The sequence below is a fragment of the Paenibacillus sp. JT22N12 genome (genome assembly GCF_056269365.1).
Genome location: NZ_JBWDNU010000002.1, coordinates 807,399 through 865,069, shown reverse-complemented (window position 1 = coordinate 865,069; position 57,671 = coordinate 807,399). Strand labels below are relative to the sequence as shown.

The window sequence follows — 57,671 nt, the reverse complement described above, 5'->3', positions numbered from 1 at the left end:
TCAGCTGCAGGCGGAAAATCCGCCCCGGAAACAAGCTCAGCCCGCTCGTCATAATCCATTTCCGCGACTTTTTCACGCATGATGGACCGAAAAACACCGTTAACGCCATCCACAACCTCAGACCTGCTGCGGAAATTTCGTGCCAGGTCAATCCGGACACCGGCTGCAGCTTCCGAACCCGTTTCGCCAACAAGCGAGGATGAATAGGATTTATACTTCTGCAGGAAGAGATTCGGCTCCGCCAGACGGAACCGGTAGATGCTCTGCTTCACATCGCCCACCATGAACCGGTTGCCCGCTCCGGGCCGCGCCAGCAGAGAAACGATGGCTTCCTGCACCATATTGGTGTCCTGATATTCATCCAGCAGAATTTCATCGAACTGACGCTGATATTCAAGGGCTGCCGCCGAAGGGACGGACAGCTCGGGCGTAGAGGCGGGATCACGGAGAATACGCAGGCAGTAATGCTCCATATCCCCGAAATCGATCAGCCCCTTCTCGCGCTTCGCTTCCTCAAACCGGCTGCCGAAGTCAATCACAAGCTCGGCCAATGTATGCATAACCGGCGCAAGCTCCCGCAGCTCAGCTGCAAAATCATCCGCGGAGCGCACAAACAGCTGGTCGGTCATGTCCGAAATAATCGATTTGGCCATGTCCCGGATCTCCTTGACCTGTTCCTGAAGACCCTTGTCGAAGTCATCGCCCCGCCGGCTCTTTAATTTGCCGAAACCAACCTCAGCGAATACCTCATACCACCGCTCCCACGGCAGCTCGCGGGTATGCGCGTTCAAATTGCGGACAAGCGCCAGATCATCCTCAAGCGTCGCCGCATAATGATCGGGTCCCATGGGAAGCCGTGTCAGATCCAGCGCTTGCTGAAGCAGGCTCCCGGCTCCCTCCAGCGCCAGGACAACAACACTTGCGATGCTGCTGACCCATTCGCTTCGTCCAAGCTCGGCTGCATCCGCTACCTGGAATGCCGCAGCCGTCTCTCTCAGCCATACATCCGGCCAGGGGTGGCTGTGCCCGAAATTGTACAGCTGGAGTACCAGCGCATAGAGCGGCTCATCGCCGCGCTCGCCCCCAAACCGGTCCACCAGCCGCAGAAAATCGCTCTCGCTTTCCTCGGCCTGCAGATAGTTCTCTTCGAAGATGGAGTCCAATACATCCATCCGCAGCAGCTCGGCCTCGGTTTCATTGGCGATGCGAAATCCGGGGTCAAGACCGATAAGCGGATAATATCGGCGAATCGCATCCAGACAGAAGGAGTGCAGCGTTGTAATCGAAGCCCGGCTCATCAGCGCCAGCTGGCGCTTCAAATGATCGGAGCCCGGCTGCCGCTCCAGCTCCTTCTCGAGCGCCATCCGGATACGCTCCTTCATCTCGGCTGCAGCCGCTTTTGTAAAAGTGGCAACTAACAGCCGGTCGACATCGGTATCATCCGAAATCTTGCGGATAATCCGCTCAACAAGCACTGCCGTTTTACCTGATCCTGCAGCTGCAGCCACAAGGACATTGGAGCCTCCGGTTACAATCGCCTTCCATTGGTCATCTGTCCAGATGCTGCCCTCAGGCTTTTCTGGCACGGTTAATCCAGCCACTACCCTTGTCCCCCTTTCGCATCCATATCAGTGAAGCCGTTCTTATTCAGTACCTGAATCAGATCCAAGCCGTGAGGGCCATCTGCCTCTTCAGCTGCGGCAAGCAGCTGCCAGACCTCGTCCTTTCCCGGTTTGTGCAGCTTGGAAAAGGCATTGCCTTCAATGAGCGGATCAAATTGGCAAACCGGTTTGTAGGCACAAAATTGACAAGGCGTCTTGGCGCCAAGCCGGTAGGGCGCAATTGCCACATCGCCGGCGGAGATCCGGTCTCCGATCCGGCGCAGCGTCCTGCGTACGGAATGCCGCAGCGTATCCCACTGTTCATGCGAAACGACTGAGGAGCTGCTGTAAAAACCGCCGTCCCGCTTGAGCGCCACAGGAAGCAGTTCCGAATAGCCGGATTCCAGCGCGCCGTCCATCATTCTGGCCGTTGTTTCATCAGCCAGCACCAGCCCCTTGAGCTTGAACCGCTTCAGACGTTCTGCACCGGCCTTATTGCTGCTGAGCACATTGGAGGATGATATAAGCGGATTATGCACATGAAAATAAAGCACGCCTGCGGGCTTGGCCGGCTGCCCCAGCCACTCTGGCGCAGCGCTGAGCAGGACATCCAGATAGGTCAGCATTTGCAGCGCCAGCCCATAAGCGACCTCCTCGAGGCGCAGCTGCGTAGAGCCAGACTTGTAATCAATCACACGCAGCAGCAGGCCTTCATCGGTTTGGGCCGCATCAACCCGGTCAATCCGGCCGGACATCTCAAGCATGCGGCCATTGGCCAATGGAATCGTTACCGGAGGCAGTGGACCATCCGGACCAAAGTCAATTTCGAGCCCAACCGGCTGGAACTGCGCGCGCCGCGCATGCTCGCCCAGAATAACAGCGGCTTGGCCGACTATATCTTTTAATTTGCGCGCCACATAACGGTGCCGGCTGCTGCTCAGCAGAATCTGCGATTGAAGACGCATGGCTAATTCTTCAACAACGATGGCGGACTCAGCCCGGATTTGCTCCGCACCGAGCATGCCCCATCTCTCCCCAAGCGACAGGGCAAGCCTGCTGAGGGCAGCGTGGAACAGCTGCCCGATATCCGGCGCTCCAAGCTGGAAGAGCTCCCTCTCGCGCAGCCTTAACCCGTGGATGGCAAAGTGTTGGAACGGACAGGAAACAAACCGTTCCATTCTGGACACGCTGCCCTTAAGCAATGTTCCATAAAGCTGATCGGCGGTGGCCAGCGACAGGGAAGGCACGAAATTCGTATATTCCAGCGAACGCACAAGCCGTCCCAGCTTGTCCTGCCAGCGTGGCCGGACAGCAAACCAGTTGAAGGCTTCCCACCATGCCGGCGCGATGTCCGTACCTTGACGCCATGCGCGCAGCTGATTGATGACGTATGAGAGCGTCCGCTCCGGATGGGAAATGAATGACAGCTGCTCCTCCTCTTCCATCCCGGCAGCAGGCTCGGCGGCTATCCCCTTCTCCTGTATCCCTGGAAAAAGCTGTTTCATATGGCGCATAATTTCGGAGGGATGAAGACTTTTTCCTTCTTCATCCGCTACCGGCCAGCTGATCCACAAATAACGGCTTGCGCTCGTTAATGCGTTGTAAATCAGAAAACGCTCGTCAAGCAGCCTCCTGCGGACTCCCGGCGCCATCTGAAGCCCTCCGTTTCCCAACGTCTCCCGTTCCTGCTCAGTAAGAACGCCATCCTCCTGAATTCTCTGCGGCATTACTCCATCGTTGGCTCCCAGCACATAACAACCGCGAACCCTTCCCGAACGGGTACGGTCTATATTCCCGACCAGCACCTGATCCAGTGCCGGCGGGACTGCAGCAAGCTTGAGACTCTCAAGACCTGTTTCCACCATACCCGCGAACAGGGGGACCTTCATAGACTCGTCCCCTGTCATCTCTGTCAGCTGATCCAGTATATTCATAACCCCGTCCCACAGCTGCCGGTGCTCACGGGCAATTTGGGTTTTCCCTTCAGCCGCAGCCTTGCGGCTCCAGCGCTCCAGCTGGTCGGGAGCATCAATTCCCATAAGAAGCTGATACAAGGCTTCGCACATCTGCCTGACGCTGCCCGCCTTCTTCAGAGACCTTGTAAACTTGTGAAGCGGCGTCACTACGGCTTCCCGCGCGGCAAGAACAGCCTCCAGCAGGCGGATATCCGGTTCACGGGCCTCCGCAGGATCGCCATCAAGCGTATCTCTCATCAAGGGCTTCCACTGGCTGCGGGTCAACCAGCGGTTACCGTCAATGCCGGCAGCCAGAGCGTAGTTCTCCAGAATGTCGAAGGATTCCCGTGTCAGACTACCGTCGTCAGGCATGAGAAGCTCTGTTTTGATGCAGCGGAAAACCGCTTCGTATCTCCAGCCATGAGCGGCAATTTCCAAAGCAGAGCGAATAAATTCCACTAGAGGATGATGCAGTGCGGCATCCTTTTGGTCAAGAAAATAAGGGATTCCGTAATCGGCAAACACGGCCGTTATGTAATCATTATAGTCCGGCGCATTTCGCACCATGACGGCGAGATCCCTGTAGCGGAGTCCTTCATCCTGCGTTTTGCGGACAATATCGCGGGCCACAGCCTCCACCTCGGCGCGCCGGTGAACAGCGCTGTAAAGCGTCACGCCATCCAGCTGCTCCTGCGTGAGCTTCAGCGGAGCGCGGTCATTGTAATGCCCTTCCAGATGCGCCAGCGTCGGACTTCTGCGGTAACGCCAGGGCGTCCCGTCATTCAGAACCACCGGCTCTGCCACCGGAACATTATTGGCAAGCGCCAGCTCACGCAGCTTCAGGAAGGTCTCGGCAGTGGAGCGGAACATATCCAGCTCATGAGGTTGTTCCCCTGCCCCATATACCCGGTCCAGCGTTAGTGTTACTGTGATCTCTTCAGCTTGCCGCATCAGAGCTTCAAGCGCTTCGAATTCCTTGGGGGTAAAGCCGTGAAAGCCATCCACCCATATATGCGTCTGGCGCATCGAAGGCGCTTCGTGGAAGCCTCGAATCAGCCAGGATAAATAATCTTCAGCATCTATGTATAAACCGTTCAGTTCCTTGACCAGCTGCCCGCCAATCAGCTTCAGATCGTGAAGCTTGCGGCTAAGCAGCTGATTACTGCTCCCATAACCGCCCTCCGACAGGAATGCTTCAATATCTTCCGGTTCTATCCCGTACCGCTTCCATTCCGTCATCAGATCGCCAAGCCGTTCGATAAACCCGGGCTGCGACTCACTTCCTTGATATAACTGCAGCTCATCGTGAAGCCGATGCACGATTTTGTACAGCAGCATGTTCTTGCCGTTCTCGCTGATTGGAACAAGGGCCGTTCCGCCCGTTTCCTGCATGACGCGGAAAGCCAGCCTCCTGAAGCTGAGCACCTGGGCCCGTATCGTCCCACTCAGCTGCGATTCTCCCAGCAGGGCATATTCGGTTTGAAAAGTAGCCTGCTCCGGTACGAGCATTACAAGCGGCGGACCGCCCGGCTGCTCCAGCACCTGATTGCGTATCTCATCCAGACAGAACCGGGTCTTGCCGGTTCCCGATCTTCCTATTACCAATCGGAGCGCCATACGCTCACCCCTTCGCCGTTTCGATTCTATTATTCTATCATACCTGTATCTTGTTTTCATCCAAAAAAGCAAACATTTGTTCGCAATTAAATAGGTAAATCGTGCATCTTATGAAAGCATCGGAAATTCAGACAGTTATTCCCTATTGGTAAGACGTATCCACAGCTGCCTGTCTGCCCAGAGGCATCCAAGTCAAAAAGCCGTCCCAGACAGCGTAGACCAACGCTGCAGAAGACGACTTACCTTGGAACTTATTCGACTTACAGTCTAGCGGCTGCGGACTTCAAAAATAGCAAACTTTAAATAGTGGCCTTCGCTAACTCCGAGAATTTGGGGGTGGTCCTTGCCGGCAGCCCGCCATTCGATCAGCCGCAGCTGCTTGCCCGCATCGACGGCAGCCGACTGGACCGTCTCGAGAAATAAATCCGGGCGCATATGGTAGGAACAGCTGGCTGTCACGAGGTAGCCTCCTTCGTTCACCAGCTTCATCCCGTGCAGATTAATATCTTTATAGCCGCGGATCGCTCCCGGAACGGCGCTCTTGGATTTGGCGAACGCGGGTGGATCGAGAATAACGACGTCCCAGGTCCGGCCTGCGTTCCCCATCGGCTTGGAGGTATCCGGCGTTTTACCGCCAGCCGCAAGTCCGGCTCTCCCGCGCTCCGCCCGCTCATCCAGCCCTTTTACCTGCGACCGCAAATATTCGAAGGCATCGGCGACCACAAATTCCACCCGGTCCTCGAAGCCATTGCGGGCCGTATTGCGGCGGGCAGTCTCGATAGCATGGGAGGATACATCGAGGCATGTCACTTTCTTGGCTCCGTATTGACAGGCATGCAGCGTGAAGCTGCCCGTATGGGCGAAGCATTCCAGAACGGTAGCCCCGTCCCAATAAGGGAAAGTAACAGCTTTACCGTTCGCATTGACGGGAACCAGTGCGCTCTCCTGCAGATCTGCCAATGCTCCCGTGTCATCGGAGGCTTCATCGGGTGATCGCTCTTCAAGCTTGATGCCGCTGCGCCATCCCCAGCCCTTCATGAGGGGAGCGATGGATGCGCGGTTCTCACGCTGGTCGAAGAAATAGCCGGTTTTCTGCCCCTCGACGATGTCCACCTCAAGCAGCAGTCCATTCTCATGGATATCCACGATGCGCGGGCATTCCCCGTAGATGACTCCTGTCCTCTCTTCCAGACCCTCAAGCGCGCGAACCGATACATCGCTGCGCTCATATATGCCCTTCGGCGTGAAAACGGCAGCCAAGGCGGCCGTAATGGCTTCCCGCCGGGCATCCATGCCAAGCGTCAGCAGCTGCACCACCAGCACATCGCCAAAACGGTCGACAATCAGCCCTGGCAGCCTGTCCGCTTCGCCATATACAAGCCGGCAATCATGATCCTGTACGAACCGGCTCCGGTGCAGCGCGCACTGCTCGAAGCGTTCACGGAAAAAATCTTCATCCATGGCTTCAATCGGTTGATAGGAAACAATTCTTACTGTAATTTGCGACTGGGGATTCCAATAACCCGTGGCCAGATACCGTCCCTGGTAGCTGTGCAGATCGACCAAATCCCCGGGAGCAGTCTCGCCTTCCATGCGGTCAATTTCACTGGCATAAACCCAGGGATGTCCCTGCTCTACTCTTTTTTTGCGATCACGCAGCAGTATTGCTTTGGGGTGTTTCATATCCTGCTTCCGCCCTTCAAATGGTCATTGCTTGTCATGGTTGTCCGTTTTTACGCATATGTATCGATACAACAGCCGGTCTTTAATTATATGAACGTAAAAGGAGTTCTGCCTTCATGATTCACTCCATTATTGCGCCTATGCTGCTTGGTTTTGCCTTGTTCATGCTGGGTATGAAAGCGATGGAGCTCGCTCTCCAGCGCTCGGTCGGCAAGCATCTGCACCTCGTGCTGCAGCGATCAACAGCGACGCCGCTGCATGGTCTTGCCGTCGGAACAGCAGCAACGGCCGTTCTGCAAAGCAGCACGGCCGTCACAGTCATGTCGATGGGACTTGTCAATGCCGGTCTGCTCACTTTCCCGCGCACGCTCGGCATTATTCTTGGCACCAATATCGGAACCTGCCTGACAACAGAGCTGATCGGACTGAACATTAACCGCCTGGCTTGGCCCCTGCTTGCTGCGGCATGCGGACTTTGGCTGGTGACGGCGCTGATCGGAGAAATGAAGCTCATGCCGTTTCGATCGGCCAACTACTCCACCAACACAGGAGGGGCAGCCGGACATCGCTGGTTTCAACCTGTCCGTAGCGCCGCCGTGATTATAGCCGGTTTTGCTCTCCTGCTGATCGGGATCAGCGTGATGCAGTCCATTGCCCCGGCCGTTCAAACAAGCGGCTTGTTCAGCACTTTTCTGAACCGCGCGGAGGACAGTGTACTCTGGGGGCTGGCAGCCGGGTTCGTATTAACAGCGGCAGTGCACAGCAGCGCCGCCGTCATCGGTATTATTATGGGTCTTACATCCGTTGGCGCGATGCCCGTTGAAATCGGGATTGCCGTTGTAATTGGCGCGAATGTGGGCACCTGTGTAACAGCCCTTCTTGCGTCGCTTGGCGGCACCAAATCCGGACGTTTTGTCGCATGGTCCCATACCGCCCTGAATGTTGGCGGCGCTGCGCTATTCGCCCCGTTTGTCACGGAGCTGCAGGCAGTATCCGCCTGGATGAGCGCGTCTCCGGCGTCACAAATCGCCCATGCTCAAACGATTTTTAATATAATGAGCTCCCTGATTGCCCTTCCGCTCTGCTATCACCCGGCGCTGAAGCGGTTGACTCCGGACTGACAATCGCGATTCCCGCACTCGTTCCGAGCCTGTTCGCCCCGCTGCGCAGCATCAGGATCGCCGTGTCCCTGTCACGGATACCGCCGGAGGCCTTGACTCCGGTACCGGCTGTAACGGATGCCCGCATCAGCTTGATATCCGCTTCCGTTGCTCCACCCGGACCGAACCCGGTCGAGGTTTTCACATAATGGGCGCCGGCAGCTTCGGCTGCAAGTGAAGCCTCGACTTTTTGCCGGTCATCCAGAAATCCCGTTTCCAGAATAACTTTGACGATCGCCCGGTTTTCCACCGCTTTCACCACAGCAGCTATATCTCTGGATACACTATTCAAGCGACCCTCCAGGACTGATCCGATTGACAGCACCATATCGATCTCCCTGGCCCCATCCTCAACCGCATTGACGGCTTCGAACACTTTCACCTTCGTCGCCATCGCTCCCAGAGGAAAACCGCAAACGGCGCTGATCGCGACATCGCTTCCGACAAGCTGCTTCCGGCAAAATGCAACCCATGATCCATGCACGCAAACGCTGTAAAACTTGTAGGCGATGGCTTCCTTGCACAGCTGCATAATATCCTGTTCCGAAGCGGACGGCTTCAGCAGGGTGTGATCAATGAAACGGGCCAGCGATGAATCCGGCGTCCAAACTTCAACCATTTCCGCGCACCTCCAGGCCGAGCAGCTTAAGCGCTCCCGACAATATACGATCATTGTTGTTATAGCCAGATTGACGCTGACGGCGCCAGGCCTCGGAAGGCTCAAACCATTCAACCCCGCGGATTTCCTCCACCTGGGCCTGCAGCTTGCCTCCAACCGCTTCAACGAGGTAATAATGCACCTCTTTATCCACAGAGCCTTTGGTCTCGTGATTGTACTTATACTTAATTTGGTCGATGGGAGCGATTATAACGCCTTCCATTCCCGTTTCCTCTACGATTTCACGCAGAGCCGTTTGTTCGACTGTCTCACCAGGCTCCATTTTTCCCTTGGGAAGCGAGATTTTGCCGTAACGGTCCTGAATTAATTGGATTTGCAGCCCGCCGTCAATACGGCGAAATACAACGCCTCCTGCCGAAATTTCTTTCATATACGCTTCCCCTCCGCTATTCAGGTGGCCTCACCTTAAGGCGCATGAATGCCTTCGGCCTGGTGCTGTGACCTATGTAGAGCAAGGATTCTCTTCGCAGCCCCATACTTCAGGGCGGATAAGAATCCTCGCAATTTTAAAATATGAATGAAACGCTTCGCCTAAGCTCTTAAGGCTTCAGGCAGGGCGGCAATTTCGGAATCCAGCTGTTTCGATACCGGAGCTTCATTGGTTTCCAGAACACGGACAAGCTGACCAAAGCATTCGTTAACACCAGCCTCAGTGATTTTTACCCGGCACAGCTGGCCGATAAGCAGCTCCGAACCTTCGAATACAACCTGCAGGTAGTTGTCCGTGTAGCCCATAACGCGTCCCGTTCCAGGTGCACCCTTGTAATCGCGCTCGGGAATGACATCCAGTACCTCGCCGACATATTTCCTGGCGTATTCAAGCTGCATTTGCTCCGAAAGATCAATCAGCTTGTGGACACGCTCATTCTTAATCTCTTCATCCACCTGTTCCTCCATCCGTGCCGCAGGCGTACCCGTTCTTCTGGAATAAGGGAACACATGCATTTCCGAGAACTTCAGCTCTTCCATCAGGCGGTAGCCATTCTCGAACATTTCCTCGGTTTCCCCCGGGAAGCCGACAATCACATCTGTCGTAATCGCCACCCCGGGCATAGCCTGATGAAGAAGACGGATTTTCTCGGCAAATTCTTCAACCGTATATTTGCGGCGCATGCGCTTGAGCACGGTATCATCGCCTGCCTGGAGAGGAACATGAAGATGGCGGCACATTTTGGATGAACGGTTAAGCACGTCGATCACGGCATCATCGATTTGGCTTGCTTCAATGGAGCTGATGCGGATGCGCTCAAGTCCTTCGATCTTGTCCAAATCCCAAAGCAGATCGGATAAACGGTAATTTTCCATATCATCGCCGTACCCGCCGGTATGAATGCCGGTCAGAACGATCTCCTTGTATCCGGCAGCCACCAGCTGACGTGCCTGATTAAGCACGCTCTCGGGGTCGCGGCTGCGGGAGAGCCCGCGGGACCAGGGAATAATACAGAAGGTGCAGAAGTTATTGCAGCCCTCCTGGATTTTCAGAAAGGCCCGTGTACGGTCGGCAAAGTCAGGAACATCCAGCTCTTCGAACTCGCGTGTTTTCATAATATTGCGGACGGCGTTGACCGGTCTGCGGTCGGCCTGGATCTCGCGGACATGGTCCAGTAATTTGTCCCTGCCCTGCGTGCCGATTACCAGATCGACGCCTTCAATAGCCAGAATCTCAGCCGGGGATGTCTGAGCGTAACAGCCCGTCACGGCAATTACAGCATCCGGATTACGCCGGATTGCACGCCGGATAATCTGGCGGCTCTTCTTGTCGCCCGTATTGGTTACCGTGCATGTGTTGATCAAATAGACATCAGCGGTCGTCGTCTCAAAATCAACCTGCTCATAGCCTTCATTCTTGAACAGCTGCCAGATCGCTTCCGTATCATAGAAGTTTACTTTACAGCCCAATGTATAAAATGCAACCGACGGCATGTCGTTATTCGCCTCCCATTTCTCCGGATTCGTACATCAGGCAGGCCAGGCCTACCATCGCCGCTGTCTCGGTACGCAGAATGCGTTTCCCGAGCCCTACGATAACGGCGCCAGTCGCTTCCGCCTCCTCGGCTTCCCGCTGTGTAAATCCGCCCTCAGGGCCGACAATCAGCAGTACGCTAATCCGGGATGATTTCCTGTCCACCATCCTGCCGCTTTCTTCAAAAGAACGAATCGCATCGCGCAGTCCTGCGCCTGCCGATCCGCTCTCCTTCTCATAGCAAAACAGCACCAAATCATAATGGCTGAACTCATGCATCAGCTGGCGCCAGGATAATACCGCCTTCACTTCCGGGATGCGGCTGCGGTGTGCCTGCTCTGCCGCTTCCTTGGCTATTTTGCTCCAGCGCTCCAGACGCTTCGTTTCTTTCTTCTCATCATATTGGACGATGATCCGCTGCGATTGGAACGGTATAAAGGCAGCTGCGCCGATTTCCGTTCCTTTCTGAATGACCAGCTCCATCTTATCGCCCTTCGGCAAGCTTTGCGCTATCGTAACGGACCATGCCGGCTCACCGTTCATCGGAAGCCATTCCGCAACAGCCGCTTCCACCCGTCCTGCCCCCGCCGTGCGGATAACCGCTCTTGCCGTACGCTCGGCGCCATCGCTGACGATAAACTCATCGCCCGGCTCCATTCGCATGACACGCAGGGCATGATGAGCATCCTCGCCGGTCAGATATACCAATTCGTCGCCGGCAAGCTGCTCCGGCGCTACAAAATATCGCTGCATGCTATTCAGAAACCCTTCGTTATCGATTGTTGAAACAACAAAGACGGAGCATAAAAAGAGAGGAGCTGCACCGGCTTGCGGCGAGCACTATTCTTCCCTCAGAAAAACCAGCAAAGTAGAGAACATAACCAACCCTGCTGATAATTCGAAAAAACTCCAACCTTTATCATACACGTTTTGGATCAGCCGCGCCAGAGCCTCCCTGTTTTTGGTCATTGCACGGGAAGAGTGCGGCAAAGTCTGGAATTACGTTCTCGTGTAACCAAGGAAATCCAGAATAAAGCTTTGCCAGCTGACCGGCCTGAAGAACAGCTCATAGAAATTCTGCAGGCCTTCAATGATACTGCTTGACTGGGAAAACAACGGATCCAGCGTAACTGCCCGGAGCTGCGGAATAAAGATGATCAGCAAAAAAACAAACATGCCCCAATGGACGTTCTGGTCCATTTTGAATCTGACCTTCAAAGGAACGAGGTCTTGAATGATCCGATAGCCGTCAAGCGGAGGAATCGGAATCAGGTTGAAGATGAACAGCATAAGGTTTATCGTGATCAGATAGTACAAAAAGTGAATGATCGCCCTGTGCACGCCGATAGAGCCTACGTCCATCAGGCCCGTCTGATTCAATACATACAGCAGTAAAATGCCAAGCGCCGCGGTAACCAGATTGCTCAGCGGCCCCACTGCAGAGACCACAATCCCCATCAGTCTCGGATTCTTGAACTTACTGCGATTGACCGGTACAGGCCTCGCCCAGCCGAATCCGGCGATCAGCAATAGAATCATCCCGAAAATATCGATGTGGACACGCGGATTAAGCGTCACTCTTCCCGCATCGTAAGCCGTGCGGTCGCCAAATTTATAAGCGCTGTAAGCATGGGCAAACTCATGTACGGTAAAAGCAATCATGATCACAATAAAAATAAAGGGTAAATCCTCAATGGGATACCAAAGAAAATTGGACACAATGGACCTCCTAAGAATTTTCCGAAGGAAAACTCACTTCGTAAGCATAAGCTTTGTTTTTCAAACGCTACTTGCTATTGCGGCTTTCGTGCAACGAAAGCGATCCAGTCCTGGTCCCGCTGACGATCGGTAATGATGAATCCGGACTTCTGCAGTCCCTCTTCCACGACATCTTCCTTATTTTTGAAAATACCTGAGGCTATGTAGATTCCACCCGGCTTTAAAGCAGCATAAACATCGTCGACGAACAGCAAAATAATTTCTGCCAGAATGTTGGCAACCACCAGATCAACAGGCAGCGTTACATTAACGATAGACTCGGCAGAAGCGGAAGCGGCACTGGTCTGAACCACGCCCAGCAGATCGCTTAGCTGTACCTGTATAGTTGATTCCAGTTTGTTCAGCTTGACATTCTCCGTTGCGGAGGAGACCGCAACCGGATCCAGATCGAGCGCAAGCACCCGTTTGGCTCCCAGCCGCACTGCGCCGATTGCGAGAATGCCGGAGCCGGTTCCCACATCAATGATTTCTTCGCCACCGCGGATCACGGATTCAAGCGTTCTCAGACACAGCGCGGTTGTGGGATGTGTTCCGGTACCAAAGGCCATGCCGGGATCAAGCTCAATAATTTCCTCGCCCGGCGCAGGGTGGTACTCTTCCCAGGTCGGTTTAATCGTCAGACGCGGCGATACCTGAATCGGCTTAAAATACTGCTTCCAGGCTGTGGCCCAATCTTCCTCATCCACGATGACCGTGGATATTAGGTAGTCGCCGGCATCTATGCCAAACTCGCGCAGCTGATCAATCCGCGGCCTTACATTCGACTCCAGCGCAGCCATGTCCGTCGCTTCGGGGAAATATCCTTTTATGATGGCCTGGCCCTCGGGAATATCGTTCAGCGGGGTCTCATACCATTGTCCCAATGAGGTGTCCCGCTGCTTGTTAAGCGTACCCGATTCTTCAATCGATACGCCGTCTGCATCCATCTCATGCAAAAAATTAGTGATCATCTCAATCGCTTGCTCGGTTGTTGAGATCGTCAATTCATACCATTTCACGGCCGTACGCCCTCCTATGTATAAAACCTTTGCCCGTCTATTTTACACCAGAAACCCCGGTTGCACAAAAAAGCTTCCACTGACGTTAAATTTTTCCTGCTATCGGCACCAGATGGCATCAAAAAAAGGACTGCGAGCCCGAATCGGTAATACCGATCCAGAAGCACACAGCCCTCTTCAGTTCCTTCAAAGCTCTGTCGTTCCACCCGTTTGACGAATAAGATACAGCGCACGGTCCACCAAATCATCCTCAACCATTGCAGTAAGCATGGATCCGTCCGCTTCGCCTTCAACCTCAGTCACTCTGAGCGCCTGCAGCTTCAGCTGAGCCTCGCGGGTTCTGCTTCCATCCTGAAACACAGCGACTATTCTGGAGGTCATATCGTAACCTTCATTCGTGCACGGACTGCGCGTATTGATCTGCTGCGCGCTTCCGGACTTCATGATTATGATTGTCATCCACAGTCTCGGCAAATTCAGTATCCTCTTCACTGCCGACAGGCAAAATAACGACGCAATCATCAGTCTTGTTTGTTTCATTCGCCATTGCTGCATGCCTCCTCAAATGCTTAGGATATTCTCCCGTCAATTGAGTAGCATAACCGATCGCAGGACCATCTATTCCTGACAGGTTCCAGGGCTCTTCAGAGAACGAATGCTATTCCCCCCGAAACGCCTTCTTCATCCGCTCAAAAATCGTTTCATGGTGATCCTCTTGGCTTGTTCCTTCGCTGCCTCCACCGAACTGGCGGAGCAGTTCCTTTTGCTCGTCACTGAGGTTGGTCGGAGTCACGATCGTCACTTTTACATGCTGATCGCCCTGGCCATACCCGCGCAAGCGTGGAACCCCTTTGCCTTTCAGACGGAAGTAGGTGCCTGTTTGCGTACCCGAAGGCACCTTGAGCTTCACCTTCTCGGTAAGAGTCGGAATTTCGATCTCGTCACCCAGTGCCGCCTGGACAAAAGTGAGCGGTACCTCGCAATAAATATCGTCGTTCTCGCGTTCGAAGAAATCATGGGCTTTCACCCGGATTACGATATATAAATCCCCGGACGGGCCTCCGCGTGTTCCGCCTTCGCCTTCCCCGGTCATGCGGATTTGCGCGCCGTCATCCACGCCTGCGGGAATCTTGATATTAATTTTGCGCTGGCGCTTAACTTTGCCTGCTCCGTGACATGTGGTGCATTTCTCCTTGATGATACGTCCCGTGCCACTGCAGTTCGTACATGCGCGACGGTTCACCATACGGCCGAAAGGCGTATTTTGAACCACTTCCTGCTGCCCCGAACCTTTACAAACCGAACAGGTTTCCGGCTTGGTTCCCGGCTTGGCTCCGCTGCCGGTACATGTATCGCAGGTTTCTGTGCGCGGAATCGTAATTTCCGTTTCTTTGCCGAATACCGCTTCTTTAAATTCGATGGTCATCGTATACTGCAGGTCATTGCCGCGCTGCGGAGCGTTAGGATCGCGGCGGCCGCCGCCTCCGCCAAAGAACATATCAAAGATATCGCCAAAGCCGCCAGCATCGCCGCCGAAGCCGCCGCCTCCGCCAAAGCCCTGGTTGGGATCGACATGACCGTATTGGTCATAAGCGGCCTTTTTGTTGCCGTCGCTCAGAACGTCATAAGCTTCTTTCATTTCCTTGAACTTGCTTTCCGCATCCGGCTCCTTGTTCACGTCAGGATGATATTGACGCGCAAGCTTCCGGTACGCTTTCTTGATTTCATCCTCCCCGGCATTCTTCCCGACGCCGAGTACTTCATAATAATCACGCTTGCTTGCCAAACTCGTCACCTCGTCTTTCATATTCCCTATGGCGCTAGCCGTTCCCGTCCGTTAACAGATGGACAAGAAGAAACGCTGCGCCGCGTTTTGCGGCGCAGCATCCCACACAAAAATATCAGAAAAGTATACTCATGAAGATTATACTTTTTCTGATACAAGAAAGAAACGGCTGTCGCCGCCAATTGGCGGGAAAGTTCGTTTCCGGAAGAAAAGGCTGCGCCGTCCGGGCTCGGACGGCGCTCCGCTTAACGTCTTAAGATTTTTTGTCGTCGACGACTTCATAGTCGGCATCCACGACATTGTCTTTGCCTCTGTCTCCGCCGGCAGCATCGGCTTGAGGGCCTTCAGCGCCCTGCTCGGCCTGAGCAGCCTGCTCATACAGCTTCACGGACAGCTGCTGAACAATTTCCGTCAAGGCTTCGGCAGCTGCGGTAATTTCTTCAAGATTGTCGCCTGCGATCGCCGTTTTCACTTTCTCTTTGGCTTCGTTTGCTTTCTCAATCTCGCCGGCATCTACTTTATCGCCCAGATCCTTGATCGTTTTGTCAACGGAATAAACAAGCTGGTCCGCATTGTTTTTCGCTTCGACAAGCTCGCGGCGTTTGCGGTCTTCATCCGCGTTCAGCTCGGCATCCTTCATCATGCGCTCAATTTCCTCGTCGGACAAACCGCTTGAAGAAGTGATCGTGATTTTTTGGCTTTTGCCTGTGCCTTTATCCAAAGCGGATACGTTAACGATACCGTTGGCGTCAATGTCAAAAGTAACCTCGATTTGCGGTACGCCGCGCGGCGCAAGAGGAATATCGCCAAGTGTGAAGCGTCCCAGCGTTTTATTGCCTGCCGCCATTTCCCGTTCGCCCTGCAGAACATGGATCTCAACGCTAGGCTGGTTGTCCGCGTAAGTCGAGTAAACTTGTGATTTGCTGGTTGGAATGGTCGTGTTGCGGTCGATCATTTTGGTAAACACGCCGCCTGCCGTTTCGATACCCAATGACAATGGGGTAACGTCGAGGAGGACAACGTCTTTCACATCGCCTGTCAGTACGCCGGCTTGAACGGCAGCGCCGAGGGCAACAACCTCATCCGGGTTAACGCCTTTATGCGGCTCTTTGCCGATCAGTTTTTTGATTGCATCCTGTACCGCAGGAATACGTGTCGAACCGCCGACAAGCACGACTTTATCGATGTCGCTTGCGCTCATTCCGGCATCCTTCAGGGCTTGACGGGTAGGGCCGAGCGTGCGCTCAACAAGAGCGGAAGAAAGCTCATCGAATTTGGCGCGGGTCAGGTTCATCTCCAAATGCTGGGGAACGCCGTCCGCCATCGTAATAAACGGGAGTGAAATGGAAGAAGCTACTGTACCGGAAAGCTCTTTTTTCGCTTTTTCCGCCGCATCTTTCAGACGCTGCACAGCTGCTTTATCTTTGGAAAGATCCACGCCCTGCTCTTTTTTGAATTCCGATACCAGATAGTCGATGATGACTTGGTCGAAGTCGTCTCCGCCCAAATGGTTGTCTCCGCTTGTCGCTTTAACCTCGAAGAAGCCATCGCCCAATTCAAGGATGGATACATCGAACGTACCGCCGCCAAGGTCATAAACGAGAATGGTGTGATCTTCAGTCTTCTCAAGACCGTAGGCAAGAGCGGCTGCGGTTGGCTCATTGATGATACGGAGCACTTCAAGACCGGCGATTTTACCTGCATCCTTCGTAGCTTGACGCTGGCTGTCATTGAAATAGGCAGGCACCGTGATAACGGCTTGGCTGACAGATTGACCGAGGTAAGCTTCGGCATCGGATTTCAGCTTCTGCAGGATGATAGCGGATATCTCTTGGGGCGAGTAATCTTTGCTATCAACCGTTTCTTTGTGATTTGTGCCAATATGGCGTTTGATGGAGCTGATTGTACGGTCAGGGTTGGTGATGGATTGACGCTTTGCAGCCTCGCCCACAACACGTTCTCCGTCTTTCTTGAAGCCGACAACCGAAGGGGTTGTACGGTTGCCTTCCGGATTTGGAATAACGACAGCCTCGCCGCCTTCCATAACGGCTACGCAGGAATTTGTGGTTCCAAGGTCGATACCAATGACTTTGCTCATAATAGAAATCCTCCTAAATTGTTATGTTTTATAGTCAGCTGTTGTCCTAACTGCTTACTTTAACCATAGCGGGACGCAGCACTTTATCCTTCAGTATATAGCCTTTTTGGACTTCTTCGACAATAATGCCTTCTTCATGCTCTTCCGATTCCACCTGCATAATCGCCTGATGGAATTCCGGATTGAAGGGTTCGCCGACGACTTCCATTGGTTTCAGGCCTTCCTGCTCCAGAATCTGCTGGAATTGACGGAAGATCATGTCTACGCCTTTAGCGAACGACTCCACGTCACCGCCGCCTTGTCCGGCTTCAATGGCACGGCCGAAGTTATCGACAACGGGCAGCAGCTGCCCGATCAGCTTCATGGAAGCATACGCGCCAAGCTCTTCCTTCTCCTTGATCGTACGGCGGCGGAAATTGTCAAAATCCGCTTGAGCCCGCAGATAACGCTGCTGATGCTCTTCCACCTGCTTCTGAAGCTCCTCATATCGCGTATCTGCCTGCGTTTCTTCAACAGAATCGACTGTTTCGGCTTCTGCAGTCTCTACAGCCTCTGCCTGCTCCTGCGTATCCAATTTCTCTTCCGAAGCGCCAGTCACTTCATGTTTATGATCTTCATCAGTATGTTGTTCATTCACACTCACGGGCCGCTTCACCTCCTTAAATATGCTTTACTTATACCAGCGACCGAGAAGCACGGCCATGTCCTTGGACAAAATATCGATCAGGCTGATCACTTTCCCGTAATCCATCCGGGTAGGACCAAGGATGCCGATCGTTCCAAGCGACTGGCCGTCAACGGAATAGTTCGCCGTGATCAAACTGCAGTTGTTAATCGCTTCATGTGCGTTTTCAGTACCGATCCTGACTTGAATGCCGCTTGGCAAAGCCGTGAACATGCGCATCAGGGTGGGAGTCTGCTCGAACAGATCAAGCAGCGTCTTTACTTTGTCAACATCCTTGAACTCCGGCTGCGTCAGCATGTTGGTCGTCCCGCTAAGAAAAACGCGATTGTCTTCATCGTTCATCAGCGCTTCGTCTAGAATGCCCAGCAGCCGCTCACATCCATCCACATAACGGCCGAGCTCCTGCCCGACCTCAGAGTAAATCCTGGATTTCAGCCGCGAAATCGGCACACCGATAAGCTTATGGTTCAAAACATTAACCGCATGCTCCATCTCTTCCATACTCATATCAGCAGGAAGCGAAACCGTCCGGTTCTCGACATGTCCGGTATTCGTCACAACAATTGCAACTGCCGTATCCGAGCTGAGCGGAACGAGCTGAAAATGTTTGAGCGAATTCGTAAACGTCTCCGGTCCCAAAACAATAGACGTATAATTCGTCAGATTGGAAAGGATCATCGCAGCATGCTGGATGATTTCTTCCATTTGGTTCATTTTTTCTGCAAAAAACGAGCGCACTGTGCTTAAATCCTGTTCATTGACCTCGCCCAGCCTGACAAGATGGTCAACGTAATAACGATAGCCCTTGGTAGAAGGGATACGGCCAGCCGACGTATGGGGCTGCTCCAAAAATCCGAGCTCTTCCAGATCGGCCATCTCGTTGCGAATCGTAGCAGGACTGTAGCCGACATCGCCGCGTTTGGAAATACTGCGGGAGCCTACAGGTTCTGCAGAACGAATGTAATCATCAATTATTGCGCTAAGTATCATTCTTTGCCGCTCTGTAAGCATCGCAGCACCTCCTGTGGTTTTGCAGAGCAAAACGATGTTATTGCCATTGTTGAATGCAATTTCTCAACCTCGTTAGCACTCGTTATCGTTGAGTGCTAATCATTAATACAAAAATACCAAACCAACTTGCCTATTGTCAAGTCAGTTCAGCATTTTCAGGACTGCTATTTCATCGCAAGCATGCTGCTTGGCGCAATGTACACAGTCTTTCCATACTTTTTCGGGAAAAATTTCTTTATCCACGATTTTGAAGCCGTTTTTCTGGAAGAAGGTGACTTCATACGTCAGCGCCATGACTTTGGTGATGTGCTGATTTCTGGCTTCTTCAATAAGGAAGTCTACAAGCTTGCTTCCAATACCGAGCCCCTTATAGCCTTCGGAGATTCCGAGTGAACGTATCTCCACGAGATCCGTTCCGAGCTTGCAGAGCGATCCGCAGCCCACCACTTCCCCGTCCACCTCTGCGACTATAAAAGTATCAATCTGACGCTGCAGCACCTCTTTCGAGCGCGGCAGCATGATCCCCTTCTGGGCATAACCCGCAATCAGATCAGCCAATGTGCCTGCGTCTTCCATAGTTGCCTTTCTGCATACCGCTTGTGCTTGCATCGCTTTTCGCCTCCACCCGGGTGTTCCATTAAATCGGATAATACGAATAAATATACACTACTACGCATAACTGTACAAGAAAAATTTATGGACATCTTCCCGCGGGGAAATTTCTATACAGAGTCTATGATAAAAGTATCGTTAAATAGCAAAAAGACACCAGTGACGGTGCCTTCCTGCCGGCTTTCAAAAAATCAATGATCACCTACCCTGAGCAAATTGCAGGGTCAATCGACCACAGCCTCATCCTTTGTTCCTATAAATGCGGCAAAAACTTCATTGCCCAGCGGCAATCCTTTGCCGGAAAGCTTGTATCCCTGAGGGCTGCCGGCTGCTGCTCCGGTTATCTCCAGCAATCCGTTCTCAAGCAGCGGCGCAAGCTCCGGTCTGAATTCTGCTGCAATGGTACGGCCGGGGAATTGAGCCGCAAAATCAGATTCGCTCACACCCTCCAGCAAACGAAGCCCAACCATCATAAAGTCTTCCATCGCCTCATAATCGCTGACTCTGTTCGTTTCGAGACGCGGCAATCTGACGCCCGCAGCATCGATATATGGCTGTACCCCTTTGATATTCATATGCCGCTCGCCGCGGGCATAACCATGGGCGCCGGCACCCAGCCCGTAATAGGGCTCGTTGCGCCAGTAGGTTGTATTATGCCTGCTCTCGAAGCCCGGCTTGGCAAAATTGCTGATCTCATAATGATGAAAGCCCGCACCCTTAAGCTTCTCGATAAGCAGCATATACATCGCCAGCTCATCATCCTCCGGAGGAAGCGGCAGCTCATTGCGCTCGTACATGGCATGAAACAGCGTATTTTCCTCCACCTTCAGGCCATACAGCGAATAATGCGGCAGCTCAAGCGCCAGCGCACGGTCCACGCTCTCGGAGAGCAGCTGCACCGTCTGCCCAGGCAGACCGAACATCAGATCGATGGAGAGGTTGTCAAAGCCGGCAGCGCGCGCATTCTCTATGCTGCGGTATACATCGTCCACATTATGAATGCGTCCGATCCGCTCCAGCAAGCCATTGTTGAAGGATTGCACGCCGAAGCTGATGCGGTTGACGCCGCCCGCCCGCATAGCAGCCAGCTTGTCGGGATCGGTTGTCCCAGGATTGGCTTCCATGGTGAACTCAAGATCGCTATGCAGCGGAAAATGCCGTTTCACAGAAGACAGAAAACGTTCCATCTGGACCGGATTCAGCACGGTTGGCGTTCCGCCGCCGACAAAAACCGTGCGGATTTCCTGCGGCGGCAGCGCCGCTGCAGTCAGCTCCATCTCGTGTTCGAGCGCAGTCAGATAATCATCGACGGGCTGTCCTTTAAGCACGTAGGAGTTGAAATCGCAGTAAAAGCATTTGTTTGTGCAGAAAGGGATATGAATATAAAGCGCGTTCGGCGCTACGTTCAACATTTAGATTACCTCCATTTAAAACCCGGCCTTGCATAAGCAGCCTTGTACCTTAATCACAGTCGCGAGTTCGGAAAAGCTGTCCATAACCTTCCGCCTGCTTCCCGAGCAGTCAAATAATTGCTCTATAAGTCGAAAAGGGAGCACTTGGCTCCCTCTCATCTTCTCTCCTATGACTGAACCGCAAGCCGGATTAGTCATCGATCTTGAGGACAGCCATAAAGGCTTCCTGCGGCACTTCCACGCTGCCGACCTGCTTCATCCGCTTCTTGCCTTCCTTCTGCTTCTCCAGCAGCTTGCGCTTCCGGCTGATGTCGCCGCCGTAGCACTTGGCCAGAACGTTCTTGCGCATGGCCTTGACGGTCTCACGGGCAATGACCTTTGTACCGATCGATGCCTGAATTGGCACTTCGAACATTTGGCGCGGAATAAGCTCTTTCAGCTTCTCGCATATTACCCGTCCGCGGTTATAGGCGCGGTCGCGGTGTACAATGACAGACAATGCGTCAACCTGCTCATTGTTGAGCATGATCTCCATTTTGACCAGTTTGGATTGACGGTAGCCCGACAATTCATAATCAAAGGATGCGTAGCCCTTCGTGCTTGATTTGAGCTGGTCGAAGAAATCATAAACGATTTCCGACAACGGCACGTTATAGCTGATGGTCACGCGGTTGGTGTCCAAATATTCCATATTGATGAACTCGCCGCGTTTGTTCTGGCAAAGCTCCATGATGGCGCCGACATAATCGTTGGGCACAATAATGGCCGCCTTGACATACGGCTCTTCCACGAAATCGATTTTGCCGATCTCAGGCAAATTGGACGGGTTGTCGATCTCGATCACCGATCCGTCGGTCAGCGTTACGCGGTACACAACACTCGGAGCCGTCGTAATCAACGGAATATTGAATTCCCGCTCGATCCGCTCCTGAATAATCTCCATATGCAGCAAGCCCAGGAAGCCGCAGCGGAAGCCGAAGCCAAGCGCTGTTGACGACTCCGCCTCATACCGCAGGGAAGCATCATTAAGCTCCAGCTTCTCCAGCGCATCCCGCAGATCATTGTAATCCTGTGTTTCGATCGGGTACAATCCGCAGAATACCATGGGATTGATCCGGCGGTAGCCCGGAAGCGGCTCGAGCGCCGGCTTCTTCGCATCGGTAACCGTGTCGCCGACCCGGGTATCCTTCACATTCTTGATACCGGCGACAATGAATCCGACATCGCCTACAGCAAGCTCCGATACGATCGCCATGCGAGGCATGAATGCGCCCACTTCAATAACTTCAAACTCGGCGCCGGTAGCCATGAAGCGGATTTTATTGCCTGCCTTGATGCTGCCGTCAACGACACGGACATAGACGATTACGCCTTTGTAAGCATCATAGTGGGAATCGAATATCAACGCTTTGAGCGGATTATCCGGTTCGCCGTTTGGTGAAGGCATCTTCTTGACCACCTGCTCCAGTATCTCCTTGATTCCGATTCCCGCCTTGGCCGAGGCCAATACCGCATCGCTCGTATCAAGGCCGATTACATCCTCGATCTCCTGCTTAACCCGTTCCGGCTCGGCGCTGGGCAAATCAATCTTGTTGATAACCGGTACGATCTCAAGGTTGTTGTCAAGCGCCAGATACACGTTTGCCAGCGTCTGCGCTTCGATGCCCTGTGCTGCATCGACCACGAGCAGCGCGCCCTCGCATGCAGCCAGACTGCGGGATACCTCGTATGTAAAATCGACGTGTCCCGGCGTATCGATCAAATTCAAGATGTATTCTTCGCCGTCATCTGCCTTGTAGCCCAGACGAACAGCCTGCAATTTAATGGTAATCCCGCGTTCCCGCTCCAAATCCATCTGGTCAAGCACCTGTGCCTGCATCTCCCTGGAGGTCAAAGCGCCGGTGTATTCCAATATCCGGTCCGCCAAGGTCGATTTGCCATGATCGATATGAGCAATGATTGAAAAATTTCGAATCTTCTTTTGTCGGTCACGTACGTCCGCCATGCCTAACCCCCACAAAATGCCTAATTGCTAATCATTCTTATTATTATATCAGTTCGGGGGTGTGTCATCAATCAGTAACGGATTCAAAAAACGAAACGATCAATCGAATCCCCTTGCTTGAGACGGATTGCAGCATCCCGGCTGTTCCGTCAGCCAGCTTGTTCACACCCGAATCGCTCGTCAGATCGGGAACGCCTGGCAGCCGCTCGTTCTCATAAGCTGCCTGCAGCCGTCGCTGCGCCTCAAGCTGGCGCTGCTCCTCAAGCTTCGCCCAGTCCGTCTCTCTGCCGTGCTGGGCGTCAATAATACGCCGTGGGCCGCCTGACGCGGCAGATCCTCCATCCACAGAGTCAGCAGGGCCAGCAGGGTTGGAATATCCTTCATATTCAGCTGCTGCATCCGGATAAACCGGCATCGCTTCCTCCGTCGTCAGCGGCCCGTTGATGCGCTCGATTCCGCTTGACGCGATATCAATGCCGAACATCACAACCAGAGCCACGACACCGCCAACCACGACCATTTTCAGAGAATGACTGCGCATATCGACTCCCCCTTATATTTTCATATCCTTACAGTCCTGCACCCAGGTTCGTGTTGACCTTCTCCGCATTCCAATATATTTCGGTGATCACCTTAGCTAGCGCATCGATCGTCCGGTAAGATTCCTCCAGCGTGTTGTCGACACCGCCAACTTCGATCAATACACTGTCAGGGGAAACCGACTGGTTATACTCCCCGTTTCCGCTTGCTGTCGTTTTGCCCCAGATCCCCCTTGATATTCCGGGATACCGGCTTTCCAAGGCTTCGTGAATTTCGCCTGCGAACGCTTCGTTCTTCCGCCAGTCGGGATTCGCGTGGCCGATGATAAAAAATACCTGGGCGTAGGATTTTCCGCCGATGGTTGTCGTGGTTTCTTTGCGGTGCTGGGAGTCCCTGTGGATGTCAAAGAAAAATTTCAAATCCTTATTGACGGCCAACGCCTCAGTCACCGTTTTTTTTGAATATTTATAGGATAGGGCCCAATTGTAATTTTTAATCGCTGTCACGTAATCTTCTGATGAATGAAGAGCGCCTATACCATTCGCCTGAAGCTTATCCGCAAGACGCTTGCCAAGCAGCGTGATGTTGGTTGTAGAGGATTCCGCAGTCTTGGTGCTTTTCACCTCGGGAAACCAGGATTCGCGGCTGTGCGAATGATAGATAAAAACGACATTCCGTCCTCCCGTTGTAGGCTGCGCGCTGTTGTTCCCGCTGACCTGGCCATCTTCCCCGCTTCCGCTCTGTCCAGACGTTCCACCGCTGTCCGGCGCTGCCTGCCCGTTCCCCGCGGTCTCGCTGCCGCTGTCTGAATCAACCGTCCCGCCGCTTCCCGGGTCGGGGTCCGCAGTCAAGTCTTCATCCGGCCCCGGATCAGGGCGGCCCGATTCATCCACCCGATGCCCGTCATCCACGGCTGACTGCCCTCCCTCCGGCAGCGGCTCATGGTCCTCCGGCTCCACCGCTGTATCCGCGCTTGATCCGCCTCTAAGCAGGACAGCATCATCGCCGTTCATGCCGGGATATTCAGAGGCAAGCAGGCTTTTCGGATCGGAAGGATTAACATCGGTCAGCAGACGCACCAGGAAGGAGCTCATCTGCCTGCCTGATATTGTGGATGTATTCTCCCCTTGATCGCTGCCTGGCATTTCCATTGCAAGCATATCCGCAAAAGTTCCGCTGGAAACAGCTGCAGCGAATCCTTTCATGGAAGAAACCGGCGACTTGGCCGTCTTCGCCTGCACAATTGCGCCAATTCCGATAACAATCACGAGAATCATCGATCCAATAGACAATATGGCGAATGTTCGGCCGGCAACAAGCAGATTGCGAAGCCGCATGCTGCCTCTTCCCAGATTCCACGTTACAATAACTCGTCTCATAGGTTTAGTTCCTCCCAAGTAAAATCTTCGTCAACAGCCCACTATCACCATATGAGAGGAAAACATTTCATAGAACCGGAATTTGGTAGAGTGAGACAAGAATGATTCAGAAGTTGCTAGTTTGATAGGCTGAAAAGAAAGATTGGACAAAGCAAAAAGTCCCTGCAGTCAAACAGCAGGGATTATGTCCGGTAAGTCAGTGCGTATAGGCGGCGACATTGCTTTTATCCACCGCTTCATGAAGAGCGGCATTCAGCCCGCTGGCAACAATATTGGCAATATCCTCAATAAACTGGTCAATCTCCTTGGGAGTCACGAGCAGATCGAAGCCAAGCGGCCCAAGCGCTTCACGCACAAGCTGGAGACGTTCGTTCTCAGGCATCTGATTGATCAAGCCGAAGATCTTGTCCGTATTTCCGTTCTGCGCCTTGATATGATTGCGCATGAGCTCGATGGTATTGTTGACGATAGTAGACGCATACACAACAGTCGGCACTCCTATCGCTATTACGGGGACGCCCAAAATTTCCTTGGTCAGTCCTCGGCGCTTGTTGCCGATCCCGGAGCCGGGATGGACGCCGGTATCAGCGATCTGAATGGTGGTGTTCACGCGGTCCAGCGCTTTGGATGCCAGCGCATCGATCGCAATGATAAGATCCGGCTTGGAGCGGTCGATGATACCCTGTACGATATCGCTCGATTCAATGCCCGTTACGCCCAGCACCCCAGGCGCCACTGCGCTGACGCAGCGGTAGCCGGGAGCCACCTGTTCCGGCATAAGCTCATAATAATGGCGGGTTACAAGGGAATTCTCCACTACCAGGGGACCAAGTGCATCCGGTGTTACATTCCAGTTGCCCAGTCCTACGATAAGCACATTGGCAGACTTGCCAATGCCGATACGGTCCAGAAATCCCGCGAATTCCTGAGCAAACTTGGTAGCGACACGATCCTGCAGAACAGTGTCCTGCTTGCGCAGATCCGGGACTTCGAAGGTGACGTAATGACCCATCATTTTGCCAAGCGCCGCCGAGCCTTCCTCGGTGGTAATTTCAAGTCTTGTGATCGTAATTCCGTCATCCTCCGTAGTATTGGTCAGAACTCCCGGAACAGGTCCGTTTCCGCCCGCTTCCGCATGCTCCTTGGCCTCCAAAGCCAAGTCAATGGTCGTATTAAACTGCTGCAGATCAAGATCTCCCATCGTATCTGTGCGCTCCCTCCAGAATCGTTTTCCTTAGTTTGCGGTTGAAGGGTGCGAATTATGCGGATAAGAAGGGAATTGCTGTTGCTTTGCTCGATCCGGACAGTATTGCTTTTTGGGCATGTGCGTGGTAAAATATTTCAAGTTGTGTTGTTAACAAGGGGTTTCTTTTTTTACAGGAGGTGAATGCAATGCCAAACATTAAATCAGCTGTGAAACGCGTTAAAACAAGCGAGAGACGTCGCGCTTTGAACGCTTCGCAAAAATCCGCGCTCCGCACGGCCGTTAAAGCTGCCGATCTAGCTGTTGTCGCTACTGATGTGGATGCTGCCAAAGCAGCTCTTCAACTAGCTACAAAAAAGCTCGACAAAGCGGTTACTAAAGGTCTGATTCATAAAAATGCGGCTTCCCGCAAAAAGTCTCGCCTGGCGAAAAAGCTTAACGCTCTTTCGGCTCAAACCTAATACGCAAAAAAAGAAACTAACCTTGCCGGCAAGGTTAGTTTTTTTTGTGTACCTGGATAGATACCTGCAGCCCCCAAAAAGCAAAATCCCTGCTCACCGCATAATTACGCCGGCAGGGATTTTTTTTCGCGGGCTGTTTCCTTATGCGGTCAGCGACAGCAGGAATAATTCGAGACCCAGCGTTTTTTCGATCTTCCCCGTTTTCATCTTATAATCCAGCTCTGCCAGTCGATCCAGATGGCCGCCAAGCGACTTGACTGAGAAAATTCTAGCCTTCTCGGCGGCAAGCTTGACCGCGTAAGGGTGGAGTCCCAGCTGTCCGGCCATCTGCTGGGGAGAATACTGATGCTGGGCAAGCTCCTTGATCTGCAGCATAATGCGAAGCTGGCGGGCAATGAGCGCCGCAATCTTGATCGGCTCCTCCTTGCGGAGCAGCAGCTCGCCGTAGAGCTTGAGCGCTTTATCCACCTTCAGCGTGGCCATGGCATCGATGAGGGCAAATACATCCTCCTCCACCGTAGAAGCGATCAGCGTCTCCACCTCGCTTACATCAATGGTTCCTCCTGGTCCCGCATGAAGACAAAGCTTGTCCACTTCATGGGCAAGCTGCTGCATATTCGTTCCGGTTCGGGCAAGGAGCAGCTCTGCCGCTTCCTTCTTCAGAATCCGGCCCTGCTCCTCTGCCCGCTTGATCGTCCACTGCTGCAGCTCGCTCTCCTGCAGCTCCTGAAATGGAATAAGCGCATTTTGTTCCTTCAGCAGCTTTACGACCTTCCGACGCTCATCCAGCTTCTCAGCCATCACCTGGAATACCACCACGCTGCTTTCGCAGGGCTGCTGCAAATAAGCGAGCAGCCGCTCGGTCTTATGCTCAATCTTACCTTCCTTGCCCTGCGCCGCTGCCAGCACGGACTGATCTCGGATAATGACAAGCTTGCGGGAAGCAAAGAACGGTAGTGTATCCGCTTCAGCGACGGCTTCTTCAATTGAAGTCTCCGAGGTATCAAATTTGACAATGCCAAGCTCACGTTCATCTCGCGGCAGCAGCAGCTCCGTCAGCGCCCCGATAAACTGCCCCATCCGGTATCTGTCCTTCCCATAGATCACGTAAACCGGAGAAAATTGACCGGATTTCCACTGCTTCATCGCCTCTTTGACATCCATTTCTGTTCACTCCCTATGTATACTTGGAAGAAGCAACAGCAACAAAGGGATGAAGTCATCTGCGACTTCACCCCTTTGTCCCTAAACATCTATATAAACATCCGCAGGTCGGTCGGCCCATGGTACCGTCTGTGGATGGTCATACGACGTTAAGGTTCCGCACTGTGACGGTTGTCGTATCCTGCATTATACGCTAACATCACACCATGTGTGCAGATTCGGCAGCAATTAATTGGTCTTGAGCTTCTCGGACGAGGCGGCCAGATCGACGACATACTCCTGCTTCTTGCCGTCGGCGGCAGTCGACTCATACGTGATTGTCTTGCTGTCCGAAGACCATTTCAGGTTGGCGATGCCATCCCTTTCCGCGCCTTGAAAAATCATCTCATTATCAGCTGTGTTAAAAATCATCAATACTTTATCGACCACAGTCGCGTTGTAAAGCTTATCAGGCGAGAGGGCTTGCGGATCCTGTGGAATCTGATTACGAAGCGTATCCTCGCCTTCCGGGGCCGGCATGTCTGCCGTCGGAGCCGGCGGGTCTGCGGGCGCATCCGCCGCTCCCCCGGCATTGCCGCTGCCCGATTCGCTATACAGTGACTGTCCCTGGTTATTACCGGGATCATTGGATGGCGCAGCTCCGTCCTCTCCGTTCGCCGGCGAACCTGACCCTGCAATATCCTTGGATGCCGGGTCCTCCTGGGTTTGCATATTATTTGCGATCGGGGACGATTCGGCAGAACCCCCGGCTGCTTGACTATTTGCGGCATTGTCTTTTGCATCGGCATTGTTGCCGGATACCCGCACTTCATCATCTGCCTTGGGCGTGTTGCTCTCTTGAGCGTTCTCATCCACAGTCATTTTGCGGCTCGCCGTATCGGCTGATGAAGTATCTGCGGTCATCGTACCGGAGTTCGCCGAATCGTTCAGGCTGTTGGTGCCCTCAAACGGATTCGTGATGAAGATCAGGCCGACCACGATTCCTGCGGCAATAACGCCTCCCATAATACGTGTGGAAAACCGGCTTTTGCGTCTCTCCTGGGACCGGCCGCCCTGCACGCGTCTTGGTGCAAGCGCTTCTTGTTCCTCTTCCTGAGAAGGATCAGCCGCAAGCTCGGCGCTTTGAGCGGTCTGCAGCTCAAGGAGTCTTGGCATAATCGCATCAACCAGGCTGTAGCTCGGGGTTACCTTGGGAAGATTATCGAGACCGGCGGATAGCAGCTTTAATTTTTCGAACACCGCTGTGCATTCGGGGCAATGCCGCGTATGAGTCATCAAGATTTCGGTTTCCCGATCATCAAGGTCCCCATCCAGCTCTCGTTGCATATATTCCATCACCTCTTGACAATTCATCCTCGGACACCACCTTTCTGATAATCATGGAGGTACGTTTGCAGCTGCTGTCTTGCCCGGAATAAATAGGATTTGACTGTATTTAGTGGCAGGTCTAAAGAATCGGCAATTTCATTGTAAGAAAAATCCTGTAAGTACCTTAAAACCACAACTGCCCGATGATGCTCCGGAAGCTTGTCTATAGCTCTGCGGATATCCTGCACCGCATAACTTGACAGCACCTCCTCTTCAACGGAATGCGAATCGGAAAACACCATTTCGTGTTCCTCGATTGACACAGTTGGTTTGTTGCGTCTGAACTTGTCGATACAAATATTTGTTACAATCCGCTGCACCCATGTTTTGAACTGCGCCTTCTCCTCGTAGGATCCAATTTTGGTATAAACGCGGATAAGCGCCTCCTGGGCCGCATCCATCGCATCCTGCTCGTTGTTTAATATATAGTAGGCTGTCCGGTAAACATGATTTTCAATCTCTCGCAATAGAGAAATAAGAGCGTCGCCATCGCCGGCTTGGGCCGCTTTAATTAGGCCGGGCTCTACCACGGAGGATCCCCCTCTCTTGCAACCTTTAGACGTAAAGGAAGTTGATAATGTTGCATTATTCAATCATTAAATCTTTAAACAAATTTTAGAATTATTATCATAAGAACGATTTGCACTGATTTTAAGAATATCAGAAAAGCAAAGTGCCGTATAGCCTTGCGGGAGGAGCCTATATTAGGATATTTTGCAGGTGAAAGCACTCTCTTGGCCATAAATAAAAATAAGAGCTGCAAAACCATGCATCAACGCACGTTTTTGCGGCTCTTGCCTGCAAGATGAATCTTCGCTCTATTTCTGTAAATCAAGTTATTCAGAGGCTAGTCAGCCATGCAGCCAATTCTTCCGTTTGGCTCTGAATCGCTATCGGGTCCCAGTAGCCGGAGCGATCGCTTGTCCATAGGAACACATGATTATTTTTGACTGCCGGCAGCAACCCCCAGACCGGGTCAGCCTTAAGGTCATCCAATGTTTTCGAATCGGAGGTCAAAATAATATAGTCTCCCACATAATCCGGCAATACTTCGGCAGAGAAGGAAGCCCAGCCGGGATCAGCCATTTCGGCGGCAACTTTCGCGGGGGGCTTGAAGCCGAATCCGTTGTATATCGGCTGCCCGCCTTTGCCGTAGCCCGTTCCGACGGCCATAATATCCTTGTCGCCCAGTTCAAGAATCGAAAACGTGCTGTCCGCAGGTATAGCCTTCAACACCTTCTCCTTGGCGCTGGCAATGCGGCCGTCATAATCTTCGAGCCAGGCTTTCGCTTGATCTTCTAGGCCCAGCAGTTCGCCGAAATAAGCAACCTCCTCGTGTACCGTTTTTAAGGAAGCGTACGGAATGACGACAGTGGGCGCAATTTTCGACATCTGCTCGTTCAGTTCAGGATAGAAGTCGTCCATTATAATCAAATCCGGCTCAAGCGACAGTATTTTCTCTACATTGCCGTTACCGTCTCCTATATTCTCAACGTCTTGCAGGTATTCCTGAAAATAAGGATTTTTAATATGATGATCGGACGTTCCGGCAGGCGTAATGCCGAGCGCAATCAAACTGCCGAGATACTCGCCTGCAACAATTCGTTGGGGCTTAAGGGGTACTTCCACCTCGCCGTTAACCGTTTGAACGACTTTGGTCTGCGCCTGCTCCGAAGCGGCCGGCGTGTCGCTTGGGCCTGGCTGTGAGGCGTCTGTCTCCCCAGTACCATTATTCGTGCCGCATGCGCTCAACAGCAGAATGGAGCTTAGCAGCAGCGCCGCCGCGAGTGCAGGCTTGAAATGTTTGAACATGAATAAATCTCCCTTTCCGTCACTGTGATACTGATAATCGTTATCAATAGAATCAGTATAGTTAAATGACTCGGAAGGGGCAATGGAGGATTCCATGGTCGTGCAAGGACAATCTTCTGGCTTCTTCTTTGCGGCATGCACTTCTCTATAGCGCATTGGGGAAATACCCCTGTTCTTTTTGAACAATCTGCCCAAATAACCCGGGTCTTGATAGCCGACACCAACTGCAATCTCCTTCAGCGTAGCATCCGTTTCAAGAAGTAGTGCCGCCGCTCTATCGATACGCACCTTAATCAAGTAGTCAATCGGGCTCATTCCGGTACGGATTTTGAAATAGGAGGACAGATGGGGAACGCTATAATTCAGGCTTTCCGATAACGACTCCAGCGTAATGGATTCCGCATAATGTGAATGGATGATGGCAGCGGCCTGGGCGGCCAAATCGCGTTTAGCCGAGCTTGGGCCTTGCGCCTGCATCTGGTGAAGCAGCCCATCCATAAACTGATAAAGTAAAGTCCGGGCGCGCAGACGCATAAGCGGCTGTTTTTTTTCCCAGTCTTTGAACATATCGCTCAAGATCCAGTGCAGCGCTATCGGATTGTCCGGAGTTATGCTGTACGAACGTTCAAAAGGCTGGGTCCGCTCTAGTAACACGGCAAGCTCCGGCGGTACAGGGGGATGAATGCTCGCTTTGTAATAAACGCTGTAGTAATCCAGGTCCTCGCTGCCCGCGACAATGTCGAGCACAGCTCCTTTGCCTGCGTGAATCACTGTAAAGCGCTGCATTTGATAAAATTCCCGCCCCAAATTCACGGCAGCATGGCCTCGAATCGACATAAGAAACAGGCTTGAGGGCACATAATAGGAGCGTATAGACTCGCCGGCCTTGATTGTAGTACGACGAATATCTATGACTTTGCAAAACGCGTGATTCCATAGAGCAATAAGATCATTTATGTCCATCACGTGACCTAGCCTCCACTCCTGTCTTCAGGGGCACTTTCCGCGTCTAGTAAAAGACTGCTGCAGGGACTTCAAGTACACTCCTGCCTCGCCCTGACACCGTCAGGCATTCCCCTGGGCCTCCTTCACCTGCACATCCCGGCACGCGATCCAAGCCAGTATGGGCAGCGAAAAGCAAATCGCCCTTTTTGAAGAGACAAAAAGCTGCAAGTGGACAGCCTGTGCCCAAGCAAGGGGACCATCTAGGCGATTATCTCCATTGAATTGTTTCAGACAACTGGGTTCAACTGGGTTCATTGCGGGTAAAGCATAGCCCTGACATGGGTTAATATTCACTGCTTAAATCAACAACACTTGCAGCCGGCTGAATGCCCTGCACGTATTGCTTCAAATTTTCAATAAATATCGCAATGACGCGCTCCGTATAAAAATTGGTACTGCCTGCATGATGAGGGGTTACAATAACATTGTCCATCGTCCAGAAGGGGTGATCGGCAGGCAGCGGCTCCTGCTCGAATACATCAAGGCCTGCTCCGGCAATTTCCTTGTTCCGCAAAGCGTTAAGCAATGCTTCGGTATCTGTCGTTTTGCCCCGGCCTATATTAATGTAGAAAGCCGTATTCTTCATCGCCGCAAACTGCTCCTTGCCCAGTACGCGTTCCGTTTCCGGCGTGTGAGGCAGGCAGTTAACGATATAGTCGCTTTGCTCCAATACCTCAAGCAGACCCTCGCTGCCGTACATCCGGTCGACCCACTGCTCCGGAAGGCCGGATCTGCGGACCCCCAGCACTTTCATGTCAAAAGCTTTGGCCAGCTTTGCCGTCTCAAGTCCAATGGCGCCTACGCCTAGAATTCCCATCGTACGCCCATGAGCCTCCCCCATCTCGCCCGTGTTCACCCAGCTGCTCCTGGTTTGATTTCGGATAGCTGTGTGGAGATGGCGGGTGAAGGACAGCAGCATGGCAAAAATCGTTTCCGATATCGGATTCGGGTGGACGCCGCTTGCGTTCGTTAAAGCAAGACCGAGCTCCCTGAATTTTCCCAGCGGCAGACGTTCGACGCCAGCCCCCCAGTTCTGTACCCATTTCAAATGAGAAGGATCCGAAACGACAAGCTTTTCCACCAATGAATTCCAGCCCAAAACAATTTCAGCATCAGGCAGATGCTGTGCAGCGACTTCTCTGTCATGGCCTTCGATAAGCTCCCATCCCGGAGCGGCTTCCCTTATTTGATCGGCAAACCCCGGTTCAAGCGAATGAACGACAACGATCTTCCCCATGTATGCTCCACCTTTCTCTTCAAGCAAATAGAAACACTGACCGTGCGGGACTTCATAAAAAAAGAGACTCCTGAACCAGCTCCTTCTCGGTCTGATCCATAGCCCCTGCCTTTCTTCATTTCTACCGGAAGAAATAATAGTTAACCAAATCGTACCATTGCCTGCTGAGAGCTGTCAAATAATAGCGCGGAGGGCGAATTTGCGCAGGTGACCCGATTATTGAGTCGCTAAGTTCCTTTTTCTGTCAAATAAAAGAGCCGCACAGCCATGGGGCCGTGCGGCATCTACTGCTGTCTCTCCAGAAGCAAATCTATCGAAGCAAACCTATCCTATCTTACTTGACCGCTGCCGGTTTGGCCTGCGCCGGCAGAAGGCTGCGCAAGTCTGCAGTACCCACCACCAGATGAATAGCATCCATTGTCCGGAGCGACCCCGACAGAATTCCGGCCAACCGGCCATATTGATCGATCAAAGGTCCGCCGGACATTCCGCTGACGACCTGGGCGGAAGTCAGAATGACAGATCTCCCGTTGATCTTCGCAGCCGGAGAATTGACAATGCCTTCTGTAATAATCGGCGTCTGCTTCAGCGGGTAACCGATCGCATATACTTTTTCCCCCTGCATTACAGCCGGATTCCTGATCTCAAGTGCGGCGTAAGCCGCTTCCTTGCCGGCCGGGAGCGGCAATTTCAGAACCGCCGCATCCGTCAATTCGTCATAGCGAAGCACCTTGATGCCCGTCACTGTGCGTCCGTCGTTGAAAACCCCCTCCAGCTTGTCCGCATCGGCAACGACATGGTACGCCGTCGCTGCAGTTCCGTCCGGGGAAATGATAACGCCGGTGCCGGTATCCTTCAATATGCCATTCATGCTCAAGGCGCGGATATAGAATACCGCATCTTGAGCGTTTGCATAGATTTCCTGCGCATTATAGCTCACAGGTGTGTCCCCGTAAACATTCCGGTCGGGTAGAGTGTTCGTATACAAGCCGATGCCGGCCAATAACGAAAAGAATAAGAACAAGGCCAGCAGTTTCCGTTTCATCTCTTATCGCCCTTTCCCCTTTGTTCTACTCCTTGACGGCCGACATAATCGCTGAATAAGCCCAGTGTCTGGAAGGCACATCATCGTATTTAGGCCCTGCGGTCTGCTGCTTACCTCTTCCAATGATATTGTTGATCAGCACAACCGCCTGAGCTCTTGTGAGCTTGCTGTCAGGCTTGAAGGTTCCGTCCGGGAAGCCCTGGATATAACCGGCCTTGGCGAACGCTGCGATGTAATTTTTCGCCCAATGGCTGGCCGCGTCGGAAAACTCCGACTTCCCTCCCTGGCTGACATTCAGGTTCAGTACTCTCGTTAAAATAACAACAAATTCCGCTCTCGTCAGACCGTTTTTCCCGCGGAAGGTGTTATCCGGATATCCGGACAGAATGCCCGCCGATGTAAAGAATGCGACAAGATCTTCCTTGCTGCGGTCTACGTCGCTGAACACATTTGCAACCGCAACATCCTCCTTGTCCAGCAGCTGTGAGAGGATTTCGGTAATCTCATACCGGGTGAGCGCCGTGTCCGGCTTAAATTGGCGGCTATTGTAGCCCGAAATATATTTCACATCTTTTGCATCGCTTTTCAATTCGTATTTCGCATTCTCAACCACGCAGTTAATCGTGATTATCTTATCATCAGAATCGGTAATGAACTTGATCGTCATATTCTTCGTAATCAGAATATCACCCTTGTACAGCTTGCTGTCTTTCGTCGGGCTGCTTCCATCGGTCGTGTAATAAATCATTTGACCCTCCGGCACAGATAGCGTCAATTTGCTGTTTCTGGCCATAGTGACAGCCGTCTTACCGTCCATTTGCACCTTTTTAGAACCGATGCTGGCGGTAACTGCCGGCTGCGGAGCCGGTGGCGGGAAGAACACAAACCAGCCGCCGGACTCCTTCTTCGTCCAGGTTCCGGAGAAAACCTCGCTGTCTTCCTTATCCTCGGCAATCGTGACCGCTTTGATGGTCGTCGTGTCCGACAAGGCGATTGGCCCGGTGTATAAACGTGATCGTCCGTCAGGCTCACTGCCGTCCAGGGTGTAATAAATGGTTCCCCCCGGTTCATCTGTGCTCAGACTAACCGCTGCTTTGTCCGTGAATGTTCCGGACTCGGAATCCGCCGTCGGCGCTTGGGCCGAATCGGCAAATCGCGGCGCCGGAGCATTAAGCGTGAAGCCTCTGGCAGCTCCATTCAGGGTGACCGTTAAAACTGCGCTGCCTGATGTCTTCAAAGATCCCTCCAGAGAGCCTGAAACAGGCTGAAGCGAAACTTCTTTCGGATCGGCGCTCCAGGTCATTTCATCAGCTTGGGTGAGTCCAAAGCCGTTCCGGATGCTGTTGATCGTATCCTGCCCGTCAAGAATGACAGCCGCAGTGCTGAGTCTGGATGCATCGCTTGCATGGAATGCCGCAAGCTGAGGGAAGAAGCCCGGAACGCCTCTCCAGACTCCTGCGTTGAGCTTGGCCGGCAAGCTTCCGCCCGCAAGTTCCTCGGACGTCAAACCCGCACTTTCCGCCGCGCTTCCTGAAACCCGCTTCCCATCGGCGTCATAATAAGCCGTATTGGCCTTCAGCATCTGCTTGTTGAAGACGGTGCCGGCAATGACAGCTGACGCTTCCTTCCGGCCGGCAATGCCGCCGAAATCGCTCTTGCCCGGCACAATCCTGCCGCCGGTAACAGCGGTAACTTCACCGACACTCAAGGAATCGCGAATGGCGCCTTCAGCCGCATATCCGGCAATACCGCCTGCCTGCGACCGGGTGGAGCCCTCCGCGCTGGCATGTCCCGAATAGTAGACATCATGGATCGTCCCGCGATTCACGCCTGCAATGCCGCCAACCGCGGCTTGTTCGGCCTGAGCAGCGATATCCATATACGAGAATGATTCGCTGATTTCACCGTTAATCAGGTTGGTACCGGCAATTCCCCCGCGCGTTAAGACAGCTGCGGAATGCTCGTTCATGCTTCCGCTTGAATAAGCCTGACTGATCCTTCCCTCATTGGAACCGGCGATTCCTCCTGCAAACTCTCCCGCAGCCGCAAGCGTCGCGTTCACAGCCGCGTCTTCAATCACGCCTGTGTTCCGGCCGGCAAGGCCTCCGGTATAATCGGCTCCGCTGACATTCATGGATGCCAGCTTGATCCCGGTCATATTGCCTGCATTTGTTCCGGCCGCGCCGCCGGTATATTCGGAACCGCTCACCGGCATGGATGCCAGCTCGATCCCGGTCATATTGCCTGCATTTGTTCCGGCCGCGCCGCCGGTATATTCGGAACCTCTCACCGACATGGACGCCAGCTTGATCCCGGTCATATTGCCTGCATTTGTACCGGCTATACCGCCGGTATAATCGGAACCACTCACTGACATGGATGCCAGCTCGATCCCGGTCATATTGCCTGCATTTGTACCGGTTATACCGCCGGTGCGACCGGTGCCTTTGACCGCTCCTCCCGCTTTGATTCCGCTGATCGTCGCTCCCGCATGGTTGATCCCGGCCACAAGTCCGGTGTTTTCACCGCCTATGATACTCCCATCGACAAAGCTTATGTTCGCGATGGTTCCGTTGTTCTCGGCTGCGAAGCCGTAAGCGGACCGTCCTTTCGCCGTTCCCGTCAGGCCGGCAATTGATTTGCCCTGGCCGTCAAACTGCCCGGCAAATATGCCAAACGGCACCCAGACATGACCGTCCATAACAATGTCCGCTCCAAGCGATAGCTTGGTCATATCCGGCTTGACGGTCGCTGTCCGGTTAAACAGCCTGAAATAGGCAAGCGCGGTGTCATCGTTGTACAGTCTCACGGCGGCATTCAATTGCTCCGCGTTGAGAATCGTGAAATCAGCGGGCTGCGGCCCGCTCAGGAAAGAGGCTTCGAGGTCAAAATTCCAGTTTTCGTAACCGTACGAGCCGGCAAGCTCCTTATCCGCCTTGTTTATCTCTGCCGTGCCCAGATTACGTCCAACGCCGTTCAGCGTGCTCAGATAATCAGAGGATGTCACCTTCCCGTTCCGGAAGTTGTAGCCAATGAATCCTCCGCTGAAGACGTTCGCTCCTGCCGCATCCACCGTAATGGCCGGGACGCGGGAAAAAGCATCCTCGATTATGCCGTCGTTGTAACCGGCAAAGCCGCCTGCATAGGATCTTGCAGGGTGATTGACGCCTATCGTCGCTACCCGTTCCTGTGCCGCGTAGGCTTGCCTGATGATCGCATTCCGCTCAACAACCCCGGCAAAGCCGCCGCTTTGCGTATCAAAGCCGGTATTGGCCACCTCGCCGTCCGCATAAGCGCCAGTGATGGTATAACGGTCTACAGAACCTGCAAAACCGCCGGCATAAGAACCGGTAATCCCCTGGACTTTTGTTTCTCCCTTGGCGTAAGCCCGGTTTACAGTCCCCGAGCCGGAGCCGTCTCCGCCAAGAAGGCCGGCAAAGCCGCCTGCATAAATGGTCGTGTCCGGATTATCGCAAAACGCTTCGACAGGAAGATCGGCATATGAATCCGTAATTGCGGTGTCGTCGCCCATTCCGATCAATCCGCCGACATATGTCGACGGCACCATTCCCGGTTTGGTGACGGCGCTGCCGATAGTGATTTTCTCCCCTGCCTTTGACACAGCGCGCACATAATGAATCTCACCGCCTGCAGCCTGACCGACCGCTCCGCCAACCTCATAGACGTTGCTGGAATCCGCACCGATCTTGCTGCTGGCTGCGGCATTGACGATGATGCCGTCGCTGAAGCCCGCGATACCGCCAACGACAGCCTTTTTGCCGCGGGTGACATCAAGAGAGGCCCTTGACTGAGAATAATAAATGGAGGCTGTCTCATTCCTGCCGACGATGCCGCCCACGAACAAATCCGCTTGCTGATCCGTTCCATTCGCCGCAATACTGATTCCGGATACGGAAGTATTGTAAAGCCCCGGATAAAAAGGCGCAGCCTTGCCGAAATCAAGACTCCTGTCGAGATTGCTCGCCGCCGAAATGCCGGCAGCGCCGCCGATCGCCGATCCGCCCGTTTGCACGGCTGCGTCTATTGCCATCTGCGCATCCGCTTGGTCCAGCAGCGAATCGTCAGACCGCCCGACAATTCCGCCGGCCGTAACCCCGTCTCCGGCAGCGCGGATCGTGCCACTAGCCCCAGTCTGCCGCGCCGCGGCATTGGCAAGCCTGCCCGCAATCCCCCCCACAGTAACCTGGGCGTTTCCGCCGTCAGCGGCAAGCGTCAGACCGCTGACTTGGACATGATCCAGATCATAGCTCTGGCTGCCCTTGCCGTTCTTGACTCCAACGATACCGCCTACGGTGCCGCTGCCCTTCAACTGCGGGCCGTCCTGCATGCCGCTCAGCGTTATATTCGAGATTGGACTATCGGCATCCGACTGGCCGATCAAGCCGCCGAGCACGGATCCCGCGCCCAGCGCTTCCAGACTGCCATTCTTCAAGGCAAGCGACAATTTGTCGGCTTTACCGGATATATGCTGTCCGATCATTCCGCCAAGCGTGTCCCCTGCGCCTGTCGACCAGATGCGGAAGTTCGCGGACATATCCCATTCCATGCCGGTTACATCCCCTGCTTGTTTCCCGATCATTCCGCCGATGACCGCATTCTCTGCACCGCTGCCCACACTGCCGTCAACAAGCGTAAAGCTGACCGTCTCCGGTGTGACCGCAGCGGAATTATCGCCAATCAATCCTCCGGCGACCGAATTCGCTCCAACGGCTTCGATCCGGCTGCCGCCTTCCATGCGAAGCGAGAGTCGTGCCAGCGTTCCCGTGTTTTTGCCAAGAATGCCGCCAACCGTGCCGCCGCTGATTTCGGTGCCGTTCAACAGCCTGATCTCCACATCGGAGACCCCGCCCCTATTCAAACCCGCGAGCGCTCCTGTAAATTGCTCACCGGACACGGATAATGGCTCGAGGATGACCTTCCGCACCTTGCCTTGTTCTCCGATGACGCCGAACAAACCGGCATACTGATCATCGGTAGGCGCGCTGAGCCCGTCGATCAATTGGCTGTCCCCGTCAATGGTTCCATTGAAAGGATGGTCTTCATCAATGCCGATTGGCACCCATTGATTCGACTGGATATGAATCGGGTTCACTATCCTGATTGTGCGGTCTTCGAATGAAAACGGTGCGACACCTGGAATCGTGCCGTTCACAACCGCTGCCAGTCCCGCCAGCTCCGCCTCGGTCCTGAGCTCAAAGCTGATCGCTCCCGTATCACGCAAATACCAGTTGATATTGGCATTAACATCGTTCCCGCCGCCTCCTCCGGTATTGGCTGTACGGACCAATTCCGGATACTGGTACGCGGCATTCATCGAGCCATATCTCCACGTGCTGTCAAAATCCCATCCGGACAATGCGGGGAAGTAATCCCTGTTTTGAAGCGTGGTTGACAGGATAGTGCTGAGCCGTGCATAAACATTCAGCCAGATATAGTTGCCTTCGGCAAAATCCGGCAAATCCCCGTTGATGTCGTTGTCGACATCCTTCACATAATACGTCCTGTAAAGCAGTTCCTTGCTGGCATTGTCATAGCGCCCTGCAAAACCTCCCGCAAGCGCGCCGCCGCCTGCCGTGACCCGGCTTGCCGAATAAGCGGTCTCGACGGTGCCGTCCGTCAATCTCCCCACTAACCCCCCGGCGTAAGAATGATCGGCATTCGCCGCAACCTCCCCTGCTGTATAGGAGTTGCTGATGCTCCCGGCCGCATGCGCCCCAACGAGCCCCCCGACAATCGTATAGCTGCCGTTGGCCGTTACTTTGGATACCGAATAGGATTTATCCACCGTTCCGCTGTTCCGGCCGATCAGGCCGCCCAAATAAACGGAATGGCCATTCGTTCCGTATGCATCTCCTGTTACATCGATATCGACATAGGAGGCGATAACGCCGCCCCGGTTCTCGCCGGATAATCCGCCGGCGAGGGCATCCTTTCCTTTTAGCGTAAGATTGGCGTTGGAATAGGTGTAGTAAAGGGTTCCGCTCTCCGCATTCACCCCGGCTATCCCGCCCAATATCCCGGATTCCCCAATGGAGGAAACCGAGATTTTATCGGAGATGCTTGCGTTGGCGATCAGGCTGCGATTCTCTCCAACCATGCCGCCGGTCACCGAATCCGGCGCATTGACCCATATTGTGCCGACCATGCGGCTGTTCTGGATGGTGCTGACCGCGTGAACGGGATCGTTCTCCGGATCTGTGCCCCGCTTGTCATTGACGCCGACGATTCCGCCGACTATGGCGGAGACCCCGGTATCATTCACCTTGATGCTGAGCGCCGCCGTATTATTGTCTGCAAGGACAGCCTCATCGGCAGCGAGGTTATAACCGGCCATGCCGCCGACTGTTGTGCCTGGACTGCTCACAATGAGATTGACGGAGCCGGAAAAAACCTGATCCAGCCTGGTCTTGTCATTGGTTCCGACAAGGCCGCCAAGTACGGAGGAAGCTGCCGAGGTCGTGCCGGTAATAACCAGATTGTCCGCATTCGTCAGTTCCCCGTCTCCAATGATGGCGCCGTTCTCGCTGCGGCCGGCAATTCCTCCTGCCTGCGCGTTGGTGCCTGCGGCGGTTATCATCACGTAATCAGGCAGCTCGCCGTTCACCTGGAAATCGCTGATTTCGGTATTTTGCGCCGATCCGACAATCCCGCCAATGATGGCATTGACGCCGGTTGCCTTAATCAGCCCTTCCTCGCCTGCCAGAACCCGAACATGGTGGATGCCGGCCAAATCCGTCTGGCCGCCCGGCGTCTGTGAATGGCCGGCGATTCCACCGGCTTCGACCTGGTCTCCGCCCGACTCAATCTGCAGGGCATTCACCTGAACATTGGTGATGGTGCCCGTATTGCGGCCGGCAATTCCTCCGAGCTCATTGTCTGATCCCGATGCGACAATTGTGATATGGTCCGCCAAGCCCTTAGGCGTATCCGCGGCATTTTCTCCAAAAAGTCCGCCGATCTCAAGCGCGTCTCCTGCTGCCGATACCGTCAGGTTCCGCACCGTTAACGCATCGCTATTGCCCGCCTGGTCACCCAGCCCGACGATGTTCTGCAGGCCGGCAATTCCCCCAGCCTTGACTCCGGATGCCGGAACATCGATGTGCAGATTCTCCGCATCCAGATAGACATCGGCTGATTGATTCCTGCCTATGGCGCCGCCCACGAAGCTGCCGGATGCATTCACCTGAATGTCAACCTGCTTAACGGCAACCGGCATCACGTGCGTACCGATATGCGCATCGGAAGTCAGACTGCCCGCGATCGCCCCCAGATAATAGCCGCTTCTTCCGGCTTCGCTGAGCAAGCCAATTCGGGTGATCCCGCTGTCCGTAACGGCAAGCGAACCTGTATTATGGCCGACTACCCCGCCGGCGGTCATCCGGTCAATGCCATTTGCAGCAGCGAGCTTGACGCTGTCGCTGCCTGGCGCGACTTCGTCGCCAACCGATGCTCCGGTAATCGCGCCTCCGGCGGCACCCGCTATTCCGCCAATGAAGCCGTCATGGGTTGTCACCGTCCCGCTGAAATACTTGACCGCTGCGGTATCGACGGTACCTTCCATATGGCCGGCTACCGCTCCAATAACGCCATCAGCCGTAATAGCGGCATAGCTGCCTGCCGTATTGCCGGAAGCCGCATTATTTATCGCGCCGCCGTTCATGTAGCCGGCAATTCCCCCCGTATACGTACCGGCTCCGCCGCCAGTTGATACGATCGTGCCGCTGAAGGAATCCTGACTCAGAGCTCCGATGCCGCCCCCATCGGCGAAGTAACCCACAATCCCTCCTGTACTGACGGGATTCGTCTGGTCGGAAGCTGCCGCTGTGACGGTAATCCTCCCGGCAAACGCTGCATTATAGACTGTTTTATCGACTCCATCCTGCACGATCCCGATGAATCCGCCCGTGTACAGCGCGGTATTACCGGCAACGGCAATATTGCCGGCGCTGCTCACATTATCACTGTTTTCGGTGATTCCCCCGCCCGGGGCTCTGGCATAAGCGCGGTTGGACGAAATGCCTCCCGTGTACACGCCCGTCCCTCCGGTTACGGTAATTGCCCCGTTGTTCGCATAAGCATTCTCAGCCGGATTGTTGAACAGAAGCCGGCTTCCGGCATAACCGGTCAGACCGCCTGTATATGCGTTGTCCGGTCCAATCGGCTGCGCTCCTCCGGATACCGAGATGGCCCCGGCGTTTACGGCAGTTCCCGACAAGCTCAGCTCGCCCGTCACAGAGCCGAACAGCCCGCCGCTGTAAACCTGACTCATTCCGGAGGCAGTGACGCCCGCACTGTTTACAAGATTTTCGCCCCAGGCCAAAGCGCCTTCAATGTAACCGGCCACTCCGCCCGTGTACACGTTGGAGCCTCCGTTATTCGTCACGGCTCCCGTATTATTGAAGGCAAACGCATGGGTGCGTCCAACCAGCAAACTATCCAGCGAACCGGCCAGCCCGCCCGCGAAAGAGCCGCTTGCCGATGGAGCTGAAATACTCACCGCCCCGCTGTTTGCTGTGTCCTCCGAGAAGCTTGCTGTCCAGCTTGCTCTGCCCACGATGCCTCCGGCATAATTGCGCTGCCCGCCGCTGGACGACACAGCGCCCGCATTCAGAATTGCCGTATTGTCGTCGCCCATGTTGACAGATACGGGCGCATATCCGACAATCCCACCGGCGTACGCCTCATTGCCGGAGGAAGACGCGTTAACCGTGCCGTAATTCCAGACTTTCTTCAGCTTCAGGCCGGTCCCGTAAACTTGCCCTGCAACTCCTCCGGCATACACATCCCCGCCGGATACGGTGACTGCGGCGTGATTTTCCACGTTGGAGACCACGCCTTCACTCTGGCCCACGATGCCTCCGGCATAAGTCACGCCGGTTACCGTAGCGACCGATATCTGCATATCGGTTGCAATATTGATATCGTATAATGTGCTGTTGTTCGTCATTTTGCCGACTGCCGTACCGGCATAGACGGCTTGGGTAACGGAAGTCAGATTGATGCCGCCGCCCGTGAACGTTAATCCGCCTACCGTCGCGGCATCCATGTTTCCAATGAAGCCCGCGTACTCGGCATTGTCCACCGTCATGCCGCTGATCGTCTTGACAACACCGCCAGCTGCAATAAGCGTTCCTCTGAAAGGATGATCCGCTGTGCCGATTGGCACCCACGTATAGGCGGATACATTCAGATCGCCCGTGATCTCCAGCACCCTGCCGTTAAAACCGTCAATGGAGTAACCGTCGTCGCTCAATCCGCCATTGACCAGCTTCGCAATACCGGCAAGCTTTGCCGGCGTATCAATCGTAAAGGTCGCATAGTCCGGATCATACCAGCCGGTGTCGGCATAATCCGTCCAATACTCCGCCCCTGCCTGTGCCGTGAAAGCCTTCCATCCGGCCAATCCGGCCAGCACCAATAACAACGCCAATCCAATTGCAATCCTTCTTGTTCCCGGCTTTACAACCATTTAAGTCACCGCCTCAATTTGTTAAGCCCCCGCCTGAAAGCGGACATCCTGCACGTTCCCTCTTCTTAACAGCAAGGAGCCGGCAACCTGTTCGAGCGGTTGCCGGTGCTGCCTGTCATTATTTTCCGGTTATCAGGGCATCGAGCCGCATCACAATTGCCGCAGCCTGCGCCCGTGTCAATCTATCCGTTGGGTTGATTTGTTGATTCTCGCCCATAATGATGCCTTCCTGAATACAAAGCGCTGCTGACAGTTTGGCCCACTCGGGAATGGATGGACCGTCCGCGAATGTGCCGAGCAATTGCGCAGCTTTCTCCTCTGTAAGATCGCCGCCGCGGCCGAGCGCGTTCAACAGTCTGCCCGCCATGGTCATCGCCTCAATCCTCGAAATGGTCGCGCCCGGACCATATGAACCGTCGCCCATTCCGGTGACAATGCCCGTTTGCGCGGCAATGGCTACGCTTTGGTAATACCAGTCCTGCTTCCCGACGTCGGCAAAGGATGCTTCCGCCTGTTTATTCATCATGCCTGCGGCCCTAAGCAGCAGCGTCGGATACTCCGCCCGCGTAATATTGCTGTCCGGTTCGAAACGGCCAGCGCCTCTGCCCATCACAAACATTTTGGACGCTGCCTGATCGATCGACTGCCTGGCCCAGGAGCCGGCCTTCACATCGGTGAACGATGCGCTTTTCCGCATGAACACCAGACTGCCGCTTCCAGTCAATTGCACGTTCACATAGGCCTGATTGCCGGACCGCTCCAGCTTCCACGGCAGCGTGGTCCATGCCCCGTCCGGGCTTCTGAGCACGACCGCCGTTATATCCTCAGGCTTGATTGCACCCGGCACCGCGATGCGGGCGGCGGCGTAAGAATGCCAGTTGGCTGCTGGAAGATTCGTACGGATCGAAATCCCTTCTCCTGATCCCAGCATGGAGGCATCCGAGTCATCCGCAATTTGCTCCAGCGCTTTAAGCGCAGCAGCATCGTTCGGATCGATGGAAACTTCCAGATCCTCATCCATTCCCACCAGCATATCGGACGTCAGCGTCAGGCGGCCTGCCGGAACATCGATGATGATCCGCCGTCCCTTGTCCGCCGTCTGCTGCACGAGCGCCTTCTCGAATTGGAAAGTATAGCCCTTCAATGATGAATCCCTGGATACAATCCGGATATCCGACGTATCGTCTGTTATATCCTTGGTCGTAATCCGGGCGGTCAGCCTGCCGTCGTCTGTCCGCTGCGCGTCAAACGGCTGGTCGTTCAGGCTGAGCGCCGGATCTTTCGGACCTACGGCCGGAGCCCCCGCTCCGCCGAAAAATCCGCCTACCGATTGCCATACCTGGGCGGTAAGCTTAGCTGAAGCCGCCACGGCCTTTTTGTCCGAAGAGGTCCGCTTCGCCACCACTATGATGTTGCCCGGCTGGGCAGCAACCACTCCGTCTGCAGGAAGGAAGCCCCAATCGCTCAGATCCTCATTCAATGATGGCTGCCTCGCAGTCTCCGATTGCGAGAATACGTTGTAAACCAGCTGATAGCCAAGCATTTCTCCCGGATTGTCTATCTTGACTTCGGTCAAGGCGCTCTCAAAAGCGATTGGAGACGTTGAAGCTTCCAAATGACCGAGCCTCGTCGGTTCAGGCACTTCCACGGAAACAGCCTGCATCGCTTCAAGCGTGACGCCGTCTGCCAGTTCGTAGCTTGCCTGAATCAGGCTTGCCCCTGTTTCTTCCGCAGTGATCGTTCCGTCATCGGCCAAGGTCACCGAATCGCCCTGCAAAAGGGTATAGCGGACCCGATCGCTTGCGGCCGTAACCTCCTTGCATGACGGCTTGCCTTCCGCTGCTTCGCCCTCTGGCATGCACAGCACGACCTGGAGCTTCTGCTTGTCGCCCGGCTTCAAGCCAAGCTCACGCTCGCCCGGCTGCGCTCCCGCTTTCTGGATGGCGATCTCTGTCGGAGCCTGGAATTTGTCGTTCGTCACTTCAACGACAGCTTGATTGTAGTTCCCCGCTTTGTCGTGAGCCTGTACCGTCAGCTCTACCGTTGGAGCATCCGAGCTGACAGCTACTTCTCCTGAGAATTTGCCGTCCTCTGCTACGGTAAGAGGAGTAGTGTTCGTGCCGTCCAGCACCTCCAGCGCGTCACCCTTGGTCGTCTGGCCGGAGAAACGGATTTTTCCGTCTATCGTTCTGTCTCCGGTGATCGGCTCGTTCAGATACAAAATCGGAGCGATCGTATCCACCGTCAGGTACAGCATCTTGACGGAGCTGTCCTGCGTCTTCGTGTTGATCACACGCAACTCGATGGCATAGGTGCCGTCCGTTGTGAACGGATCAAGCTGCAGCACACCATGGCTGCCTTCGCCGTCTTTTTGCAGCGCAACCTTGCCGACGGATTTGCCGTCGTTGATCGCCTCTACTTCGACATTCGGCAGATCGGAGTACAGCTCAATGCTCTGCTGTGCCGTATTTTTCGTCGTGATGTCGATTCTGGCGGTCGGCGCCGAGAAATCCTTGGTTTGCTCGAGCTTCGGCTTGACCGGCGCCGGAAGCAGCGTATTCACACTGTCGACCCTCTCGGCATAATGATAGTTTTCATTTTTGTCCGTTTCCTTGTCAGGCTTGACTACGACCTCGACGCCGATGACATATTTCTGTCCGACCTGCAATCCGGAGTATTGAACATCTTGTGGATCCAGTGCCTTGCCTTCCAGGCTGCTTTGATCGACTGTATTGTCTGTTGTCGTCGCGGACCAGCCGCCGAGCAGAATGCCCTCGTACTTGCCGGTTGCCGCATTCCAGTGATCGGCCAGCTCCTGTTCGGTAAACAGAATGTCGCCAAAATTCGGATATGGCGCAAGGCTGCCGTTCTGATCCTGCAGCGCAGTAAGCACATAATCATGCTCGAACGATTCCTGACCGGCTTTCTTTGCCGCCGGCTTGAAGGACAGCGAGAAGTATCCATCGCCCGCAGGCTTGATCTCCACATCGGTTACTTTGCTTGGCGCAAGCGGATCGACGATGCTGATCTTCTCCGGCGACGATTTGGTGCCGAAGGTGGATGCCGACTTGAGCTCGGCACGCAGGTAATAATCGCCCTGCTGCAGCAGCCCGCGGATATCCTCCTCGCCGCCCAGCATGTTCACCTTGGTGACGTCGATGTCCGTTTTGCCGCTTGTCGCGGAGCCGGACTTGCCGCCGTTATTGCCAACCGGCAGTCCTTTGGCAATCAGCATTCCCGGATCGCCCGGATCGAGCACCTCCTGCCCGTTGGCCAGCTTGGCCGTGTTCGAGGATACGGCATTCTCCGTTAAATAGAGGTCCACCGTATCGCCCGCCTCGGCGTTGTCCACGGTCCAGCTTGCCGTAAATTTATTCGTGTCTGCTCCGCTTTGCGTCAGGTTCACCTGCTTCAGCTGCGGAACCGTCGGTACATTAATCAGACGGGTTTCAACCGGCGATTGCGCGGTAAGCGTCCAGCTGCCGCCATTCTTGACCTTATCCTCGGGAAGAATGATATAGGCCTTCCGGTGGTCCACCTTGTCGCTGGACGAAGCCGCAGAAATATACTGCGTAAAGGCATTCGCGTCAGGATTCGTATTCGTATTGTCGAAAACCACCGGATACGCCTTGCCGCCCGGGTCCTTCAGAGTAAAGCCTGGCATTTCCTTATCGGTATACTCCATTTCGATAATGGCGTTTCCGCTCACGCCGCTCATCGGAATTTCGTGAATGCGTCCGTTATTGGATACCGTAATCCCGCCGACGCCGATGTCCATCGACCCGTTATCCAGCAGCTGTACGCCTTCGGAAATTTCCCGGTAAGTGATCTGCTGCGTCTCTTTCTCGGCATCCACCCAGGAGGTCGCGACCGTCTTCATTCCCTGCCCGATAACAAGCAGGCGCGGTCCCCGCTCGGGATCATTGATAAGCAGATCGGCAAAGCCGTCGGGAAGCTGTTCGCCCGAGGTTCCGAATTCGACACCGCCGCCCCAGTAGTATGTAATCCCCAGGGAAATAAACAAGATACCGATGCTGCCCCAGATCTTGTCGTTATTGAGACCGAAGAATACGCTGGCCAGCGGCATCCCGCCTACGACAGGCACATCCTCGGGTATCTGCACTTTCGCGCCGATATAGCCTTCGAAGTCAATCCGGTGCTTCTCGAGATTTTGTCCGACAAAAATCCCGACCTTGCCCACAATCAGATTCCAGCCGCCGATGTCCACTTCCGCCGCCATATGCACGAACCACGGACTCGTCCACTGCGCTTCAATCAGCGCCATGGTCAGCATCTTGATCAACTGGTCGTCTTCGGGCTCGGCCACCGCGGAAAAATCCATGGTGCCTTCCAGCTTAATGCCCGTGCGCTTCAAGGTCATGTCGATATCGCCGAAGAAGTAAGCCGGCGCAACCCCGAATCGCAAGCCCACGCCGGCTTGCAGCGTAAGCGGGAACGGATCGTCCTTCGTTCCTCCTGCGATCGTATCGGCCAGTTCACGCACCGCTCCCCGCAGCGCAGTCAAATTCAGCGCCCCGGCAATCGGAATGCCCGGCGCCGGCAACGATGTTCCGAATGCAATGACATCGGGCAAGATCCGGCCGTCTGCCACCTGCTTGAAGGAAAGTTCCGCGGAAATTTCCGTCATGCTTTTCAATTGGGCGTCGAATTTTATGCCGTATTGATTCGATACATCCTCCACAGGCTGCACAAAATGCACAATATCGATTTCGCCGCTAGGGCTGCCCGGTTCTTCCTCTTCTTCTTTGCCCCCGCCGCCCGGACTTCCAGGTGTATCAGGATTTCCAGGCGTGTCAGGGTTTCCGGGCGCGTCAGGATCCTCGGCTTCACTGGTTTCCTCCTCATCGGAGTCCTCCGGTTCGATCAATCCGATTCCTTCATTGAGATTGAACTTGAGCGCCGCATCGATTCCGACAAAACCTTTGTCATTGAAGATGACGTTGCGGACCTCGGCATTGATAAAGCTCAGGGAAATGCTCCCGCCGAAGGATACGCCGCCCTGTCTGAGCACGAAGTCGTTAAACTTGATGCCGAACCCGCTAAACGAAAATCCCGGCACAGCGAACAGGCTGTGCTTGTTGAAATATACGAGCGGGACCGTCACCTGCCGCAGCGGATTGATCTGGTCGCCAAGCGCTCCCGACGCCCACTGCAGGCCGCCGTTCAGACTTAAGTCCATCGGGTTCCCGCCGCTTTGCGGATAATCCTCAGGGAACAGAGAGTAGCCTTCACCCAACGATTTATCGAAGCCGTTATAGAAGTCCAGCGTCCATTCTCCCTTATGGAACACGAAGCCGCTGCTGGCGACGCTTAGCGTGCCGTCTCCTTTCACGAACAAGGTGTCGAAGAAAGGCATGTCATTATAGCCCGCAAGACCGGACAGATTGAAAGCATCCAGCTTGCCGCGCACGAACACCATATCCTTGCCCTGATAGGCGACGGCGTCATTGATAATCGCCGGCTCGGTCTTGGTGTCCACCACGACCTGCTTGTCGCCGCTTCCGCCGGATTCCTTGATCATTCCGCGAATGCTGACAAGCATTTCACGCTCGGGATGCTCCTCCGAGTCGAAGAACTCCTCGAATTCCTCCTCGGAATCAAACAGCTTGTATTCATAGGCCGGCAGCTCCGCCAAAGAATCATTATCCAGAAACGGCCCCATATCGAATCCCGAATCCACGGCCCGGCTTGCGATTTTCAGATAGGTCATCGCCGATTTATAATGGTTCACGGCAATGTAGGGATCACTGGCGTTCCCAAAACTATTCGTCGGATAGGCCTCGTTAAGCTCATCCAATTGCTCCTGACCCATGGATAGGGGGACGGAGCTTAAGTCGACTGTTTGCTTGTAGACAGCCATAAGCTGCGCCTCCCGGATCCGGGTCGCGTCATTGTCCGTGACAATAAATGTCTGCTTCGTCGAGACGCTGTACATTGAAGCGATATCCGCATTGCCTCCGGTGTCGCCTTTGTAGTCAATTTGGACCCGGTATTCGCCAAGCGGCAGATCCGGTCCGAGGCCGCTCTTGTCCTCGATAGCCACGCCATTGTCGTCTACCTGATCGCCGCCCCGGTACGTGATGCGCATATCGCCGGAGAAGCCGTCGTCCGTCGGCTGCAGAATGACCGAGCTTTTGACCGGCACCTTGTAGCGCTCGCCGCTGGCCACATTCTCCAGGAACAGGTCAAAGTTCGGTTCGGCCGAGTCATTGCCGGTATTATACGCGTCGATATTCGTCATATTGACCGTAATATATTTCACATCGCTTGCGTAGTTCTCTTTGGGCGAGAGGCCGTAGGCCGTTGTCGGCACCACGTCCCCGACAGCCGGCAGCAGAATGAAGCTGGCTTTGTTGGACTCATACTGCGCCTTGATGCCCTGGTCTTCTTCTCCGGCAAGCGTCTTCTCCGTTTCCGGACTGCTAGCCGTCAGCATGTACTGTCTGGTTGTCGGCCAGGGCTTGCCTTTGGCTTTCACCTTGAAGGTGGCGGTTACCGTATCGCCAGGCTTGTATTTTGGAATAATGCCCTGCTCCGCTTCCGCCGGCGTGGCCGTCTTCTTGAAGGTCAGCTTCTTGCTGCGCCCCTGTTCCGTCTGGGCGCTGCCGTCCGTGTTTGTCACCACATTGCCCTGATCGTCCAGCTTGACGAAATCAAGTCCGTCGTCAAGTTCCATGATGACCTCGATTTGCGATTGTTCCATATTGAACGCGGGCAGATTCTCCACTTCCGCGTTGATATCGAAGACGCCTTCATCGACATATGCGCTGTCGTCGTCATTCGCAGCCAGCTGCAGCGGCGTATCCAGATAACGGATGGAGAATACCTTGTCCGGAGCGACAAGCTCGCCCAGACCGTAGACGGTTTCGAACGATTGCGACGCCTTGTCGGCGATCACATTCGGATCCCAATAGAAAGCTACGGCGGAGTCGGCAGTTCCGTAGTCATTCGTATCCGTCGTATAATCCAGATTGCCATCCGGAGTATAATCCCACTTCGTATTGGCAAGACCGTTCCAATGTCCGACCTGCATCCTGTCCACAATATTGATGTTCTGCTCGGCAAAGTTGTTGAAGCCGTAGGCCATGACGTCAGTCGCCGTAGGCTTGCTCAGATCGAGCTTGTCCCGCATAACCCAATACGGCGGAAGTTTATAGTACGCTCTGTCTTCCGGAGAAATCTGTTCATTATCTTCCGGATTGTGCACCAGTTCCCGTTCGACCGTGAGCGGCTGCTCATAGGCCGTGCCGATCTGGAAGGCGGGACCGTCATTACCGCCCACCATCGTATCCAATAGGATGCGGGTGCCCAGCTCCACCTGATGACCGCTGTTGTTAAGCACCTCATAGCGGATGTTGATATTGCCCGCATTGAGCTTGTCGGATGGATCGGCATACAGCATCAATACCTGTTTGATTTGAACGCCTTTAATTGTCCAGACCGTTTCAATCTGCTTGGTGCCGTCGTTGTTCTCGATAATGCTCGGCTTGGATGTCTCAGAGAAGAAATCGATGCCGAATTTGTATGGATTGCCGAATATATAAGGAGTCCCGTCAATCTTGAAGGTCGTAAAAGAAGTTTCCGGATCATCACCCTGAAAGAGCAGACTTACATTCTGGTCCTTCTTGCGAATGGGCTGCCCGTCCACCGTCCGGATGCCGAACCGGCCGGAGGCATTGTCGACTGTAATTTTAATAAAATCATTTTGCAGCTCCGTCACCTTGGGCGCGCTGATGTCCTCCGCAAGAGCGGACGAGATCCCGCTCCCCGAATAAAGGAACAGCAGCAGCGCGAGCACGCATGCAAGCAATTTGGTAAACAGCTTCAAAACGAACTGCCTCCTCTTGTGAAGTCTCTTTTTTGTATTCGCGGTGGTAAGTGATGGCCCTTGAGAAACCCAGCCCAAGCCACCGCATCTGTTTCGATCAGCCATATGACTTCGCGCTAGCCTTTCTTACTGATGAAGAAGGTCGCAAACTCGCGTTCCCGCTCCTGGTTCCGGACTATAATCGTATACCAGCCGGCGCTTGGGAAGCTCACTTTGAAATTGCCTTTTACCAAATCGCTGTATGAAATGCCCGTGGCGATATATTTCATCTGCCCTTCCCGGTACAATCCGGACTGATACAGCAGGTCGTAAGTGCCTTTCTCATTGACCTGATCGCGTCCGCCAACGTTCACAACGTTGTAGTTTGTAATATTGAACGTAAGCGTGCTCTGATCGAAAATGGCTGTCGTCGCGGACGAACCCGATATCAACAGGCCGTTGGCGAATATACTCATGCCGTCGTCCTCGACTACCGTTACATATTGGGTAGCGTTCGCCTTGTTGCCGACTTCGTCGACAGCTGTATAAGTCACAAGCTGCGGACTTCCATCCGTCTTGCTCATATCCAGTCCGCTGACGATGACGCGGATGGCGCCCTCCGCTGACAGATTATCCGACACCAGGAATCCGCCTAGCCCCAGCTCCTTGGCCTTGTCTACGGTAACGATATAACCGCCGGCAGCAGGATCCTTCACCAGACCAAGCGCATCCAGATTTTTCTTCACGATGCCTACAGACGGTAAATTCAGTTCAATCGACGGCGGAGTATTGTCAAGTCCCTGAATGTCTAGAGGCACCTTGACCGCATTGCCTACGATGTCCGACAGGGCAACGGTCGTCACTCCATTCGCGGAATAGATCCGCGAGTAGCTGAAATTGCCGTCCTCCGAGCTTATGGCATTCGAATAGCTGCCGTTTTCGGCTTTGGTCGGAGCTTTGCCGAGGAATACCCGGTTCGGAGAAGCCGTTTTGCCGGTCAGCGTCACCTTCACATTCCCTCTGGCAGCCAGCTTGCCGTTTACGGTCTTGATCTGATTTTGCGGCAGTGGATTGCCCCCGTTATCCACGAATGTATAAGTGATCGAATCAACTGCCGGCGGATCCGGAATGATGTTGTCGACCACTTCTTTGACGACGTCCGTGTTGCCGTACTGATCGGAGACAATGAAGGAAACCGTACCGTTCTTCTGCAGCATGATCGTATCCTTGCCGTCCACTGCAGTCACGATGACATCCTCGGCCTCATCTCTTGCTTTGATCACCGTCAGGTTGACGCCGGAGGCAAACAGCACATTGCCGCTGCCGTCCTTAATCGTGCCGTAGCTCTTGCTGTCGTTCTCCCCATACGTATAGGAGCGGACGACCTCGACTTTCGGCACTGCTTTACGAATATTTTCAACGTTGGCCGTAATGTCATTGGTGTTGCCGGCCTCATCCATCAGTTGGAAGGTAAAGTTTCCGTTCTCCGTAAATGTATAGGACGTCCTGCCGTTGTTATTGAGCACTCTGGCCGGCTCGGACAAGTCGACCAGTTGAACCGTCACATTGCCGTTGGTCGGAATTGTCTTCAAATATTCAATCTCACCATGAGGCAATATGTCGTCGATGTTGCTGACGGAAATATACAAGGTGCCCGTACGGGTATCGTCCGCAATGTCGGTAAGGTCAAAGGCGTACACGCCGCTGCTTGTGTTGACTTTGAATGTATTGCCCGACCGGACCGGAGCGGACGGATTCACAGCCGCAGGCACCACTTTGATGCCAAGTGGAGCCGTGACGTTAATGTCGACGCCTACGCCTGGCTTCACCGGCCGCGTTGTGCTCAGCGATGCCAATGCATAGACCGGCTGCTGCGTAGAGACACCCGACGTATCCAGCTTGACCGGATCACCGATGATACCGCCCGGCGTGCGGAATTTGACCTGGAGCTGCAGCGCCGCCGGATTGTCCGTTGGCACTTTCAACGAGACGAAATTCGTATAAGGGCTCCATTTCACCCAACTGGATCCATTGTCCGGGGATACGGAATATTCATAGCCCGTTTTGTCCTCTGCGCCAAGGCCCAGCTTCACGATTGCGGTGTAGCCGTCCAGCGTGTCGCCATACAAGTAGATCAAGCCTGCTGACACAGAGCTCGGAGGAATTTCGTCAGCCTCCCTGGATATATTGAACGTGCCGGTGTGCGTAATGCCGGCGTTTCCGATTCCATCACGGGCGAGGACATAGAGCGTGTAACGCGCCGTTTCGCCCGGCTGCAGCCCCAGATTGTCGACAGCGGCCGTTCCGCCATCCAATGGCTTCCATCCGGACGAACTCTCATCCGGTATCGCATCCCCGTCCTTGACAAACTGATAGGCCGCGCTTGCACCTGTCGGAGTGTACAGTTCATTGATCGCAACCGTCACACTCTGGGAGGGCCGCGGATAATCGGAGCCGGTTCGGCTGAACGTCACTTCCGGAGGCAGATTGTCGAAATAATAGGCCTTGGAAAAGTAATATTTCTTCTCCATACCAGACTGGTCCATCTTCGCCAGTATATAAAGATACTGCTTTCCGTTTAATGCCGGGTCAGCCGGAATCACATAGCTTAAAGTGCCGTCGTCCGCTTGATCGACAGCCGCTAGCGGCGTGAACGCTCCGTCATCGGCAGGATGAACGGGACTTGAGCTGAAGGCATAGCCGGCAAAAAGCGGACCGGCCGCAGCATCCGCCGGATCGGCTAAAGTCCGATCCTCTGCTCCATCATCCGAATAGGTCGCGTCAATGACCGTCTGCTCTCCTGTGCCGTCTTCATCGTCCAAGTAGGTCGCAGAGGCAGCATTCAGGGGATGCAGCAGCGAGCCGCCAAGACGGAACTGCACCTCATGGCTGTTCACGTACACATTGGCTTCGGGCTCCGGATCGAAGCTGCCGGTCACGGCATTGGCGGAGTTGACCGTCACGGTCTCGCTCATGAGGGTCTGCCCGTTGCCTGCATGATCCGATGCTTTCACATAGAGGACATAGCTGCCGTCCTCAATAATGTCATTCGACGTGGCCAGCGTCAGCGTTCCTCCAGAGCCCGGGAGGTCCTTCCAATCGATGTCCTGAGGCTGAGCGCCTGCTTTCACCCATTGATATTGGCTGGTTTGGATTCCGCTGTGGGGATCATTCACCGTCACCTTGACCTGAACGGAAGACGTATCGTTCCCTGTGATGCCGTCAAACGAAATTTCCGGCGCACGGTTGTCCACCTTGACGGCAGTCACATTATGCGTCCAGTTCGAATCGTCGTTCCTAAAATCGGCCAGGGGCCAGACGCTCAGAACGCCGTAGCTGCCGACAGCCGCAAGCGCCTGGTTGTTGGCGTAGAAGATCTTGTCCGCCTCCGAGCCAGGCGCTTTGTCCAGCCAGTCGCTGTACTCTTGAGCATGGTCCCGGATATAGTTGTCCTTCTTCTCTTCCTGCATCAGCTCTCTCGCCGAGTCCCAGGTCATATCCGCCGTCCAGACATGCAAATACCATTCACCGCTGTTATGGGCGGTCAGCGCCTCCGGGGGAAGCGGGATCAGATTCGTTTTGTTGTTGACTACGCCAAGATCAAGCTCCGCCAGTTGCTCATTGCCCGGATACAGCTCCTCTCTGGGCTGTTTGCCAGACAAGGCGTACCGTTTGACGGCTGTGAACGGATCATCAAATACGGGATTGGATGGATCAATTATTGGTTCAACCGGTGCGTCTTTGAAGGGATCTGTCTCGCTGCGCGTCCATGCATAATAGACCAGTCCGACAGCCGGAGAATTCGATCCTGTCAAATTCGAAGGACGATAGATGCCCTTGCTCGGCCGGGTTGTTCCGGGCTGCACCGGGTCCAAGGCCGGTACAATCAGCGGCGGATCGTTGGCGTCGATCGTCACCTTGCCATTCTTCCGGTACGTTTGATTGTCGGCTCCGCCGTTCTCGAAATGATATCCGATCGCCGGCGGCGTATTGTCAATCGACAATCCTGCCCAGTCAATTTTCGAATTGACATTGGCTCTGTCATCGGCGTTGACGTCCGCAGGCCAAACACCGTCATAGTTGATGGGCTGGATCAGCATATTCCCCGCATAATCCCGCAGTACGTTGGTGTCGGACGGTTCATTCGTTGCGGGATTAATCGGCGCCTTATCATTCGTCAAGGCCACCGCCTTGAGCAGCGGCGTTTCCACTTCCTGTCCGTCCGGAATCTGGAGACTGAAGGTCCACTTGTCCGTTCCTTCTCCTGCTGTATACGTGGCTTTCATACCGTTATTCAAAAGCAGGAACGTCTTGGTTACGTCCCATTGCCTGTTCACGACAGCCGGCTCCGAGAGCTGCAGCGTGAAATCGAACGCATCATGATTATTAAGATTGACGCCGGTAAGAATTTGCGGCTGTATGCCGTTGCCCACCTTCGTGTACTTGGGCGGCACCGCATCGACTATGACGCGGAAGCCTTCTTTGCTGTAGTCAAACGGATCAACTGTTTTGCCGTCCAGATAATTATTGCTGCCCCCGTTGGCTGTACCGGGAAACGAAATATCCGCCACATTGCCGGCCGCGTCTGCGAACACGGCATCCTTGAACTTTTTCTCCAAAGGCTGGTCTATCGGCGGATCTCCCGACGTATCGTCGTCCGGATCGATCAGAATTTTCGGTTCAAGCGGATTATTGCCGCTATTATGGTACTGGGTACCCGTATATTGATACGCAATGCTGTCATGAAGAGGAAACTTGAAATACTGATACGGGTCCCCTTGATTGGCTGAAAATGTGCTTGCCGTGTATGTCTTGCTGGTCAAATACTGCGCTTGCCCGGAGGCCGGCAGACCGGTTCCGGCGGGATTGACAAACAGCGGATGCTTAAGAAAAGCATCGGCATTCGCCGCAACGACTGTCGTTGGGCGTACGGGCTCGCTGAAATTGTAAGATAATGAAATGTTTTCGCCTTTCTTGACATAAAGCTCCTGCTGATTAATCTTGTTGTTGGGCCATTCCTCTCCATTGCCGGTGAACGTATAATCCGTCAACTCCGGACGTTCTTTATCCTGAAACTTGACAAATAAACCCCTGGGTCCCGACGGAGCGTCTACGCCGTCTCTGACACCGCTCACCTCGATCCGAATCTCGGTCGTCGGAGTTATCGTCACCACAGCACTTCTTGCCGAAACCCCGCCGTCCCATGCTTCTTCATACAATACTTCCGTTCCGTCCACGTAAATCCACGTTCTTGTTCCCTGGAAGCAATTTTCAAGACTCAAAAAGCCGCAGCCGCCCGATGTTTCAGTCCAGTGAAGGGAGCTCCATCCCACAATCGCTTGCGCATGCCCGCTTTGTGCAACAGCCTTCAGTGCAGGATTGTCAGCTACGTTAATGATAAATTGGGCCGATTCTCCTGAATGCACGAAGACATCCCCATTGGCAGGATCCATATTGATCCCGTCGCTCTTGGTGAAACCCGGCTGATTACTGGCAAAGTTAAGAAACGAATTATCCGCCTCATGCGATATATTTCCGATAAGCGTACCTGCGCCAAAAGTCACCTCCAAATCATCGCCTGCGGCTTCCGCCTTCGGCGCAGTCCAGACTGGCAGCAGCGAGAAAAGCAGACTAAAAACCGCCGTCACCGCCAGCCATTTTCTCAACTTTTGGCTATTCAACATCAACATATGACCCCCCAGCTATAAATCTGATTCCAATTACCTATATTACGCCAGGATTCTCACAAAACGCTGACAAGCTTCGACATTAAACGGGTCGTTCCAACGAAAATAAACAGACTCCGAAGCGTGTACATCGCACACGTCCCGGAGCCTGTTTATTTCATTTCCGTTTTTATTTTTTTATAAAGCCTTCTGACCGAAGCGGAAGGGGCGATTCCCACTTCCTTCAGCAGCCAATCCTCCATTTTTTTATAATGCGTGAAGAAAGCAATTCGATCCTTTCGCAGAACGTAGATACTCAGCAGCCATTCATGCGCCGTCTCGTCATATGGAACCCGTTCGAGCATGAATTGAAGCAGTTCATGCGCGCGATCAACGTTTTTCGCGTCCATCCAGATGCGGATCAGCTG

33 protein-coding genes (2 of these 33 cut by a window edge) are annotated in these 57,671 nt (G+C 54.0%); 2 read left to right on the top strand and 31 right to left on the bottom strand.

All coding sequences use genetic code 11. The features are described from left to right. The 3 genes from addA to AC0YOA_RS09075 form a co-directional block, all read right to left on the bottom strand. On the bottom strand, window positions 1–1,601 hold the start of the coding sequence (addA, locus tag AC0YOA_RS09085; RefSeq protein WP_475786331.1) for a helicase-exonuclease AddAB subunit AddA. 2,545 nt of this gene lie to the left of the window's left edge; the window shows 1,601 of its 4,146 coding nt (coding positions 1–1,601); the start codon lies at window positions 1,599–1,601; the stop codon falls past the left edge of the window. Next, the gene (addB, locus tag AC0YOA_RS09080) at window positions 1,601–5,173 is read right to left on the bottom strand and encodes a helicase-exonuclease AddAB subunit AddB (RefSeq protein WP_475786330.1); all 3,573 of its coding nucleotides are present in this window, start codon (window positions 5,171–5,173) and stop codon (window positions 1,601–1,603) included. The genes addA and addB overlap by 1 nt, the downstream gene beginning before the upstream one ends. 267 nt (window positions 5,174–5,440) lie before the next feature. After that, window positions 5,441–6,856 carry a class I SAM-dependent rRNA methyltransferase gene (locus AC0YOA_RS09075; protein ID WP_475786329.1) on the bottom strand — a complete coding sequence of 472 codons (1,416 nt, stop codon included), beginning with the start codon at window positions 6,854–6,856 and terminating at the stop codon, window positions 5,441–5,443. Window positions 6,857–6,972: 116 nt separating this feature from the next. Here AC0YOA_RS09075 and AC0YOA_RS09070 point away from each other — a divergent pair, with 116 nt between their 5' ends. Further along, complete coding sequence (locus AC0YOA_RS09070; RefSeq protein WP_475786328.1) at window positions 6,973–7,977, top strand: Na/Pi cotransporter family protein; 1,005 nt, start codon at window positions 6,973–6,975, stop codon at window positions 7,975–7,977. On the opposite strand, the gene deoC is transcribed toward AC0YOA_RS09070, so the two are convergent. The 18 genes from deoC to gpr form a co-directional block, all read right to left on the bottom strand. Then, on the bottom strand, window positions 7,904–8,635 hold the full coding sequence (deoC, locus tag AC0YOA_RS09065; protein ID WP_475786327.1) for a deoxyribose-phosphate aldolase: 732 nt from the start codon (window positions 8,633–8,635) through the stop codon (window positions 7,904–7,906). The two genes, AC0YOA_RS09070 and deoC, sit on opposite strands and share 74 nt — an antisense overlap. Beyond that, window positions 8,628–9,065, bottom strand: a complete 438-nt coding sequence (locus AC0YOA_RS09060; protein WP_210037720.1) for an NUDIX hydrolase — start codon at window positions 9,063–9,065, stop codon at window positions 8,628–8,630. Before AC0YOA_RS09060 ends, deoC begins: the two co-directional genes overlap by 8 nt. A 161-nt stretch (window positions 9,066–9,226) precedes the next feature. Next, window positions 9,227–10,618 (bottom strand): tRNA (N(6)-L-threonylcarbamoyladenosine(37)-C(2))-methylthiotransferase MtaB, encoded by a 1,392-nt coding sequence (gene mtaB / locus AC0YOA_RS09055; protein WP_475786326.1) that lies wholly within the window; start codon window positions 10,616–10,618, stop codon window positions 9,227–9,229. 4 nt (window positions 10,619–10,622) lie between these two features. Next, window positions 10,623–11,411 carry a 16S rRNA (uracil(1498)-N(3))-methyltransferase gene (locus tag AC0YOA_RS09050; protein WP_475786325.1) on the bottom strand — a complete coding sequence of 263 codons (789 nt, stop codon included), beginning with the start codon at window positions 11,409–11,411 and terminating at the stop codon, window positions 10,623–10,625. Window positions 11,412–11,657: 246 nt separating this feature from the next. Then, on the bottom strand, window positions 11,658–12,377 hold the full coding sequence (locus AC0YOA_RS09045) for a site-2 protease family protein (RefSeq protein ID WP_379114062.1): 720 nt from the start codon (window positions 12,375–12,377) through the stop codon (window positions 11,658–11,660). 74 nt (window positions 12,378–12,451) lie between these two features. Further along, window positions 12,452–13,435, bottom strand: a complete 984-nt coding sequence (prmA, locus tag AC0YOA_RS09040) for a 50S ribosomal protein L11 methyltransferase (protein ID WP_475786324.1) — start codon at window positions 13,433–13,435, stop codon at window positions 12,452–12,454. A 186-nt stretch (window positions 13,436–13,621) separates the two neighbouring features. Continuing rightward, window positions 13,622–13,816, bottom strand: coding sequence for a hypothetical protein (locus AC0YOA_RS09035; protein WP_475786323.1), 195 nt, complete (start codon window positions 13,814–13,816; stop codon window positions 13,622–13,624). A 10-nt stretch (window positions 13,817–13,826) separates the two neighbouring features. After that, complete coding sequence (locus AC0YOA_RS09030) at window positions 13,827–13,982, bottom strand: hypothetical protein (protein ID WP_475786322.1); 156 nt, start codon at window positions 13,980–13,982, stop codon at window positions 13,827–13,829. Window positions 13,983–14,093: 111 nt separating this feature from the next. Beyond that, window positions 14,094–15,221, bottom strand: a complete 1,128-nt coding sequence (gene dnaJ, locus AC0YOA_RS09025) for a molecular chaperone DnaJ (protein ID WP_475786321.1) — start codon at window positions 15,219–15,221, stop codon at window positions 14,094–14,096. Between the two features lie 253 nt (window positions 15,222–15,474). Beyond that, window positions 15,475–17,319 (bottom strand): molecular chaperone DnaK, encoded by a 1,845-nt coding sequence (dnaK, locus tag AC0YOA_RS09020; protein WP_475786320.1) that lies wholly within the window; start codon window positions 17,317–17,319, stop codon window positions 15,475–15,477. A gap of 46 nt (window positions 17,320–17,365) precedes the next feature. Further along, window positions 17,366–17,956: a nucleotide exchange factor GrpE gene (gene grpE, locus AC0YOA_RS09015; protein ID WP_475786644.1), complete on the bottom strand. Its 591-nt coding sequence runs from the start codon at window positions 17,954–17,956 to the stop codon at window positions 17,366–17,368. A gap of 33 nt (window positions 17,957–17,989) precedes the next feature. Next, window positions 17,990–19,015, bottom strand: coding sequence for a heat-inducible transcriptional repressor HrcA (gene hrcA / locus AC0YOA_RS09010; protein ID WP_475768195.1), 1,026 nt, complete (start codon window positions 19,013–19,015; stop codon window positions 17,990–17,992). Window positions 19,016–19,156: 141 nt separating this feature from the next. Then, complete coding sequence (locus tag AC0YOA_RS09005; RefSeq protein ID WP_475768196.1) at window positions 19,157–19,624, bottom strand: N-acetyltransferase; 468 nt, start codon at window positions 19,622–19,624, stop codon at window positions 19,157–19,159. A gap of 227 nt (window positions 19,625–19,851) precedes the next feature. Next, complete coding sequence (gene hemW, locus AC0YOA_RS09000) at window positions 19,852–21,039, bottom strand: radical SAM family heme chaperone HemW (protein ID WP_475786319.1); 1,188 nt, start codon at window positions 21,037–21,039, stop codon at window positions 19,852–19,854. Between the two features lie 190 nt (window positions 21,040–21,229). Further along, entirely contained in the window at window positions 21,230–23,044 is a 1,815-nt protein-coding gene (lepA, locus tag AC0YOA_RS08995) for a translation elongation factor 4 (RefSeq protein ID WP_210037731.1), read from the bottom strand. 67 nt (window positions 23,045–23,111) lie between these two features. Beyond that, window positions 23,112–23,585 (bottom strand): hypothetical protein, encoded by a 474-nt coding sequence (locus AC0YOA_RS08990; RefSeq protein ID WP_475786318.1) that lies wholly within the window; start codon window positions 23,583–23,585, stop codon window positions 23,112–23,114. Window positions 23,586–23,613: 28 nt separating this feature from the next. After that, on the bottom strand, window positions 23,614–24,963 hold the full coding sequence (gene spoIIP / locus AC0YOA_RS08985) for a stage II sporulation protein P (RefSeq protein ID WP_475786317.1): 1,350 nt from the start codon (window positions 24,961–24,963) through the stop codon (window positions 23,614–23,616). Between the two features lie 196 nt (window positions 24,964–25,159). Further along, window positions 25,160–26,164 (bottom strand): GPR endopeptidase, encoded by a 1,005-nt coding sequence (gpr, locus tag AC0YOA_RS08980; RefSeq protein WP_475786316.1) that lies wholly within the window; start codon window positions 26,162–26,164, stop codon window positions 25,160–25,162. Between the two features lie 191 nt (window positions 26,165–26,355). Between gpr and rpsT the strand changes: the two genes are divergently transcribed. Beyond that, window positions 26,356–26,628, top strand: coding sequence for a 30S ribosomal protein S20 (gene rpsT, locus AC0YOA_RS08975; protein WP_475786315.1), 273 nt, complete (start codon window positions 26,356–26,358; stop codon window positions 26,626–26,628). Window positions 26,629–26,769: 141 nt separating this feature from the next. On the opposite strand, the gene holA is transcribed toward rpsT, so the two are convergent. The 10 genes from holA to AC0YOA_RS08925 all read right to left on the bottom strand — a co-directional run. Beyond that, entirely contained in the window at window positions 26,770–27,792 is a 1,023-nt protein-coding gene (gene holA / locus AC0YOA_RS08970) for a DNA polymerase III subunit delta (protein WP_475786314.1), read from the bottom strand. 228 nt (window positions 27,793–28,020) lie between these two features. Beyond that, window positions 28,021–29,127 (bottom strand): anti-sigma factor family protein, encoded by a 1,107-nt coding sequence (locus tag AC0YOA_RS08965; protein WP_475786643.1) that lies wholly within the window; start codon window positions 29,125–29,127, stop codon window positions 28,021–28,023. 14 nt (window positions 29,128–29,141) lie between these two features. Beyond that, entirely contained in the window at window positions 29,142–29,690 is a 549-nt protein-coding gene (locus AC0YOA_RS08960; protein WP_210037738.1) for an RNA polymerase sigma factor, read from the bottom strand. 310 nt (window positions 29,691–30,000) lie between these two features. Continuing rightward, a complete protein-coding gene (locus AC0YOA_RS08955; protein WP_475786642.1) occupies window positions 30,001–31,935 on the bottom strand; it encodes an AraC family transcriptional regulator in 1,935 nt (644 codons plus the stop codon). Between the two features lie 325 nt (window positions 31,936–32,260). Continuing rightward, window positions 32,261–33,214 carry a D-2-hydroxyacid dehydrogenase gene (locus tag AC0YOA_RS08950; protein WP_475786313.1) on the bottom strand — a complete coding sequence of 318 codons (954 nt, stop codon included), beginning with the start codon at window positions 33,212–33,214 and terminating at the stop codon, window positions 32,261–32,263. Window positions 33,215–33,548: 334 nt separating this feature from the next. Then, complete coding sequence (locus AC0YOA_RS08945) at window positions 33,549–34,259, bottom strand: S1 family peptidase (RefSeq protein WP_475786312.1); 711 nt, start codon at window positions 34,257–34,259, stop codon at window positions 33,549–33,551. 25 nt (window positions 34,260–34,284) lie between these two features. After that, on the bottom strand, window positions 34,285–43,749 hold the full coding sequence (locus tag AC0YOA_RS08940) for a chitobiase/beta-hexosaminidase C-terminal domain-containing protein (RefSeq protein WP_475786311.1): 9,465 nt from the start codon (window positions 43,747–43,749) through the stop codon (window positions 34,285–34,287). 118 nt (window positions 43,750–43,867) lie between these two features. After that, window positions 43,868–51,598 carry an S-layer homology domain-containing protein gene (locus AC0YOA_RS08935; protein ID WP_475786310.1) on the bottom strand — a complete coding sequence of 2,577 codons (7,731 nt, stop codon included), beginning with the start codon at window positions 51,596–51,598 and terminating at the stop codon, window positions 43,868–43,870. 116 nt (window positions 51,599–51,714) lie between these two features. Further along, window positions 51,715–57,261 (bottom strand): hypothetical protein, encoded by a 5,547-nt coding sequence (locus AC0YOA_RS08930; RefSeq protein ID WP_475786309.1) that lies wholly within the window; start codon window positions 57,259–57,261, stop codon window positions 51,715–51,717. Between the two features lie 155 nt (window positions 57,262–57,416). After that, window positions 57,417–57,671 carry the 3' end of a response regulator gene (locus tag AC0YOA_RS08925; RefSeq protein ID WP_475786308.1) on the bottom strand. It continues 873 nt past the right edge of the window, so 255 of the gene's 1,128 nt are visible here — the last part of the coding sequence; its start codon lies off the right edge, out of view — the gene reads right to left on this strand; it ends in the stop codon at window positions 57,417–57,419.

What these genes read in the sequence shown, in the direction of transcription:
- addB (WP_475786330.1), bottom strand. Translation starts at nt 5,173, where the DNA reads ATGGCGCTCCGATTGGTAATAGGAAGATCGGGAACCGGCAAGACCCGG.
- AC0YOA_RS09075 (WP_475786329.1), bottom strand. Translation starts at nt 6,856, where the DNA reads ATGAAACACCCCAAAGCAATACTGCTGCGTGATCGCAAAAAAAGAGTA.
- AC0YOA_RS09070 (WP_475786328.1), top strand. Translation starts at nt 6,973, where the DNA reads ATGATTCACTCCATTATTGCGCCTATGCTGCTTGGTTTTGCCTTGTTC.
- deoC (WP_475786327.1), bottom strand. Translation starts at nt 8,635, where the DNA reads ATGGTTGAAGTTTGGACGCCGGATTCATCGCTGGCCCGTTTCATTGAT.
- AC0YOA_RS09060 (WP_210037720.1), bottom strand. Translation starts at nt 9,065, where the DNA reads ATGAAAGAAATTTCGGCAGGAGGCGTTGTATTTCGCCGTATTGACGGC.
- mtaB (WP_475786326.1), bottom strand. Translation starts at nt 10,618, where the DNA reads ATGCCGTCGGTTGCATTTTATACATTGGGCTGTAAAGTAAACTTCTAT.
- AC0YOA_RS09050 (WP_475786325.1), bottom strand. Translation starts at nt 11,411, where the DNA reads ATGCAGCGATATTTTGTAGCGCCGGAGCAGCTTGCCGGCGACGAATTG.
- AC0YOA_RS09035 (WP_475786323.1), bottom strand. Translation starts at nt 13,816, where the DNA reads ATGACCTCCAGAATAGTCGCTGTGTTTCAGGATGGAAGCAGAACCCGC.
- AC0YOA_RS09030 (WP_475786322.1), bottom strand. Translation starts at nt 13,982, where the DNA reads ATGGCGAATGAAACAAACAAGACTGATGATTGCGTCGTTATTTTGCCT.
- dnaK (WP_475786320.1), bottom strand. Translation starts at nt 17,319, where the DNA reads ATGAGCAAAGTCATTGGTATCGACCTTGGAACCACAAATTCCTGCGTA.
- hrcA (WP_475768195.1), bottom strand. Translation starts at nt 19,015, where the DNA reads ATGCTTACAGAGCGGCAAAGAATGATACTTAGCGCAATAATTGATGAT.
- AC0YOA_RS09005 (WP_475768196.1), bottom strand. Translation starts at nt 19,624, where the DNA reads ATGCAAGCACAAGCGGTATGCAGAAAGGCAACTATGGAAGACGCAGGC.
- hemW (WP_475786319.1), bottom strand. Translation starts at nt 21,039, where the DNA reads ATGTTGAACGTAGCGCCGAACGCGCTTTATATTCATATCCCTTTCTGC.
- lepA (WP_210037731.1), bottom strand. Translation starts at nt 23,044, where the DNA reads ATGGCGGACGTACGTGACCGACAAAAGAAGATTCGAAATTTTTCAATC.
- AC0YOA_RS08990 (WP_475786318.1), bottom strand. Translation starts at nt 23,585, where the DNA reads ATGCGCAGTCATTCTCTGAAAATGGTCGTGGTTGGCGGTGTCGTGGCT.
- spoIIP (WP_475786317.1), bottom strand. Translation starts at nt 24,963, where the DNA reads ATGAGACGAGTTATTGTAACGTGGAATCTGGGAAGAGGCAGCATGCGG.
- gpr (WP_475786316.1), bottom strand. Translation starts at nt 26,164, where the DNA reads ATGGGAGATCTTGATCTGCAGCAGTTTAATACGACCATTGACTTGGCT.
- rpsT (WP_475786315.1), top strand. Translation starts at nt 26,356, where the DNA reads ATGCCAAACATTAAATCAGCTGTGAAACGCGTTAAAACAAGCGAGAGA.
- holA (WP_475786314.1), bottom strand. Translation starts at nt 27,792, where the DNA reads ATGGATGTCAAAGAGGCGATGAAGCAGTGGAAATCCGGTCAATTTTCT.
- AC0YOA_RS08965 (WP_475786643.1), bottom strand. Translation starts at nt 29,127, where the DNA reads ATGGAATATATGCAACGAGAGCTGGATGGGGACCTTGATGATCGGGAA.
- AC0YOA_RS08955 (WP_475786642.1), bottom strand. Translation starts at nt 31,935, where the DNA reads ATGGACATAAATGATCTTATTGCTCTATGGAATCACGCGTTTTGCAAA.
- AC0YOA_RS08950 (WP_475786313.1), bottom strand. Translation starts at nt 33,214, where the DNA reads ATGGGGAAGATCGTTGTCGTTCATTCGCTTGAACCGGGGTTTGCCGAT.
- AC0YOA_RS08945 (WP_475786312.1), bottom strand. Translation starts at nt 34,259, where the DNA reads ATGAAACGGAAACTGCTGGCCTTGTTCTTATTCTTTTCGTTATTGGCC.
- AC0YOA_RS08940 (WP_475786311.1), bottom strand. Translation starts at nt 43,749, where the DNA reads ATGGTTGTAAAGCCGGGAACAAGAAGGATTGCAATTGGATTGGCGTTG.
- AC0YOA_RS08930 (WP_475786309.1), bottom strand. Translation starts at nt 57,261, where the DNA reads ATGTTGAATAGCCAAAAGTTGAGAAAATGGCTGGCGGTGACGGCGGTT.